36 protein-coding genes and 2 pseudogenes are annotated in these 44,879 nt (G+C 45.5%); 22 read left to right on the top strand and 16 right to left on the bottom strand.

Annotated features, from left to right (window positions below; genetic code table 11):
- Nucleotides 1–387: 387 nt before the first annotated feature.
- The 4 genes from QUA27_RS23625 (at nt 388) to QUA27_RS23640 (ending at nt 2,651) form a co-directional block, all read left to right on the top strand.
- On the top strand, nt 388–1,095 hold the full coding sequence (locus QUA27_RS23625) for a TMEM175 family protein (RefSeq protein WP_333071032.1): 708 nt from the start codon (nt 388–390) through the stop codon (nt 1,093–1,095).
- 59 nt (nt 1,096–1,154) lie between these two features.
- Nucleotides 1,155–1,643 carry a cupin domain-containing protein gene (locus QUA27_RS23630; RefSeq protein WP_333071033.1) on the top strand — a complete coding sequence of 163 codons (489 nt, stop codon included), beginning with the start codon at nt 1,155–1,157 and terminating at the stop codon, nt 1,641–1,643.
- Between the two features lie 210 nt (nt 1,644–1,853).
- Nucleotides 1,854–2,066, top strand: coding sequence for a hypothetical protein (locus tag QUA27_RS23635; RefSeq protein WP_333071035.1), 213 nt, complete (start codon nt 1,854–1,856; stop codon nt 2,064–2,066).
- 213 nt (nt 2,067–2,279) lie between these two features.
- Nucleotides 2,280–2,651: a DUF4342 domain-containing protein gene (locus QUA27_RS23640; protein ID WP_333071037.1), complete on the top strand. Its 372-nt coding sequence runs from the start codon at nt 2,280–2,282 to the stop codon at nt 2,649–2,651.
- Between the two features lie 86 nt (nt 2,652–2,737).
- Here the strand turns inward: QUA27_RS23640 and QUA27_RS23645 are convergent, their stop codons facing one another.
- From QUA27_RS23645 to QUA27_RS23655, 3 genes are all read right to left on the bottom strand, one after another.
- On the bottom strand, nt 2,738–4,069 hold the full coding sequence (locus QUA27_RS23645; protein ID WP_333071038.1) for a serine hydrolase: 1,332 nt from the start codon (nt 4,067–4,069) through the stop codon (nt 2,738–2,740).
- A gap of 292 nt (nt 4,070–4,361) precedes the next feature.
- Nucleotides 4,362–4,694, bottom strand: coding sequence for a hypothetical protein (locus QUA27_RS23650; protein WP_333071039.1), 333 nt, complete (start codon nt 4,692–4,694; stop codon nt 4,362–4,364).
- 40 nt (nt 4,695–4,734) lie between these two features.
- Nucleotides 4,735–4,908, bottom strand: coding sequence for a hypothetical protein (locus QUA27_RS23655; RefSeq protein ID WP_333071041.1), 174 nt, complete (start codon nt 4,906–4,908; stop codon nt 4,735–4,737).
- A 276-nt stretch (nt 4,909–5,184) separates the two neighbouring features.
- Between QUA27_RS23655 and QUA27_RS23660 the strand changes: the two genes are divergently transcribed.
- Nucleotides 5,185–7,050: an AAA-like domain-containing protein gene (locus QUA27_RS23660; protein WP_333071044.1), complete on the top strand. Its 1,866-nt coding sequence runs from the start codon at nt 5,185–5,187 to the stop codon at nt 7,048–7,050.
- Between the two features lie 409 nt (nt 7,051–7,459).
- Here the strand turns inward: QUA27_RS23660 and QUA27_RS23665 are convergent, their stop codons facing one another.
- The gene (locus QUA27_RS23665) at nt 7,460–8,206 is read right to left on the bottom strand and encodes a 5-formyltetrahydrofolate cyclo-ligase (RefSeq protein WP_333071045.1); all 747 of its coding nucleotides are present in this window, start codon (nt 8,204–8,206) and stop codon (nt 7,460–7,462) included.
- A 218-nt stretch (nt 8,207–8,424) separates the two neighbouring features.
- Between QUA27_RS23665 and QUA27_RS23670 the strand changes: the two genes are divergently transcribed.
- Nucleotides 8,425–11,166, top strand: a complete 2,742-nt coding sequence (locus QUA27_RS23670) for an AAA-like domain-containing protein (RefSeq protein ID WP_333071046.1) — start codon at nt 8,425–8,427, stop codon at nt 11,164–11,166.
- Between the two features lie 33 nt (nt 11,167–11,199).
- Here QUA27_RS23670 and QUA27_RS23675 read toward each other — a convergent pair whose 3' ends face one another.
- Nucleotides 11,200–11,664, bottom strand: coding sequence for a COP23 domain-containing protein (locus QUA27_RS23675; RefSeq protein WP_333071047.1), 465 nt, complete (start codon nt 11,662–11,664; stop codon nt 11,200–11,202).
- Between the two features lie 345 nt (nt 11,665–12,009).
- Here QUA27_RS23675 and QUA27_RS23680 point away from each other — a divergent pair, with 345 nt between their 5' ends.
- The 5 genes from QUA27_RS23680 (at nt 12,010) to QUA27_RS23700 (ending at nt 20,332) form a co-directional block, all read left to right on the top strand.
- On the top strand, nt 12,010–12,507 hold the full coding sequence (locus tag QUA27_RS23680; RefSeq protein WP_190659271.1) for an HNH endonuclease: 498 nt from the start codon (nt 12,010–12,012) through the stop codon (nt 12,505–12,507).
- Between the two features lie 246 nt (nt 12,508–12,753).
- Nucleotides 12,754–14,028, top strand: coding sequence for a DHH family phosphoesterase (locus tag QUA27_RS23685; RefSeq protein WP_333071050.1), 1,275 nt, complete (start codon nt 12,754–12,756; stop codon nt 14,026–14,028).
- Between the two features lie 723 nt (nt 14,029–14,751).
- On the top strand, nt 14,752–18,393 hold the full coding sequence (locus QUA27_RS23690; protein WP_333071052.1) for a diguanylate cyclase domain-containing protein: 3,642 nt from the start codon (nt 14,752–14,754) through the stop codon (nt 18,391–18,393).
- Nucleotides 18,394–18,460: 67 nt separating this feature from the next.
- The gene (gene sixA / locus QUA27_RS23695) at nt 18,461–18,955 is read left to right on the top strand and encodes a phosphohistidine phosphatase SixA (protein ID WP_333071053.1); all 495 of its coding nucleotides are present in this window, start codon (nt 18,461–18,463) and stop codon (nt 18,953–18,955) included.
- A 231-nt stretch (nt 18,956–19,186) separates the two neighbouring features.
- Nucleotides 19,187–20,332 (top strand): citrate synthase, encoded by a 1,146-nt coding sequence (locus QUA27_RS23700; protein ID WP_333071054.1) that lies wholly within the window; start codon nt 19,187–19,189, stop codon nt 20,330–20,332.
- Nucleotides 20,333–20,750: 418 nt separating this feature from the next.
- On the opposite strand, the pseudogene QUA27_RS23705 reads toward QUA27_RS23700, so the two are convergent.
- From QUA27_RS23705 to QUA27_RS23720, 4 genes and pseudogenes are all read right to left on the bottom strand, one after another.
- Nucleotides 20,751–21,261 (bottom strand): annotated as a pseudogene (locus QUA27_RS23705) (DUF29 family protein).
- A 132-nt stretch (nt 21,262–21,393) separates the two neighbouring features.
- The gene (gene argZ / locus QUA27_RS23710) at nt 21,394–23,508 is read right to left on the bottom strand and encodes a bifunctional arginine dihydrolase/ornithine cyclodeaminase (RefSeq protein ID WP_333071055.1); all 2,115 of its coding nucleotides are present in this window, start codon (nt 23,506–23,508) and stop codon (nt 21,394–21,396) included.
- Between the two features lie 386 nt (nt 23,509–23,894).
- Nucleotides 23,895–26,660, bottom strand: a complete 2,766-nt coding sequence (locus tag QUA27_RS23715; protein WP_333071057.1) for a PAS domain-containing protein — start codon at nt 26,658–26,660, stop codon at nt 23,895–23,897.
- Nucleotides 26,661–27,234: 574 nt separating this feature from the next.
- Nucleotides 27,235–28,173 carry a glycosyltransferase family 2 protein gene (locus QUA27_RS23720; RefSeq protein ID WP_333071058.1) on the bottom strand — a complete coding sequence of 313 codons (939 nt, stop codon included), beginning with the start codon at nt 28,171–28,173 and terminating at the stop codon, nt 27,235–27,237.
- Nucleotides 28,174–28,486: 313 nt separating this feature from the next.
- On the opposite strand from QUA27_RS23720, the gene QUA27_RS23725 reads away from it, so the two are divergent.
- Nucleotides 28,487–29,695: an argininosuccinate synthase gene (locus tag QUA27_RS23725; RefSeq protein WP_333071059.1), complete on the top strand. Its 1,209-nt coding sequence runs from the start codon at nt 28,487–28,489 to the stop codon at nt 29,693–29,695.
- A 356-nt stretch (nt 29,696–30,051) separates the two neighbouring features.
- Here the strand turns inward: QUA27_RS23725 and QUA27_RS23730 are convergent, their stop codons facing one another.
- Complete coding sequence (locus tag QUA27_RS23730) at nt 30,052–31,521, bottom strand: GTP-binding protein (protein WP_333071061.1); 1,470 nt, start codon at nt 31,519–31,521, stop codon at nt 30,052–30,054.
- Between the two features lie 179 nt (nt 31,522–31,700).
- Here QUA27_RS23730 and QUA27_RS23735 point away from each other — a divergent pair, with 179 nt between their 5' ends.
- A complete protein-coding gene (locus QUA27_RS23735; RefSeq protein WP_333071062.1) occupies nt 31,701–32,531 on the top strand; it encodes a CPBP family intramembrane glutamic endopeptidase in 831 nt (276 codons plus the stop codon).
- A gap of 84 nt (nt 32,532–32,615) precedes the next feature.
- Nucleotides 32,616–32,990, top strand: coding sequence for an S-layer protein (locus tag QUA27_RS23740; protein WP_333071064.1), 375 nt, complete (start codon nt 32,616–32,618; stop codon nt 32,988–32,990).
- A gap of 81 nt (nt 32,991–33,071) precedes the next feature.
- On the opposite strand, the gene QUA27_RS23745 is transcribed toward QUA27_RS23740, so the two are convergent.
- The 4 genes from QUA27_RS23745 to psbH form a co-directional block, all read right to left on the bottom strand.
- Nucleotides 33,072–33,338, bottom strand: coding sequence for a DUF3146 family protein (locus QUA27_RS23745; RefSeq protein ID WP_006633689.1), 267 nt, complete (start codon nt 33,336–33,338; stop codon nt 33,072–33,074).
- A complete protein-coding gene (pth, locus tag QUA27_RS23750) occupies nt 33,335–33,997 on the bottom strand; it encodes an aminoacyl-tRNA hydrolase (protein ID WP_333071067.1) in 663 nt (220 codons plus the stop codon). Before pth ends, QUA27_RS23745 begins: the two co-directional genes overlap by 4 nt.
- Entirely contained in the window at nt 33,998–34,258 is a 261-nt protein-coding gene (locus tag QUA27_RS23755; protein ID WP_333071069.1) for a TatA/E family twin arginine-targeting protein translocase, read from the bottom strand. It abuts the gene before it with no gap.
- A 151-nt stretch (nt 34,259–34,409) separates the two neighbouring features.
- On the bottom strand, nt 34,410–34,613 hold the full coding sequence (gene psbH, locus QUA27_RS23760; protein ID WP_015176007.1) for a photosystem II reaction center phosphoprotein PsbH: 204 nt from the start codon (nt 34,611–34,613) through the stop codon (nt 34,410–34,412).
- Between the two features lie 213 nt (nt 34,614–34,826).
- Between psbH and psbN the strand changes: the two genes are divergently transcribed.
- The 7 genes from psbN to QUA27_RS23795 all read left to right on the top strand — a co-directional run bounded on the left by psbN (nt 34,827) and on the right by QUA27_RS23795 (nt 41,711).
- Entirely contained in the window at nt 34,827–34,958 is a 132-nt protein-coding gene (gene psbN / locus QUA27_RS23765) for a photosystem II reaction center protein PsbN (RefSeq protein ID WP_006633693.1), read from the top strand.
- Between the two features lie 263 nt (nt 34,959–35,221).
- Complete coding sequence (gene aroC / locus QUA27_RS23770; protein WP_333071071.1) at nt 35,222–36,322, top strand: chorismate synthase; 1,101 nt, start codon at nt 35,222–35,224, stop codon at nt 36,320–36,322.
- Nucleotide 36,323: 1 nt separating this feature from the next.
- Nucleotides 36,324–37,235 (top strand): MBL fold metallo-hydrolase, encoded by a 912-nt coding sequence (locus tag QUA27_RS23775; RefSeq protein WP_333071073.1) that lies wholly within the window; start codon nt 36,324–36,326, stop codon nt 37,233–37,235.
- Nucleotides 37,236–37,868: 633 nt separating this feature from the next.
- Nucleotides 37,869–38,792 carry a GumC domain-containing protein gene (locus QUA27_RS23780; RefSeq protein ID WP_333071074.1) on the top strand — a complete coding sequence of 308 codons (924 nt, stop codon included), beginning with the start codon at nt 37,869–37,871 and terminating at the stop codon, nt 38,790–38,792.
- Nucleotides 38,793–39,618: 826 nt separating this feature from the next.
- A complete protein-coding gene (locus tag QUA27_RS23785; RefSeq protein WP_333071076.1) occupies nt 39,619–40,251 on the top strand; it encodes a class II aldolase/adducin family protein in 633 nt (210 codons plus the stop codon).
- 262 nt (nt 40,252–40,513) lie between these two features.
- Nucleotides 40,514–41,068, top strand: coding sequence for an Npun_F5560 family protein (locus tag QUA27_RS23790; protein WP_333071078.1), 555 nt, complete (start codon nt 40,514–40,516; stop codon nt 41,066–41,068).
- The gene (locus QUA27_RS23795; RefSeq protein WP_333071080.1) at nt 41,061–41,711 is read left to right on the top strand and encodes a hypothetical protein; all 651 of its coding nucleotides are present in this window, start codon (nt 41,061–41,063) and stop codon (nt 41,709–41,711) included. Before QUA27_RS23790 ends, QUA27_RS23795 begins: the two co-directional genes overlap by 8 nt.
- Nucleotides 41,712–41,755: 44 nt before the next feature.
- On the opposite strand, the gene QUA27_RS23800 is transcribed toward QUA27_RS23795, so the two are convergent.
- A complete protein-coding gene (locus QUA27_RS23800; protein WP_333071081.1) occupies nt 41,756–42,100 on the bottom strand; it encodes an STAS domain-containing protein in 345 nt (114 codons plus the stop codon).
- 346 nt (nt 42,101–42,446) lie between these two features.
- On the opposite strand from QUA27_RS23800, the gene QUA27_RS23805 reads away from it, so the two are divergent.
- Nucleotides 42,447–43,070: a DedA family protein gene (locus QUA27_RS23805; RefSeq protein WP_333071083.1), complete on the top strand. Its 624-nt coding sequence runs from the start codon at nt 42,447–42,449 to the stop codon at nt 43,068–43,070.
- 505 nt (nt 43,071–43,575) lie between these two features.
- On the opposite strand, the pseudogene QUA27_RS23810 reads toward QUA27_RS23805, so the two are convergent.
- Nucleotides 43,576–44,424, bottom strand: a pseudogene (locus tag QUA27_RS23810) (IS630 family transposase).
- Nucleotides 44,425–44,879: the final 455 nt, after the last annotated feature.

The raw sequence follows: 44,879 nt of genomic DNA on the forward strand, positions 1-44,879 counted from the left end.
CAAGTTACTAAAAAAGATATTCATAACTGGTTTGCTCATTGTTGTTACTGTACCTCATGACTATAGTAAACGCTATATCTGCCACGATCGACTATGCCGTTATCCTACGTACTGTAGAAAAGCAAGGTTGTTTAATTCGCGCCGGCTCTCGGTGTCATGCCTGTAAATTGCCGAAACGGCGTGCTGCGAATGGCTGTGGCTGTTGAAGCCACACCAATACGGCAATGTCCATAATCGATCAATCTCGAAAGTTTCAACAATTGCTTTGCCCGTTTTACCCGTTGGGCGATCGGGTATTGATAAGGATTCGTGCCGATCGACGGCTTAAACAGATCGGCGAAAAGTCCGTTAAGGTTATCTGTTTTCAGCCGAGATTAGGCAAGCAAAATGGTTGGCTTTGTTGGTAAGTGCCAGCGATCGCGCATCGGTATAACACTTCACTGCAACCGACCTTATGCTAAGTTATTTTTGGAATTAGGAGCGATCGCCAGCGCAAGCAGAAAAGGAGGATGTACAAAAATGGGTAAAGGCAGGTTAGAAGCATTCAGCGATGGTGTAATCGCCATTCTCATCACCATTATGGTGCTGGAATTGAAAGTGCCCCATGAAACAGATTTAGCTGCGCTGCGTCCGCTAGTTCCAGTATTTCTGAGCTATGTACTCAGTTTTATTTATCTTGGTATCTACTGGAACAACCACCATCACTTGTTACAGGCGGCTCGGCACGTCAATGGTAATGTGTTGTGGGCTAATTTGCATCTGCTGTTCTGGTTGTCACTCATTCCCTTTGTCACTGCCTGGACAGGCGAGAACCACTTCGCGGCCTGGCCAGTTGCGCTTTATGGCACAGTGCTGTTGTTGGCTGCGATCGCTTACTTCATTCTTACTCGTGTCCTTATTTCTCACCACGGTAAAGATTCCACTCTGGCAATCGCACTTGGGCGAGACTTTAAGGGTAAGGTGTCAGTGGTGATTTATACCGTAGCAATCCTGCTATCCTTTGTTAACTCATGGTTGGCTTTCATGCTGTATGTTTTAGTTGCAATAATGTGGCTGATCCCAGATCGGCGTATTGAGAAAACTCTGAATTCGTGAAGAAGGTTCCCCAAAAATCCATCGCCAGCCAGCTAACACTTCGCTTTACCAATTAACAAATGACTATTCATCAAAACGGACTTTTAATTGAACCCGGTCAAGGTCGTTCTTACTACTTTGGTCAAGACCTCTATACCTTCAAAGCAGTTGGTGAAGAAACAGGGGAAGCCTATGCGCTTTGTGAGGTAATTGTTGCACCTGGTGGCGGTACCCCGACCCATCGGCACAACCGAGAAAATGAATCATTTTATGTTCAAGACGGAGAGATTGAATTCCAGCTTGACGATCGTACTTTCGTAGCGACTGCTGGAACCTTTCTTCATTCACCGAAAGGCCAGCTTCACCGATTTACGAATACCACCGCTACACCCGCTAAAATGCTGATTTGGGTCACTCCTGCTGGCTTTGATAAATTTATTGCCGAAGTTGGAAAGGCCGTGAATGGTGAGATTACCCTGGGAGCATCATTGAGTCCTGAAGACCTTGACAAAATTCTTACTACTGCTCCCAAGTACGGTATTGAAATCGTACCTCCACCATCCGAGTAGCGATCGTCCAATATTTTACCGTAAAACAACCACAATACACAGAAGTAAAGCGATAGCTCACAAGTATCTCGATCGAGTATGCTCGATCGGAAGATGTTCAGCTTGACAGCTTAAACACAAGTTGTCGCTGTCGGATTTCTCTTGACTCGATCGCCCGTGCTTTCCAATGTACTATAATTCAAATCCCAACCTTTGTTGGAGTATTTTTATATGTCCTTGCAACAGCTTAAAGAAAAAGCCTGCAAACTCTCAGTCAGCGATCGCCTTGCCCTGCTAGGTGCGAGCGTTCAATCGCTGCAAAGTACACCGGAAATTGAGAATTGGCAATATTTAACTGCACCTCCTCCTGCAAAGTTTAACAAAAAATTCAACACAGCAGCCACCAAGACAGCGGCTAGCAGTGTGTACCTTACTTGTATCTAGAGACCGGTTGTTTCAACAATATCTTCTCTATCTTTAGGAATAGATAAACCAGCCTCGCTCTAGCCAGACAAAAATAAGGTTTTGAGTAAAAAGGCGGGGGTGGAAAGTACGAATGCAGATTGTAGGGTTTCCTTGCCTGTCATTCCCAAGTGCGATCGCCGAAGATAAGAGTAGAGAAATTAAACGGCTGGTTTTCACCCGCCCTTACACAAAATGAACTCACAACTAGAACAACAAGTAACGATTCTACAAGACGAAACAGCAGCAGCCAAAAATTCAGCCAACCCAAAAGTTGAAACTCCTTTATTCGCTTCAGAATTCGCAACAGAAGAAAAAGTCCGAGTGGAAGAATTTAAGATTAGCGCCGACAGTTTAATTGGCAAAGTCAAAGAGCTAATTCAGCAAGGAAAACTCCGCCGCCTCGTCATCAAAAACTCGCAAGGGCGGACTTTGGCAGACATTCCGCTGATGGCGGGATTAGTGGGCGGAGTTGCAGGATCGGTAGTCTTTCCAATTGCTGCTGTACTTGCTACAGTGGGGGCAGTTGCGGCTCATTTGACTGTCGCTGTCGAGCGCAAAGAATAGTCATTAGTAATTAAAAATCTTCTCTTCAAGTCCGCGAAGGCGGACTTTGTTTGTTTACTAGCGATTTCAATCGCCGAATTGCCTTATCAACGCAAATTATCCGGTACTTTCGCCGCAGGTTGGTCTAAATAATTGTAAACAATTCGCGAAATCCGGCGCACAAAATCTCTCACAATCGGGTCATTGTAAGGACGTTTGACAAAGATTGCCGCTAAATAACGCTTGCCGTTGGGCATATCAATAATTCCCGCATCGCCAACCACAAAACCGATATCTCCGGTTTTGTCAGCAATCACGGCTCCTGCGCCTAAGCCCGAAGGTAACAGCGTTCTAGTTGTGGTGCGCCGCAGTAATTCTAAAGCTTGTTCCCGACTCGATTCAGAAACTAATTTATCGCGAGACAGCATCGCCAGCAGCTTTACCATATCCACAGAACTGGTTGTATTTGTTCCTTGAAAATCGCCGAGCCAATTGCGAATTCTGGTATCAGTTAATCCCCAACTGCGAAAACGCTCGTTGAGTTTAGCAATTCCCCCCAAACGTTCAATAATCATGTTGGTGGCTGTATTGTCGCTGATGGTAATCATTTTATCTACGGTTTCTCTGATGCTAAACCGAGTTCCATCTGGTTCGTCTTGCATAGTTCCAGAGCCACTGGCAACTAAGTCGGACTTCATAACTAATGTTTCGTCTAGGCTAACTTTGCCTGCGTCTACATCTTGATAAAAGGCTATCAGAATCGGTAATTTGATGGTACTCGCGGCCGGAAATACGCGATCGCCCTTGATATCCAAATAGTTTCCTGTATCTAAATCCAGAAAAAACATTCCGGCGCTCAGGGATCTATACTGTTCGATCGCACTTTCGATTTGAGGCTTGATGGCTGTCATTTCCGAGGCGGTTGACATCACCAAATCAGTGGAATAGTTTCTCTGATTTTCCGGCGAAACAGTGGGCGTAACTTGACCTGCTGCTTGTTCTATCCGGGTAATAGCTGTGGGTATAAAAGACTCGTTGCCCGCTATTTGCTCGGGATTTGGCAACTGAAACGACCAGCGCGTGGCAGATTCTCTAATGACTCGGACTTGTTGCGGGTCTAACTTATAACCGGGAGTTAATTGTATTACTAACCTGGTAGTTCCGCTGTCAAACTGCCCGACTCTAATTTGTTGAATAGCTGAGTTGTAGCTTTGAGGACTTTCGGGATACTCCAAGACTATTCCCGGTAAGTCAATTACTAAGCGGGTGGGATTGGCGATTAGTTTGACTTCCGGCTGAACTCCTGAATCTGTGGTTAAATTGAGCTGATTTCCCCTGGGATCGAAGTGCCAAGATGTTAGTGTATCAGCTTTTGCGGGCAGGGCGATCGAGAAAAGGCTAAGGGCGGCCGGCAACAGCCATCGCAGTTTAGGAGTCATGTGTGAAGAGAAAGAGTTTAACGGCTGCAACGAGAAAGCGGCTGAAAAAACCTTATCAACCGCTTTCGAGACGAAGCACATAGCATCATACAGTCAACTTTTGCCTGCAGCCGTAATTTTTTTTATTTTCTTTGAGAATAGTCGGTTTCCGGGACAGATCTCAAATCCGCTTCTATTACCCATTTTTATTCCAGTCTCGCCCAGGCGGACGAAAGCGTGCACAGTCGTGGATTCTCTTGGCAGAATTCTTGTTTTGCAGGCAAAAATTTTATTAGCCTGAGATGAATTAAAGTTAGGCGACTTCTCGATTTCTAGCATCTTCGAGCGAGTCAATCGCAGCTTTGAGAAAAACTTTTCCTTTCGCAACAAACCGGCGATCGCTCAAAGGATCGTAAGCTTCCCAATTACCGCTAACTTCGCGATCGCGCCACAAAAACCAGCAGCGGTAGATTTCCCCGCTATCTATATCATCGCACAAAGCCAGCCAATCATCCCCCGTGAGAGCGCTAGCATCTAATGCTACCAATTCCACCCATGCAAGTGCAGTGCAGGCATCAATCGCCTCAGCGTCAACGGAGTCAGGTTTGGTAGCTATAGGTTGTGGCGAACACAGTGTAGACTTCATAATTTCTCCTTAATTCAATTAAATCAATCAATCAATTCCCCTATTTATGCAACTGACCCGGTACGCCAAGTGGAAAAACTGTGTTTTGATGAATTTCTGGTTGGTCAAATTTACCAGCGGCTGATGCTTCTGTTAAATTATTAAGTGTATTAATTGTGAAAATGGCGGCGGTTCCCAAAGCGGCCATTGCCAGTCTATGTAAGATTTTGCTCATTTGGCTGCTCCTTTTTTGCTTGGTGTATCTACTCTAAAAAGTTAAGCGGTGATTAGCGGCGGAGATTGGGGAGTTAAGAAAAACTTTTTCTCCTCAAATATATTCAACTGTTGAAGCCGTTATCAGGACAGAGTTTGAGGAGTCGATCGCCCCAAAAACCTCTTCAAGTAAAATTCCTTAAATTCCGGCTGGCTGATTATCTTCCTTAAAATCGTCCAAAATAGGAACTTAAGGCGTTAAAATTTCTAGATTCGTTCCCCTTTCACTGCAAGCGAAGTGCTCAAGTCAAAACGCGATCGCGGTCGCATTCTCACTGCCTCTGGCTTAAAGAAACTTAACGAGGCGCTCCAAGAATGGTCTGACCGAAATAACATTAGAGGTACTCTGACTGAAATCGAGGCTGAATCTGGCGTAGGTGCCGATACAGTCAGCAAAATTAAGCAGGGTAGAGAAGGTGCGGATTTGAGTAAAATTCGACAGTTGTTCGCGGCTTTTGAAATGACTCTGGCTGCTAGCGACCACCGATCGGCTAAACTTGAGGAACCGGAAAATTTAGACGAGCTGGACAATTCGCCGGCAGCGGAAGATGCAGCCAGCAGCAGAATTGTTAAAGTATTTGTCAGTTATCGCAGCGCTGAACCCGATCGCGAGTTGGGAAAACAGTTAGAAACGGCCTTAAGCGCGATCGGTCATACAGTTTTTACCGCAGAAAATAACATTAGATTGGGAGATAATTGGTTCGATCGTATTAATTTCTTCCTCCAAGAATGCGATTATTTGCTGATACTTTTGCCGCCAACAGGAAACCAAAGTGAACTGCTAACATATCAAGTTCAGCAGGCAAAAGAACTGCAAGACTCCCGCCCTGACAGAAAACCAATAATTCTCCCCATCCGCGTAGATTTTCCCCTCAACGCGCCTCTCAATCACGACTTGCGGGGCTATCTGTACCGCATCAAACAGAGGGAATGGAAAACCACCGCCGACACTCCAATTATTATCGAAGAGGTTCTGAATTTACTAGCAGAACAACCCGCACCCGTCATAGAAGAAACGGAAGATTTAACACAAAAACAGCTATTAGAAATTAGCAGCGACGAAATACCTCTACCCGCCGCCGAACCTGAATTACCGGGAGGACAAGTCGATGTCGCTTCTCAATTTTATGTAGAACGCCCGCCCATCGAAGAACGCTGCTATCAAACTATTGTGCAGCCCAGCGCGTTAATTAGAATCAAAGCACCAAGACAAATGGGCAAAACTTCCTTGATGGCCCGAATTTTGCATCACGGAGCCCGTCAAGGCTATTGCACCGTGCCGCTAACTTTTCAGTTAGTAGATAAAGGCGTATTTGCCAACTTAGATAAATTCTTAAAGTGGTTTTGTGCTTACGTCGGCCGCGAGTTGCACTTACCAAATCAATTAGAGGATTATTGGGACGAAATTTTCGGCAGCAAAGTCAACTGCAAAGACTACTTTGAAAAATACATTTTACCGCAAATCGACAGTCCTTTAATTTTAGGATTAGACGAGATCGATCGCGTTTTCCAATATCCCGACATTGCCGAAGACTTTTTAGGACTGCTGCGGGCGTGGCACGAAGAATCGAAGCGGCGCGATATCTGGAAAAAACTGCGATTAATTGTAGTTCACTCCACCGAAGTTTACATCCCGATGAACATCAATCAATCGCCTTTCAACGTCGGATTGCCCGTCGATTTACCGGAATTCAACCATCAGCAAGTACAAGAGTTAGCAGCGCGGCACAACTTGAATTGGTCGGAGGCAGAAGTTGAGGAATTGATGGCAGTTGTCGGCGGACATCCGTATTTAGTGCGAGTTGCATTATATCACATTTCGCGATCGGGTTTGACACTCGATGAATTAAAAGAAACTGCGATCGCAGATGCGGGAATTTACAGCGACCATTTGCGCCGGCAGTTGTGGAATTTGGAAGAATATCCAGAGTTGGCGCAGGGGATGAGAGAGATTGTGGCGGCGGATTCTCCGGTGCAATTAAAGGCGATGCAGGCGTTTAAATTAGACAGTTTGGGGTTGGTGAGATTGCAGGGGAACGAGTGCGTGCCGAGGTGCGAACTGTACCGACAATATTTTCGATCGCACTTAAGCGCGATCGTGTAAAATTTTGTGCGTAAGTGCGGTAAGTAAAAATTAGGTGAATGATACCCATGAACGATATTTTTTTGATAACTTCCGATAATTGGCTGGATTGGATAACCGTGTTTGGTTATCTAGGTGTTACTGTTTTCATTATGTGGCGCGTGTTCACCACAAAGTAAATATATCAGGACAGGAACCACAAATCATTGAACATAGCTATATCAAATTACCTTCTTTTTCTTCTTGTTTGCTTCGCGTCCTTCGCGCCTTCGCGGTTCGTTAAATAAATAGTAAAATAAGAAAATAATCAACTACACCCTACAGTAACTTGTCGCGTGAGTCAGACGAAGTTTTATGGCGCTTTTTCAAAGCTTTAAAGCTGACGTACTTGAATTTCCTAACTTTTTATGTAAAAAAACAAAATATTTATCTAATCTTGCTGCCTCAACTTTCGCAAAATCGGAATTTGTTCCAACTGTTCCGGCCGTAAACTATCCCAGTTTAACCCTATTGGACGCGGATAACTTGTATTAGTCTCAATTACCTCCTCAGCAGTAACTATCCAATTCAGCGCCCAATCGTGAGCCTGCATTGGTAAACGCGAATCGGCGACTATTTGCAAAGGATGCACTGTTGTTACAATTGGCGTATCGATTTGTACTAACCCGAATTCCTTCAACATAGCCAATTCTAAATCCGCAAATCCTGCACCTTTCCCGGTTCTTCCACCGTTGGGGCCGGCGGCTACACAGCCGACTATTACTAAATCAATTGGCTCCATTTCTGCAAAACTTACCAATTTTCCGCACGTGAGTGCTTTGCGGGCGATCGCACTTTCGGCAATAGATATATTTTGCCGCTGCAAATCCTCAGCAGTTAACTCAACAAAACAGCGATCGTCTGTCAATCGCGGTACTGCCATATACAGGCGTTTTCCATCTTGCAAAGCTCGCATCCGCACCGGAATTTGTGGCGAATCTGGATTGCACTTAATCGTTTTTGCTTGTTTCCATATTGGTAAATTTGCCAATCTTTCGGCAGCCACCTGTGCACCGACAAAGTTGGGAATATGACCGAACGGATCGCCAATAGAGGCGGCTTGCTGCTTCAGCAAAGACCAAATTTCCGATCTTAAGTAGTCTTTGTCTTGGTGATATCCAGTCCAATCAGTTTTCATACTGTAAAAAGAAGGAAGAAGGAACAAGGAACAAGTAATAATGATCCTATAGCATTTTTTTTTGCCATTAATCTCTTACATTTAATTAATTTAGTGAAATAAATGTGGTAGAATGAATCATATAAAATTCTAATAACCCCTCGATTCTTTAGTCTCGCATTGCGGGAATTTCATCTGGAAAGGAGCGGTTTCAACCGCCGAAGGTTCTTTTTTATTGTATGAATTTTACCACAAAGCCCAGTTACTATCAAGTCGGTGGGAGTTTGACAAATAACGCTCCGAATTATGTGAAGCGGCAAGCCGACGACGAGCTTTATAACGGATTGAAAGCCGGGGAATTTTGCTATGTTTTGAATTCCCGGCAAATGGGCAAATCTAGCTTGCAGGTGCGGACAATTCAGCGGCTGAGAAATGAAGGAATTGCTTGTGCTGCGATCGACATTTCGGAAATTGGCAATCGCGGCGTCACTCCCGAACAGTGGTATGCTGGTTTGCTACGCATTCTCGAAAATAACTTTAACCTGTCGGATATTGTCAACGTGCGGACTTGGTGGCGCGATCGCAATTTTTTAACCCCGGTCCAAAGGTTGAGCGAATTCATCGAAACCGTATTGCTACCCAACATTTCCAGCAATATTGTCATTTTTATTGACGAAATCGACAGCATTCTCGCCCTAGATTTTCCCGCCGACGATTTTTTAGCGTTAATTCGATCGTGCTACAACAAGCGCGCCAACAATTCAGAGTTCGATCGCCTAACTTGGGCCCTCTTAGGCGTAGCATCGCCGACAGATTTGTGCCGCGAGCAAAATGCCACCAGCAATACCCCTTTTAATATTGGCAAGGCGATCGAATTAACTGGTTTTGACGAAACAGAAGCTCAACCGCTAACAGCGGGTTTGGCAGAGATCACAGACAGCCCTCATGAAGTTTTGAGAGAGGTTTTGTATTGGACGGGCGGGCAGCCTTTTTTGACTCAAAAGCTGTGCAAACTATTGTTGGAAAATGCCGAATTAATCCCGAATTTACCCCCCCCAGCCCCCCCTTGCCAAGGGGGGGAAAAAGATAAAATTAACATTTCTAAAGAGTGGGTGGAGAAAGTAGTGCGCTTGAAAATCGTGGAGAATTGGGAAACTCAAGATGTGCCCGAACATTTGTCCACAATTCGCGATCGGCTTTTCAAAGAAAACCAGCGCATTGTCAGGAGACTGGGATTGTATCAGCAAATTTTAGAACAAACTGAAACTGTCCCCGATGGTAGTGCCGAACAAATGGAGTTGCGATTAAGCGGATTAATCGTTAAGCGCGGGGAAAAATTAACAATTTCTAATCCTATTTATGAAGCTGTCTTTAACAAAGAAGTAATTAAAGACAAATTAGAAAAACTATCGCCTTACTCGGAAGCGATCAAACTCTGGCTAAATTCTAGCTGTGAAGATAATTCGCAACTGTTGCGAGGGGATGATTTGCAGTCAGCATTAGTTTGGGCTGCAGGAAAAAGTTTGAGAAACGAAGATTTTCAGTTTTTGACTGCCAGCCAGAAAGTTATTTTGAGCGACCAAAATCAACTGCTGCATTCAGCTACACTAGAAACCAAGAAAGCAGTGTGCGATGCCGAAAAAGCTTGGAGTGAAGCTGACTCTGCCAAACAAAAAGCCAAACAGTGGATCGGCATCGGTTCTGCGGTACTGGCAGCATCGTTAGTGGCGGCGATCGGCTTTTCAACTCTCGCTTACCAGCGGTTTAAACTAGCACAAGCAAGTATTGAAATCGAACAAAATGGCAGCGATGCTTTATTGTTGGCGGTTTCTCAAAAGACAGAAAACAGCGAAGCTTTATCAGAAGCTTTACTTAGAGCGATCGCCTCCGGAAAAAAATTAAAGACCTTGGTTAAAAACAAGCATAAGCTAGAACAATATCCGGCAACGAGACCGCTGTTGGCCTTACAAATAATCCTTGACAAAATTAGCGAAACACAGGATATAAAAGCCTCATCGCTTCCGCAAACCAAGATAAATTGGCTAGCGCATAAAGGTGCAGTTACCAGCGTCAGTTTTAGCCCGAAAAGGCAAATTTTAGCAACCGCAGGAATAGACGATCGAGTTAGAATGTGGAACTTTTCCGGGCAAAAAATTGCTGAATGGAAAGCTTTACAGCAGTCAGTTAATATGGTAAATTTTAGCCCGAACGGTAATTTTTTAGCGACCGCCGGAAGGGACAGCACTGTTAAAATATGGAATTTATCAGGTAAAAATATTTCTACTTTGAAAGGAATTCAAGGCTCTGTTACCAGCATCAGTTTTAGTCCCGACGGAAAGTTATTAGCGGCGGCAGGGATAGACAGCTATGCTGCAATTTGGGATTTGTCTAAACTGCCACAATTAGTATCGTCTAGCCTGAAACTCCCAGGTCACAACGGCTTAGTGAGAAGCGTAAATTTTAGCCCAAACGGCGATTTCCTAACGACTTTAGATGGCAAATCTACAGTGCGACTTTGGAATTTGTCTGGCAAGCTGAAAAAAACACTGCCTATTCAGGCAATTGGGATCAGTTTCACTCCGGCTAAACACCAGTATCGCTTTGCTACAGTAACATTGAATGGCAAAGTAGGGCTGTGGAATCTATCAGAAGAAGGATTAGTTAAGGAATTTCAAACGTTGCATTTTGATGCGAAATCCATTAGTTTTAGTCCCGACGGAGAACGGCTTGCTACAGTGGGAATTGACAAGACTGTACGGCTGTGGAATTTAGCAGGGCGACAGGTTGCTCAATTTGAGTTTGAGGAGAATGTTGTTAGTGTCAGTTGGAGTCGAGACGGAAAGCAAATTGCTGTAGCTGGAAGCGACGGCACTGTCTGGCTGAGGCAGGTTGAAGGGTTAGAAGAATTGCTCAAGCAAAGCTGCAATTTTTTCACCACTCAACCGAAGTATTTTACAAGAGTTTCAACTCTCTGCAAGTAGGACACGGCAATGCCATGTCCCTAATGATGACTATCAATTTACTTTAACAGGCGAAACACTTACATTAGGATTTGTAACTCTTTTTAAGAGTTCTTGTCTGGCTTGTTCTGGATTTTGACCTTTGGGTACTTGATATAATAATCTACAGGAACCGTCTTGAGGATTAGCTGCACAAATAATTAGTTGACCTGTGGACGATGCACCTGCTGTGACAATATTATCCCAGCTTCCTTGCGGTTGCGAGTTGTTGAGAATTCCTGAGACTCTGGTACACCGAGTAATCGCATCTTCTCCTGATTCATTGAAATAGTTATCAGCTAGCCACAAAATAACGGGAATATTTTTGCCCTGTTGGACAGCAATTGTAGCTGGACGGCCGCCAGCAGCGCCGCAGAAAAATGAAGGGGTTTGGGCAAAGGCTGGACTGTTTGCTAAAATCGGAGCAGCAAGGGCAATAATTGACGCGCTAAAAACTGACTTTAAGAGCCGAAATTTCATGAGCAGTAATAAGCTTTTTCATTTAAGGTTACTAATAGTCTAAAAAGTTAAGCTGTTTGTTGCCGGGAAGATTAGGCATTTAGAGAAAAAAATAAAATTTATTCTGCAAATTTTTGCCATCGCACACACTGGCCTCATCTGAGCCAAAACTCTGGGAAAAAAGCTCGCTGACAAACACGAAAGGCAGAGAATAGATGCAGCCATAGGGGGCGCAGGCGCGAAGGAATAGGGTAAAGGTGCGGTTTTTCACCGTTTTTTGCGCTCCCCTCGCTGTTCCTGATGCCGTCCCACCTAAAGTGGAACCTGTGTTAACATCAAAAAAAATATTCTCTTTAATAATCAACAATGGGCAATGTTCTGGTGCTGAACGCCTCCTACGAACCCCTTAACATCACCAATTGGCGAAGGGCGGTAGTTTTGTTGCTGAAAGGAAAAGCAGAACAGGTAGAACACAACGGGAAATTTATTGCGCCAAACTTCCCGCTACCAACTGTGATCCGACTGCGGCATTATGTCCGAGTTCCCTATAAGGATATTCCGCTGACCCGCCGGAACATCTTGCACCGGGATGCACACTCTTGTCAATACTGTAGTTATACGGGGGACGATTTAACCCTCGATCATGTAATTCCCCGATCGCGCGGAGGAGGCGACAGTTGGGAAAACCTCGTCACCGCCTGCGTGCGCTGCAATGTCAATAAAGGCAGCCGCACGCCGAAAGAAGCGGGAATGCCGCTGCGCTATCCGCCTCGGAAACCTCACAGCGGTCTTTATTTTGAAGTGACTAAACACGTTAAGAGCGGTATGCACAAAGAATGGCAAAAATATGTAATAGGCCTTTAAAACCCCTGTCAGCGCAAGCGCGGGGGTTTTTTGCAGAAGTTCTGAGTCCTGAGATTGCTTCGTTCTTGGGAACACACACTCTCTGCATAAATTAAAAAGTTAAACAGTTAAAGAGAGATTTTACGCTCTTAAATCAGGTTTCTCGTAAGAAGTATGGGCTTTGACAACAAGGCATCTACAAAGAAGCCGGGTTTAAGATCGAATGCCGTGCAAATCCTGAAATAGTTAAATTGTTAATTTTCAACGATGAAAGACCATCTCCCTACCAATTCTGATGAAACATCTGGCAACCGCGAAGGTGAACTTGAGGCCAGCAGCGAGGTTGTACCCGCAGTGAGTGCGCCTGGAAAACGGCGCAGCAAAGCCGAAGTTGGTTCCCAAGAGAATCGCGGCCGTCTCCGCGAGGAATTGCACGATCGCAAAGTCGAGCAATTGCGCCAAATGTTCGATCGCAACAAAGGCACTCGTCAATTAATATTGCTGCAAGATTTTCCAGACCCCGACGCACTTTCAAGCGCTTGGACTTACAAATTAATCGCCGAACAATACGATATCCTCTGCGAGATGATCTACGCCGGGGCCCTCAGCCACCAAGAAAATATTGCCTTAGTTAAATTGACAGGGTTGCCGTTGCAGCGGTGGACGCTGGAAACAGTAAAAACTAAGGATTTGTCGGTGTTTCAGGGCTGCGCTTTCATAGACAATCAAGGGACTACTTGTAACTTAACCGAGTATATTTTAGCGGCTGGAGTTCCGATCGCCGCCGTCATCGATCATCACAATTTGCAGGGAGAAATGAACGCAGAATTTACCGATTTGCGCCCTCAAATCCGCGCTACAGCCACGATTTTTGCCGAGTATTTACAGGCTGGACTCCTAACTCTCGACGCCAGCGTCAGTCTGCACATCAAGTGCGCTACAGCTTTGATGCACGGTTTGCGATCGGATACGAACGCCCTCAGACAAGCTCAGGAGGAGGACTTTTTAGCTGCGGCTTATTTGAGCCGGTTTTACGACCCGCAGTTGCTGAATGCGGTGTTGCAGTCGTCTCGTTCTAAGTGGGTGATGGACGCGATCGAGCGATCGCTCAAACACCGCACTGTCCAGAACAATTTTTCGATCGCCGGCATCGGCTATCTCCGCTATGACGATCGGGATTCTATTCCCCAAGCGGCGGACTTTTTAGTAACAGAAGAGAACGTACACACAGCAGTTGTCTACGCAATTGTTCACGACAAAGACGAAGAAATTGAAGTAGTAATTGGCTCGCTGCGAACTAATAAACTTACTCTCGACCCCGACGAATTCATTAAAGAAGCCTTCGGTCAAGATGCTCAAGGACGCTTTTTTGGCGGTGGTAGAAGTCAAGCTGGAGGTTTTGAAATTCCGGTGGGATTTCTTTCTGGCGGCAATGAGAACAGCGATTATGCAAGGCTAAAATGGGAAGTATTTGATGATCAGATAAAGCAAAAGTTGCTGCATTTAATTAGCCCTAAAGACAATCCTGTTTACGACCATTAACTCGGGAGTTTTTAGGTGTGGCCTTGATTCCAGCAAGAGCCTCGGTTCCGCCTCCGGTTACTACGAGCTTTTGCCACGTTTTTTTCTCGTTTCGGGCAAAATCTCTATTTGAGAATTAGCCCTGGACGCATTCTAACTCTCATCAACCGGGTTTTTTAACTCTTATTGAGGGTTTGAGCGGAGTAAGGGGGTTAAAAAACCCGGTTGCTCCGTCTAGGACTAACAATAATAAATTTTATCCCAATTTACCAAAAATACACACCCAACAAACCGTTTTTTTTACTAGGGTCAAGGGAGGCAACGAAGTATTTTGGTAAAAACCCCAGGTTGCGGGTAAAAATTAGTTTTATTTAGTTTACTAAAGCCCACAACATAATTATTGTAATTTAATAATTATCGAGGCTAATTTTTTTGAGGTTTACTCTATTTTAGTTAAAAAAATAACAAATTTTTAGAGTTGCGGCAGGAGAGTTTTGATAAATTTTTATAAAAAAGCGCCGTATAATAAGGAAAAGAGAGAGGGATAACGATAACATATTTTTGGGAGAAGTTAGCTAAGGAAAAAAGATTTATAGCCTTTCATGAAAGTCTTTATTTCAACATAAAATGTGGGTTTCTTTTCTCAAGAAAGCAACCAGTTGCTACGAGTTAAAAGAAATTATTATATTTTTTTGTGGCAGGCTAGAATAGTAAAAAATTGCTTAACAAAAAAGGAACGCGGAGATGTCTACAAACCAGACTTTCTCTTGGTCGTTAGAGAAAAATCTAGAAAAAATTTCTGAAATTGCACTTCAAATCAACGAGTTCGGGGAGCTGGAGACAATTTTGCAAAGTGCGGTAGAAGAAACTAGGGTGCTGCTGCAAACCGATCGCGTGATTATTTATCGCTTCTTACCAAAAGGAAATGGCGTAGTATTTGCTGAATCGGTTGATGCTCAGTGGCCGCGAATCCTAGGAAAACAAATTTATGATTCTTGCTGTGAAGCTACCTGGGTAGAGCGTTACAGCCAGGGACAAACGAGCAGCATTTCTGATATTCACAGCGGTTCTCTTCAAGCTTGTGATGTCGAATTGCTCGATCGCCTCCAGGTTCAGGCAAATTTAGTTGCGCCAATCTTGCTAGATGGCAAACCGCAGCAATCTCCGAAGCTTTGGGGACTGTTGATTGCTCATCACTGCCGAAGTCCGCGTCAGTGGGAACCTCTCGACGTTCAGATCCTGCAACAGGTTGCAATGCACATCGGGTTGAGGATCCGGCACTTGGAATCTCACCGCCCGGTACTGGGGCCAAATCAACCGCCGGAACTCGAAACAGAACCAAATCAAACTGCAACCACTACAGAAAGCGCGCCCAGAGTCAATCATCAAAATTGTCTACCACTAGAGTTTGCCTATTCCCTGAGCGGCGATATTGTCCACCTCACGGCCTTTGACTTGTTGCAAAACCCGATCTGGATATTTGATATTGAGAATTTGCAAATGCGGTGGGCAAACCAAGCATCCTTGTACCTGTGGAATGCTCCTAGCCGGCAAGAACTTGCGAGCCGCAACTTTAGCGATGTGTCAGAGTCTACTGGGATTCGCTTGCAGACATATCTGCAGCAGTTTCAGCAAGGCAAAACCTTGTCCGAGCAGTGGACGTTTTACCCGGGCGGTCAGCCTGTTTCTGTCCGCTGTCGGTGTTCTGGGATCGGGATTGAGGGCGGGCGTTTGGCAATGCTGGTCGAGGGTACGGTCGAAAGCGCCGATCGAATGGAGCCGGAAATCCTGCGATCGATCGAGGCACTCCGGCACACCACGCTCATGGTTTCCCTGTACACCCTAGAAGGCTTACCGCTGCTGGAAAACCCGGCGGCATTGCGCTGTTATGGGGATGCGCTGCACCCTCGCTCTGCGTCAGATAATGCTTTTCTAAGCCACTTTGTTGACCCTCAGGTAGGAGAGCGAGCAATGGGAGTTCAAGGGTACGGCGAGGTATCGATCACTGAGGCTCAAGTGATTACTCTGGCTGGGATTCGCTGGCACAGGATCGACGTGCGGTGTACCCAAGACCCGGTAACAGGCAACCCGATGTTGGTCGTCAACGAAAATGACATTACCGCTCGTCGCCAGCAAACAGAAACTGCCCTGCAACAGAATGAAACCAGGTTGTCAGAAGCCCAGCGGGTTGCCCAAATCGGTAACTGGGAATGGGACGTGATTACGGGTAAAATTACCTGGTCTCCCCAACTATTTGAGATTTTGGGACGCGACAGGGCACTGGGCGAACCTACCTATGAAGAAAACCTGCGGCTTTACCATCCCGAAAGTGCCAAACAGCTACACCTGGTAGTTCAACGAGCGCTGACTCGGGGAGAGCCTTATCTATTGCGCCTCAAAGTCTTGCGCCCGAATGGTTCTATCCGCCATACTGAAGCCAGAGGACAGGCCGAACTCAATGCAGAGGGACAAGTCATTCGGTTGTTTGGTACATCCCAAGACATTACAAATCTTGTCAAGGCGGAAACAGAACTCAGAGAATTGAGTACAGCTCTTGCTAATGCAGTTGAGGGCATCTCGCGGCTGGATATTTTCGGACGGTACATCACCGTTAATCAAGCCTACGCGAATATAGCAGGTTATCAGCCTGAAGAAATGGTTGGTATGAATTGGCAGAAAACAGTTCACCCCGACGACTGCGACAGGATGATGGGGGCTTATCAAAAAATGCTGGCCTGCGGCCGAGTGGAGGTTGAGGCCCGTGGTATCAGGAAAGATGGTTCGATTTTTTACAAGCAATTGGTGATGTTGGCAGCCTACGACTCGCAGGAGCGATCGATCGGGCATCACTGCTTTATGAAGGATATCACCGATCGCAAGCAAGCAGAAGCAGCATTAAAACTAGAGTTCCAGCGTCTGAGTATAGTGATTGCTACCCAACAGGAAATCGCCATCCGCAATCCCAATCTTGATGCAGTCATGGCTGTGATTGCAGAGAGGACTCAAGATTTGACCCGCGCCCATGGAGCAGTGATTGAAATGGTTGAAGGGGATGAAATGGTGTATCGGGCAGCCAGCGGTATCGCCAGCGCCTATGTTGGATTACGGATCAAAGTAGGGACAAGTTTATCGGGAAAATGTATTGCGACTGGTCAAATCATGCTTTGCGAGGATTCAGAAACCGATGCACGGGTGGATCGGGCTGCCTGTGAGCGCATTGGTCTGCGGTCAATGGTGGTTGTTCCCTTGTTCTATCAAGACGATCGGGTTGGGGTCTTAAAAGTGCTTTCAGCTAAACCCTGTGCCTTTACACAGTCAGATATCCAGACCTTACAACTGATGGCCGGGTTTCTGGCAAGCAGCCTGCATCTGGCTTCAGAGTTTGATGCCAAAAACATTCTCCTGAGTCAATTACAGGAAAGTGAGGAACGCTACCGTTCTGTGATTACTAGCATGACAGAAGGTGTCGTACTCCAGCTAGCAAACGGACAAATTACTGCGTGTAATGCTAGTGCCGAAAGGATTCTAGGGCTGACCCCGGAGCAAATGATGGGGCGCACATCCGTAGATTTAGACTGGCGAATCGTTCGGGAGGATGGCCAACCGTTTCCGGGCCAACAGCATCCGGCAATCCTCACCCTGCGCACGGGACAAGGGCGATCGAATGTGGTGATGGGCATTCACAAATCGGATAAAACGCTGACTTGGATTTCGATTAATTCTCAACCGCTGTTCCATTTCAATCAGTCTAAACCGTATGCGGTAGTGACGACTTTTGCTGATATTACAGAACGCAAGCGGGCGGAGGAGATGCTCAGACACCGGGCGGAACAAGAAAGATTAATTGCTACGACAGATGGGTTAACACAAGTAGCAAACCGCCGCTGTTTTGATGAGCGATTGCAGTCGGAATGGTACCGACTGATGCAGGGCAAACAACAGCTTTCGTTGATTATGTTAGATGTAGATTATTTCAAGCGATATAACGATTGCTACGGACATCAAGCTGGGGATACTTGTTTGGTGCAAGTGGCGAAAGCTGGTGCCGCCGCGGTTAAACGTTCTACCGATTTGTTTGTGCGCTATGGGGGCGAAGAATTTGCTGCTATCCTGCCGAGTACGGATGCTGCCGGGGCGATCGCGGTTGCTGAGTCGATGCGTCAGGCAATCCGAGATTTGGGAATCCCTCACGAGCAATCTGAGGTAAGCTCAATCGTGACTGTGAGCATGGGAATTGCAACTGTGATTCCCACTGCGGAAATATCACCCGATGAACTCGTTGCAGTCGCCGATCGAGCATTGTACGATGCGAAACGACAAGGGCGCGATCGCTACAAAAGCGCAAACCCGATGACGGCGCCAGAGGTTAATCCAGTTGTAGAATAGGCAAAAGGTAGGTATATCCTAGATTGCTCCTAGAAAAACAGGACCCAATGCCTGGAAGTATTAATATATGGTTATTTACCTGATCCGGCACGGTATCGCCGCCGCACCCGAAGAATATGATACAGACTCAGAACGCCCGCTGACTAAAGAAGGCGAGCGTAAAACCCGGAAAATCGCCCAGCGGCTGTACGAGTTCGAAATTCAGTTTGACTTGATTCTCACCAGTCCCCTAATGCGGGCGCAGCAAACTGCCCAAATCCTACAAACAGCCGATTTGTGTTCCAAAATAGAAGAATCCGCCACTCTCGCACCTTCAGGAGACATTGGGAACTGGTTGGAGTGGTACAAACAGTGGCAGGAAATAGGTAGTCGCAGCTTGGCCCTGGTGGGCCACCAACCCGACTTAGGCCACTGGGCAGAAACTTTGCTTTGGGCTCGATCGCAAGATGCCCTGATTCTCAAAAAAGCAGGTATCATCGGCTTAATCCTCCCGGAGACCGGCTCCCCAGTGGGCCGCAGCCAAATGTTTTGGCTAACTGCGCCCAAGTTTTTGGTCTCCTAGAAACAGCAAACCGCCCCGACATTAACAGGACGCGCCAGCCCTCTTAAAACTCCATTCTGGGACGGCGAAACCGGGAAAAAGGGGCGAGTACGCAGCGGTGCGATCGGGCTGTCTGTTGAAAAACTCGGTTTCTGAACCCCAATTAAATGATTATCTGTCAAGACTGTGACACTATCTTCGTTTCTGGTAATGTACTTTTAGTAGATTGAACTCACACAAAACGGTATCGCAATGGTCGTCGGCGAATTCAAACCAGGTTTAGAAGGTGTTCCCGCCACCTTGTCCAGCATTAGCTACGTCGATGGACAAAAAGGGTTGCTGGAATATCGCGGGATTAGCATCGAGGAACTGGCACTCAAAAGCTCCTTTCTCGAAACTTCATATTTATTAATCTGGGGGGTACTTCCGACAAAGGAAGAACTAGAAGCTTTCGAGCATGAAATTCGCTATCACCGCCGGATCAAATATCGCATCCGGGACATGATGAAATGCTTTCCAGAAAGAGGACATCCCATGGACGCCCTGCAAGCTTCAGCGGCCGCCCTGGGCTTGTTCTACTCCCGCAGAGCTCTGGCTAACCCAGCATATATTCGAGAAGCTGTAGTGCGGCTGCTAGCGAAAATTCCCACAATGGTAGCAGCGTTCCAGCAAATGCGACGGGGAAATGACCCGGTGCGACCGAGGGATGACTTGAACTACTCGGCTAACTTTCTTTATATGCTCAACGAGCAAGAACCCGATCCGCTGTTAGCTAGCATTTTTGACACTTGTCTGACTCTTCACGCTGAACATACAATTAATGCCTCTACATTTTCGGCAATGGTAACAGCTTCGACACTGACAGACCCTTACGGGGTAATTGCTTCAGCAGTTGGCACTTTGGCGGGGCCGCTGCACGGGGGAGCTAATGAAGAAGTGATTGATATGTTGGAGCAAATTGGTTCGGTAGAAAACGTGCGGGCTTTTGTCGAGAAGAGCGTTGCAAATAAGGACAAGATCATGGGTTTCGGCCACCGTGTTTACAAGGTGAAAGATCCGAGAGCAACTATTCTCCAAGGGTTAGCAGAACAGTTATTTGACAACTTCGGCCGCGATGATTATTACGACATTGCTGTCAAATTAGAAGAAGTGGTTGAAGAGAAATTGGGCCACAAAGGAATTTATGCAAATGTAGATTTCTACTCTGGTCTGGTTTACCGAAAAATGGGAATTCCGCTGGACTTATTTACACCAGTTTTTGCGATAGCCCGTGTTGCCGGCTGGTTGGCCCACTGGAAGGAACAGCTAGAAGCAAACCGCATTTACCGCCCTACTCAAATATATACGGGGACTCACGGTGCTCCTTATATTGCGATCGAGGATAGGCTCCCATCCTAAAGCAAAATTATCAACCCCGATCTGAAAATGGCGAGAAGAATTGTTTTGCTTTCGTGAAGTGTTGAAGTAAAAATTGCTTTCGCGTTGCGAGTCAGAAAGCAATTTATGTCTGCCAAAAGCTGCCGTGCAGGGTTGCACCCCTCTTGTATGTTGTGCTGTGTGTTGGCGACAATAGTAAGAAGTGACGATTTTCAGGAACTCCGGTCCTCAGACTTGCGGGTCTGAGGTTTTTTATTGGAATATCAGGCGCTGCAGCGGATGTAGGGGCAAATTGACAAAATCGGTAAAAAAGCCAGTTCGAGGCAGTCAAACCGCCCCAGCCAGGCTCTGGTTTACGAATAGCTTTCGATAGGTGCGATCGCACACATCGTTTATTACCGTCAGTATCATACAGCAATGAATTTTTCTATTTTTTACTCTATACATTCCAATGTTCACCCCCAGGTAAATGCGACAAATATTCGTCGATCGCATCCTCGAATTCACCTCGAGAATAAGTGTATGTCAGGGACAGTAGCCCTGTTGCGATCGCCATAATTTGCTCTCTGTCCACTCTGTGATTGAGTTGAGCGCGGCTTAACTTTCCTTCCAACACTTCCCTGCTAGCCTTACGAATTGCGGCTTCTAGTTCATCTTCTATAAAAGACTCCCACTCGGCAGAGTTGATGTAGTAAGATGTTTTATTATCTTTGAGATTGAGCTTTTTAATACCTCGGACCGAATTAGCAATAGAAGCAGCCCAAGAATTTGTCAAACGCTGTTCAACTTGGTTTTTAATTAGATGGATTAACAGAATCAGTAAAAAAAAAACCAATATTCCGCAGAGTTGCTTGTTTGCTCATGCCCTCTAACTCATCGACAATTGCTAAAGCATCTTCCTTCCTGCCTTCCAAAATACAATTTTTCAGGTCTATTAATTCCTGTACCATTGCTTTTGCCCTCAATATTTATAATGATTTCGTAAGGTGCGCGGTGCGCACCCTACGCGCTTTATTCTTCAGTCCGCAAAGGCGGACTTCATTTGTACAGACGCAGTTTCAACCGCCGATTCCGCGCTACATCTAAACAGATTGAGTTACATGATGGCGACTGGTCAATTTATCCAATTGATTCACCAACAAACTCAGGAACAATCCCACATCGGTAACAACTCCAATAGACTCGATCGAACCCCGATCGCTCAATTTCGTCACCACCGCCGGATTAATGTCCACACAGACCATCTTCACACCCGCCGGCGTCATATTTCCCACACCAATTGAGTGCAGCATAGACGAGAGCATTAACACCATATCCGCACCTCGTAACAGCTCAGTATATTCTTCTTGAGCCTTAACTAAATCCATTTGCGTGTCAGGAAGCGGGCCGTCATCGCGGATAGAACCTGCTAGGGAAAACGGGATATTATGCTTCACGCATTCGTACATGACACCGTTAGTAACTAGCCCGGCTTCAACAGCTTTTGCAATACTCCCGTAACGTCGCACACTGTTAATTATTTTCAAGTGATGGCGGTGTCCGCCGCGCACAGCAATACCGCGTTTCATGTCAACCCCTAAAGAGGTTCCCATGCTCGATTGTTCCATGTCGTGAACCGCGATCGCATTTCCGCCTAACAGCGCTTGTACGTAACCTTCGCGAATCAAATGCGCTAAATGTTCGCCACCGCCGGTGTGGATAACAACAGGCCCTGCCGTAACTACAACTTTGCCACCTCGATCGCGAATTTGGCGCAATTCCCACGCTACTTGTTCCACCACCAATTCTACGCGGCGTTCGCTAGAAACGCTGCCGGACATAAAACTGAATTCTTGAGAATTGCGCTGTTCCCGCGATTCGGTTTTGCGGATGGTGCGGATACCCACTACATCTACAACGACTTTTTCTCCTACTTTTAAATCTCGCAGTAATTTGCATTTAGCGAGTGGACCCTCGACAGTTTCAGTAATAGCAACTGCACCGTCCATGCGCTGATTTTGCACTTTCACCCACTGGTTATTTACCCGCACTTCTGTGGGATAAATCGTACTCACATAAAAGTCGTCCGGGCCGACGCCATCTTGCACTACCGGTTCTAAAATAGCGTCGCAAATCTCTTGCGGCGGGGGCACTGCACCCAAGTCAATCAGAAGTCCCATGATTTCCTCCATCACATCGTGGGAAGGAGCCGAAACTTTAACGTCCGCAGATGATGTGCTTTGGCGCTGCTCTCCTAAATTGAAATTGAGCACTTGGAAACTGCCGCCGTTTTCGATAATTAAGTCTAACGCGCGGCTGATTAAACCAGCATCGAGCAAGTGACCTTCCATGCGAATTGTGCGGCTTTCTACCATCACGTTTGCCGATCGCTCTTCTTGCACCGGTTCCGTTACCCGCAGCGTCAAACACTTACAGGCGCCGCCCGCTTTCAGAAATTCTGTCATCGGCGTTTCAATTACTTGAAAACCAGCATTAGTGATGCGCGTTTTCAAAGCTTCGCTAACTTTATTCATTACCACAACTTTGTCAATGTTGACGGCATTGCAGGCAAAATTGGCGGCATCTGCTTCTTCAATGGCAATGCGTTTTTCCGGCGCCACTCGCATTTCAATTAAGCGGTTGGAGTACGAGTCAAATGCTGCTGGATAGTAGAGCAAATAGCCACCTGTCAGGGGACAAAAACAGGTGTCTAGGTGATAGAAACGCTCGTCAACTAAACGCAGCGAAAGCACTTCTATGTTGAGCCATTTTGCTAGTAACGGGTGTGAGTCGAGTTCGGAACGGAAGCCGTATCCTGCCCACAACCAGCGTCCTTCGCGATCGAGCAAAGCATCGCCCGCACCCTCAAACGGCAAGTCTTTCGGCAATTCGTGCACGGTGAAACCTTTGCTTTCAAACCATGCTTTGAAATAGGGTTCTTCGCCTTGGCGTTCTTTGTGATAGAAACGGCTGAGGACGAAGGTATTACCTAAAAGTAAGCCTGCGTTGGCGGTAAAAACCATATCGGGCCAGCCTTTTGCGGGGGGTACCAGGTCTACCACAGCGTTTTCTTTGAGGACGTGGTAGAGTTTTTCCCACTGTTCGACGGCGCGATCGCGCGATGATTTGTGTACGTTGCCCTCCATCCACGGATTAATCACGTAATCCACATCGTAGTGGTCAGGAGCACACATGAGGAAGCGAATTGAGTCAGTCATAATTCAGTTAAAATGTGGTAGACGCTACAGCAGACGTATGTTGACAGAGTTTGTATAATAGCAACTGTAATATTCACTACTAATTTTAGCATCGCAACGTCTGGGCCTCATAAGGCCAACTCTTAATTATATCACGCTTAGGATTAGATTAAACTAAATCACAAACCGTTCTTATGAAATACTCGTGAAATACTGGAGAAAATGTCTGGTTATTACACACACTATAAGAGGTTTTGATAGATCATTAATAGGATATCCCTTGAATTATCCCAAATCTGACGATGGGGGCGGGTTTACGCTTTTCTCTGGCTGATATTATAGATTGTTGATGAACCCGCCCCAGAAGAATTATAGTTAATTTAACGCACATGATATAACAGCTTCTCTTAACTTTTTTTAACTTTCAACTTTTGCGAAATCGGAAGTTTGATCGCAAATTCTGTTCCCCGGCCAACTTCTGAATGACACTCCAAATTTCCGCCGTGGGTGTCTTTAACTATTTGGTAACTAATCGACAATCCCAAACCAGTGCCACTGCCGATCGGTTTGGTAGTGAAAAACGGGTCAAATATCCTTGACTGAACTTCGGGACGGATACCGGGCCCGGTGTCAGAAATCCGCACACACACTTGATTTTCTCGGCTGACTTCAGTAACAATGCGAATTTGGTTAACTTTGCAAGTACAGTTTGCTGATGACTCTTCCACAGCGTCGATCGCATTCAACAACAAATTCATAAATACCTGGTTTAATTGAGCCGGATAACACTCGATTTTTGGCAGTGTGCCGTAATTTTTAATGAGTTGAATTTCGCGACGTTTTTGCTGTGACTGCAATCGGTGCTGCAAAATCACCAAAGTGCTCTCTATCCCTTCATGAATGTCTATTACTTTGCGAGCTGTTTCATCAAGTCTCGAAAAGTTTCGCAAAGACAGCACTATCTGCTTAATTCGGTTAGCACCTTCTTGCATTGAAGCCATGATTTTAGGAAAATCTTCAGCGATAAAATCTACCTCTATTTCTGCCAATTCTTGAGTTATTTCAGGAACTGGTTCGGGATAGTGTTGCTGATAAAGACTGAGCAATTTTAGTAAATCGCAAGCGTACTGTTTGGCGGGAATAATATTTCCGTAGATGAAGTTGACAGGGTTATTAATTTCGTGGGCAACTCCCGCTACCATTTGCCCGATACTTGACATTTTTTCGGATTGAATTAGCTGGGATTGAGCATTTTTTAAGTATTCCAGAGTTTGTTCTAGCTGTTGCGCTTTTTCTCGTTCTCGCAGTTCGCTAAGCAGCAACTCTGCTTCGGCTTGTTTGCGATCGCTAATATCCATTACTGTTCCCAACAGTTTTATTACTTCCCCGGTTTCGCTAAAAACAGCTTCTCCCCTTCCTTCCAGGTATATAATTTGACCGCTAGGATGCAAAAATCGAAACTCTCTTTTGTAGGAAATGCCTTGTGAGATAGTTAGGCTGACTGTTTGTTGAAATAATTCTCTGTCGTCGGGATGACACATCTTTAAAAGTTTGGCAGATGTCGGTTCAGTTGCACTTGAGTCAAGACCAAAAATGCGGAATACTTCTTCTGACCAAGTAATTTTATTGGTGACTAAATCAAATTCCCAACTGCCGATATGGGCAATTTTCTGGGCGGCTGCTAGACTAGCTTCGCTCTTTTGAAGTTTAAGTCGCTGTTGTTTATCTTGTTCGACAAGATTGGCTTGAGCGATCGCAATTCCCATTTGTGCTGCCACAGCTTTCAATAATCTGATCTCATCTTGTGTCCAGTTACGCGGGCGATCGTACTGGTGCAAGCATATCATTCCGTTGGCTTTTCCTTGGTAGGAAGTGCGGATGGATATCATCGACTTCAATCCTATTTGACAGCACAAATCTCTGACATTTTCTAGCAGGGGATCGGCAAAAACATCGTCAGAAACTACAGCTTGATCTTGGGACAGTAAAAACTGAACGTGAGGATTGTCCTGTATGGGAATTTCTAAATCTAAAAGCGATCTTGATGGGGCTTTTCTGTACTCAGCGACATTAAAAATTTTGGGAAATGGGTTTTCTGTGTAAGTGTGGATCAAGCAGTAATCGGCATTAAAAATTCTACCTATTTGGGCTGTCGCTGTTTGAAAAACTTGATCTTGATTTAAGCTGTAGCGGATTTCGAGAGTAATTGTCTCTAGCAGAAATCTTTGCTTGATTTGCCGTTCCAAAGCAGCTAAAGCTGTTTTAAGTTCGAGTTCTGCTTGTTTGCGATCGCTAATTTCAGCAGCAGTTCCCAGAATTTTCCAAGGTTTGCCCTGCGGTGTTCTGGCAAACACGCTCTCCCGGCTGCAAAACCACCGATATTCACCATTCTTCTGCTGTATCCGGTATTCAAAATCAAAGCTTTCGCCATCTTTTGCTGCCTCAAGTTTTTTTCTTTGTTCTGAGAATGCAGGGATATCGTCAGGGTGTATTAACTTAGGAATAAATGTGGCTGCCATCTGCTGTATTTCTTCAAACGTGTAGCCAATATCGTTATAAATTTCGCGGTTGACGTAGAGACTTCTCTCTTCTATCAAATCGTAAACGTACAATAGATTAGGATTCGTTTTAATTACTGCCGACAGCCAGTGCTGGCTTTCTCGTAGTTGTGCTTCGATCCGCTTACGTTCTTCTATTTCAGCTTCTAGCAGCGCATTTTTTGCCACAAGTTCCTTAGAAAGCCGACTGAGCAGCAGTTGATTTTCGACGCGAGCCACGACTTCTTCTATTTCAAACGGTTTAGTAATGTAATCTACCGCCCCCAGTGAAAAAGCTTTGACTTTATCAAAAACTTCATTTAAAGAGCTGATAAAAATCACAGGAATATCTTTCGTTTTCGGAGAAGCTTTTAGCTGTTCGCAGACTTGATAGCCATCCATACCGGGCATCATGATGTCCAGCAAAATCAAATCCGGTGGACTCGATAGAGCAAAGTTGAGAGCTAATTTGCCATCTCGTGTCGGTCGCAGTTTATATCCCCGCTTAGATAAAAGCCGGGATACAAGTCGCAAGCTTTCTGGATTGTCGTCCACCATTAAAATATTTTCTGGGAAAGCACTTTTGGGAAGTCTAATTGTTTCTCGTCTTGGATTTTTATCGTCAGTTGTATTCACAGCAGACCCTCAAATTACTCAAATTTTTTATGTGGGAATACTTTTAAGTCATTAACCGTTTGTAGCTAACACTCTCAGGTAAACCAGCACAACTCTTGGGTAGATAGCACACTCCTAAATTATTTGTAATTATATCAAAAATAAGAATAGTTTGAAAATGTGTGGAAATCTAATTATCGCAGCCCATCAAGAAAACAGCCGAGATTTATCAAATCACAGGCTCAGCAAGCAAGTTTGATTAAAGGTAAAATTTTTATAATGTCTAGAAACCGATTTCGCTTGCCTTTATCTGGTGGATAGCTATTGTGTATTCTAAGTAAATATCCTTAGTCGAAAGGACAATTAAAAACCTCCCCGATCAGTGGTATCAACTTAAGACTAAAATCCTTTGTTTCTCTGGTTTTTATCCAAGTCTTGAGTCCGGTAAATCCCCTTTCTTAAGCAAGGCTAGGAAAATTTAGGCATAATTGTCAAACAGTATACCGTTACTATATTTGAGCTTAAGTTGACACCAATGGACCCTGAAACACTCCTACAATATCTTATATTTTATTTACACCGTCCGGCGGCTGATTTATGGTATCTTTGTCTCAGCCTGCAATTCCCCACAAGCGGCGTACACGGCTTTCACGTTATACCAATTCAGAAAAATTCGAGCGATTTCTAAAGCTAACTGCGGCTTACCTTGGTCAATCAACCACTGCAAAAAAGGAGTCATTGTCCGCTCGTTCAGCATCCCACCTAATGATAAAAATCCCCACAGTATTTGGTGCAAAACAGTCATTTGAATCATCATCCGCACTTCCCAACTAGGGTGCTTTTGATAAAACAAAACTCCCATTCTCCCGCGCTGAATTTCTCGGTCAATCATGCCAGGAATTTGCTCTAAACTAAAAGGTGGGTGCCAGTGATAGCCGACAGCCGCCGGACATTTAATCAATTTTAAACCTAATTTTTTCAACCTCACACCCAACTCTAAATCTTCCCATCCGTACAGTTGAAAGCGATTGTCAAACAGTCCAGCAGCCAGCAGCCAGTGCCGGGCGATCGCGACATTTCCCGTAGCAAAATAAGCAGCCGAAAAATCGGTTATTTTGTAAGGTTCCGAAGTAGGATTATCGAAATTACAAGTATTAATCACGCTGCCGTAAGTAAAAACCGCATCAGTATCTTTGTAACCCTGTAGCAAAGCATCTGCGTGGGCTTGCAAAAAATGCTCTGTTACCACCAAATCGCTGTCAATAAAAATAATCGTATCGCCCTTAGCATCTTCAACGCCTAAATTGCGCGCAGCGGCGGGGCCTTGGTGACATTGGGCGATCGATCGCACATGAGGCAACAAGTCGGCATCTGCAGCCAACCACTCCAGCGTCCCGTCCGTCGAGCCGTCGTCCACCACTATTATTTCATACTCTCTCACAATCTCACCGAACTGCTGATTTTCCAAAGCCAGTAGACATTTTGCCAAAATCGGTTTACGATTATACGTCGGAATCACAACACTAAAAAACACGGTTTTTCCCCATCTCCAAAGTTACCGTATCCCACGGTAGCAGATTTTCCGCAGCAACTCCCCCCCCAAATAGCAAAGTTTAGCAAAAAAAGAATATATAAATCTGTACTATTTCTGACAAGAATCGATCTCAATTAGGTGCATAATGAAAAGTCGGTTAAATCGGATATCTTGCACCATTCTCCGAAACAGCCTTTCTGGCCTGTTCCACACAAATTAAATTTTCTTGTGGGTTGGGCTCTTCTAGCCCGCCCCGGAGCGAGATTATAGTAAATGGTGCAAGATGTCAGTTAAATTCAGGATGTAAATAGCAATGAGTCGCGCTAAAAAAGTTGTGCTAGCATATTCGGGCGGAGTCGATACCTCAGTCTGCATTCCTTACCTCAAAAACGAGTGGGGTGTGGAAGAAGTAATTACTCTGGCCGCGGATTTGGGACAGGGAGACGAATTAGAACCGATCCGCAAAAAAGCTTTAGCATCCGGTGCTTCGGAATCTTTAGTTATTGATGCTACCGAAGAATTTGTCAAAGACTATGCGTTTCCAGCGATTCAAGCTAACGCACTTTACGAAAACCGTTATCCCCTTTCGACTGCCCTGGCTCGCCCGCTGATTGCTAAATTGTTAGTAGAAGCTGCGGAAAAATACGGTGCAGATGCGATCGCCCACGGTTGCACAGGTAAAGGAAACGATCAGGTGCGGTTCGATGTGTCGATCGGCGCGCTCAACCCCAAGATTAAAATCTTAGCACCGGCGCGGGAGTGGAAAATGAGCCGCGAGGAAACGATCGCATACGGCGAGAAATGCGGCATTCCGTCCCCGGTGAAAAAGTCTTCCCCTTACAGTATCGATCGCAACTTATTAGGAATGGCAATCGAAGCCGGAATCCTCGAAGATCCTTGGGCGGAACCGCCGGAAGAGGTGTATTTGATGACAAAGGCGATCGAACAAACTCCCGACACACCCGAATACATAGAAATCGATTTCGATTGCGGAAATCCTGTCAGTTTGAACGGCAAAAAATTATCACCAGTTGCCCTAATTTCCCAACTCAACGAAATAGTTGGAAACCACGGAGTCGGCAGGATTGACATGATTGAAAACCGCTTAGTCGGGATTAAATCGCGGGAAATTTACGAAACACCAGCGATTTTAGTTTTGATGCACGCGCACCGAGATTTAGAAAGTTTGACCTTGACAGCCGATGTGACTCGGTACAAACGCGGCATCGAAGAAACCTACAGCCAAATGATTTACAACGGTCTTTGGTACAATCCTTTGAAAACCGCTTTAGACGCATTTATTCAGGACACGCAAAAGCGAGTAACTGGAACCGTGCGACTCAAACTATTCAAAGGAAATGCGACAATTGTTGGCCGCAAATCTGAAAATTCTCTCTACAGTTTCGACTTAGCAACCTACGGCGCAGAGGACGAATTCGATCACAAAGCTGCTGAAGGATTTGTCTATGTTTGGGGGCTACCAACCCGCGTTTGGTCGGAGAAAAATAGAGGTTATAAATAGGAGCGAATTAGGGTTAAAAACCTGATGTTAAGCCGCCAAATCGAATTATGATTAACAATTCGATCTTAATCCGCCGAATCGAATTGGCGGCTACACAAACAAAGTCCGCCTTCGCGGAATTAGAGTAGGGTGTGCACAGCACACCTTATTTGCCACAATCGCCCAACCTCTGCCAATTGCCTAAGTCATGAGTTAGTAAGATACAGTAATAATTAGTAATTGGTAACAGGTTGTTATCCTAATAATTTGTTAAATTGTCTTCACACAAATTTAGCTTTGAGGTAGGGGTTTAAACCCCTGCCGGATTGCGGCAGGGCTGCGCCAGGATTGCTGGGTCAACGTAAAACAGCCGATCCCTAAGATTTCTGTTTTTCCACACTTCCCAAATCCAACTTAGCCCGCAACTCTTCCTTAATCCGATTTAAAATAGACTCCTCATCCAAAGAAGACAAAATCTTGCTCACAACAGCCTTTGGCCCATCATCTCCCCAAGAAGCACCATTAGCCAAATAAGCCTTAGTAACTTGACCGATACCGTAGGAAGAAACCCCCGCGATCGCAGCTTGCGTCACCGCCACAGACAAATAAGGCGCTAAAGCCAAACCCCCCGTCGCCGGCGTCGCCAAACCCAACAATCCTTTCACAGAACTCAAACCAAAATTAGCCAACAATTCACCCGCAGTAATCCCCCCCATACTAATCGCAATCTTTTGCAGCAATTCCACCGCGCCCGCTTCCGTCATCGCAATGCCGTAAACTTTAGATAAAGTTAATATCATCACCACATCAATTACCGCACCGCTAAGAATATCAACTACAGTAATTGGATTAAGTGCGATCGCCACCGCTTTAGTCATTACCGCGTTCCAGATAATTCGATTAGCCGCGTTATCTCGAATTTCCATTTTTCGCTGCACCAACTGCTCGTTAATATCCCCCGCACAGAGCATGGTATTCAGCGCGACCAAAGATTTGCCTTCTCGGTCTAAAATCTCCAAAATCTTTAATTTTAAATCTTGCACTTGTGGCAAACTGCGAGTCATTTGCACCCCCATACTTCCGTCGGGACGGCGCACCGCCCTCGCCGTCAAAGGGGAAGCCGCCGCCATCACAATTTCATCGGGAGACAACAATTCTCTCACGCGATCGTCTCGAATTTTATGATAAATTGCCAGCCTGTCTGCATCAGGATACTGGTCAATTTTATTAAACACTAATAACATCGGTTTTCCGGCTTCCCGCAACTGCGAAAGTGCTGCATATTCCACCTTCGTAATGTCGCCAGCCACCACAAACAAAATCAAATCAGCTTGTTGAGCAACGCGACGGGCTAAAAGTTCGCGAGTTTCGCCGTCAACTTCATCTATTCCCGGAGTATCGACTAATTCAACTTGCGACAAACGGTAAATAACTGGCGAAAGTCGTAGCGTAGCGGGGCGTAAGCCATCGGGCAAATTCTCATCAATTCCCTCTCCGACATCCCACTGCCCGATAGTCGTCGTGCGAGTCACCCCGTGAGTCGGGCCAGTTTCAAACACATTTTGACCTAACAGCGCGTTCAAAACCGAAGATTTTCCCCTTCCCACCATCCCAAACACAGCTATTTGCACGCAAGCGCGCTCTAGCTTGTCGAGCATTTTTTCCAACCCGCCAATTTCCGGCTCCAGTCCAGTTCGCTCTTGAACTGTCAAGTCGAGATTTTCTACTATATCTCGCAGAGCATCTTTAGCGTGGCGCAGGTTGAGTTCTGCCTGAATGTCTGCGAAGCTTAAAATTGTGTCATCTAATTCGCGATCGACATTTGAAAAATCAGAGGCTTCAGTCATTGTTACCTGATGTTATAGCTTTGCTTCACTTAAAGTTTCAACCTATACGATGCTATTCTAGCTTTTTCTGTCTGCTTTGTACATTAGGGGTACCGCAAGGGTGTGTTTAGAATCCGGGTAGAGAGACATCAATGCTGTCCCCCTACAGATATCATGTAAAACCTGTTTAATTTACAACAATGATTAACCGCCTCCAAATAATAGCCAGTTATCCATTTCCTTTACGTGTGATAATTTTTCTATTAAGCTTGTTAGCAATTTGGCTGCCACTAGCAGCACCAATTTATCTGTTAGTTAAAGATAGTAACCTAGCAACTATTTTGACAATGGGATTGTTGTTTACTGAGTTTCTGTTCCTAGTGCCGCGCTGGGGAAAACAGGTTTACGGACAAACCCAATTACTCAAAAGTTACGGTTTAATCAATACGCGAAAAAACGGTTTTGAGCTTTTAATTGGATTGGCGATCGGGCTTTTGCTCACTTTCAGCTTATTTGCGGTGCAAGGGCTGTTCGGCTTAGTCGCGTGGCAAAATTCAAATAATTTGCCTAGAATCATCGCAGAAGGGCTATTAAGCGCCCTTGGAGTCGGTTTTGCGGAGGAGTTGGTATTCCGTGGTTGGTTGCTGGACGAGTTGCAGCGGGATTACAATTATAAAATATCTCTGTGGGCGAATAGCCTGGTGTTTGCTCTATCTCATTTTATCAAACCTGTCGCGGCCATGCTGCGGAGTTGGCCGCAGTTCCCGGGGTTGTTGTTGCTGGGTTTGATTCTGGTTTGGGGAAAAAGATCGCGCCAAAATCGCCTCGGTTTGTCGATCGGGCTTCATGCAGGTTTAGTGTGGGGATATTACATGATTAACATCGGGCAGTTAGTGCGATATTCGGCATCGGTTCCCGAGTGGGTGACAGGAGTTAACGGCAATCCGCTAGCTGGGGCCGTGGGGCTGTTGTTTTTGAGTGTCTTGGCCTTGGGAATGCGAAAAATGTCTGAACATTCTAAAAGTTTGTAGTAAGGACGAAGACTGCTTATTTTCCCCTATTTTGAAGACTAAACTACTCACTACTAATCAACTTATTCAGAAATTTATAAATGTATGAAACTCACCATCTTTGCAACTGCTACACTGTTAATTTCTACAGGTATCTTTGATCCTGCAAAAGCAGAAAATACCACACAAGCCAAGCCAAGTAATTCTTTAGTTCAAGTGCAGGTAATACGAGAACCAATTCTCAATGCTTGCGTGCAGAATCAAGCTGAAACTTTGCCAAATCCTTTTAGCGATGTACCTTCCAATCACTGGGCTTACAAAGCTGTTTTGACAATGTATTATTGCGGGGCTTACCGAGAAGCGACGCCCCCTGCTTTAATTCAAGAATTACTGGAATCGGGAGATACTACTAGAGAAAGTTTGCCTTCCCGATTACCATTTACCGATTTCTCATTACAGCGATTCCCCCTCATTAATTAAAGAACTACGGGAATCGGTATATTTTACTAGAGGAAGTTTTTATTGCCAATTACCGTTTCCACATTTCCTATTACCAAAATTTTAAAACTGAGCCCGAACCGTAAACGAATAATCGCCACCTGGTTCTAATTGATAATCCCATTTCTCCAGAAAGCGGTGCAGCGGTTCCTGAATCAATGCCCTACCCTGAGAAGGCTCAAGTATCAGTGTTTTTTCTGACGTGAAACGCCACTGAAACTGCCACTCAAAATTGCCGGCAGTCACTTCACCCTCAATCGTGCCTTTTTGCCAAGATTGGCCAGTAACTCGGACATATGCAGTTGTTTCAGGCAAACGTCTCGAACTCACCTTTTTGTTTCCGCGTTTGTTTCTGCAATTGTGCGACTATTGTAAAGGCTCATGGCTTTTTCTACTCCTTGGTGGAGACTTAGTTCCACAGCTTCTACAACCAGTTTAAGCACTTTTTCTACTAACTGACTTTCCTCTGAGGAAAACTTTCCTAACACGAAGGAAATCGTATCTTTCTCATTTTTAGCAGCATCGTTTTGAGGTTTGCCGATGCCAATCCGCAAGCGGGGAAATTTGTCTGTACCCAAATGAGAAATTGTCGATTTCATGCCGTTGTGTCCGCCTGCAGAACCTGCAAGTCGCATTCTCAATTTCCCGATCGGCAAATCCATATCATCGTATACTACTAATACCGACTCCGCAGGTATTTTGTACCAATCCGTCGCTGCCCGAATCGCTTGGCCCGACAGATTCATGTAAGTAAGCGGTTTCAGCAAGCGGATTTTCTGTCCCCGCGGCCGGTTTCCCTCGCCAAATATGCCTTGAAATTTGCGATTTTCCGACAGCGAAATCTGCCAAGATTTAGCCAAGGCATCGACAGCATTAAAGCCTATGTTGTGTCGGGTGCGATCGTATTTAGGTTCGGGATTTCCCAACCCAACTATTAGCTGGGGAATCACTAACTCCGCTGGTGTTTCCGACTTCTGAGTGTTGTTCATTTAACTGTCTGTGCTATCTTCCTTGGGCTTCGCCGCCGCGAGTTTTTCAGTTTCGGGTTTGCTGCTAGTTGCTACAGCTTCTTCTAACTGCTTGGCTTCCCGCGTGAACTCCGACTCAAACTCCCGCGAAGCGTCTTGAAAGCCACGAATTGCCTTCCCCATACTCCTGCCGATTTCGGGTAATTTTTTCGGGCCGAATACCAAAAGGGCGATCGTAAAAATAACGGCCATTTCCGGCAACCCAATGCCAAAAATATTCATGGTTTTTCTCCTGCAATTTATTTAGTTACTTCTTGTTTATTTATGCCAAAAGTAATCGGAAAGGGTAAGGAAAAACGGGAAAACTTAGCTTTTACCCTTTCTCCTCAACCCTCAGCTTTTACTTTTAGCCTTACTGTTTTGCGATCAATTTTTAGCGGCCGAGACTCGACCAATCCATATCCACACTCTCCAGAATTAGCGAAGAGTTGTAGATTTGCAAAATAATCAACAAGAACACGAAAAACAGTCCAATGAAAACGCTCATCAACAGCGTGGTGCCCCAACCCGGAGCGACCTTGCCGTACTCTGAGTTAAGGGGTTTGAGTATATCTCCTAACCAAGTCCGTTGTGCCATAAGTCACCTACAATGAATCTCTACAGAAAAGTTTGACATATTTCTACCGCTAATTGCGATCGCAATTTCTCAGAAATGTGGCATGGGGGACTGGGAGAAGGGGGAGTGGGGGTTGGGCACCATACCGTATTGCGCCTAAAATCACTAGACTTTCAGACGGATTGTTATTTTTTGTAATATTATAGAGTGGATCACTCATAATAGATCAAAAATATGGAACCTGCAGCAGTTCTTGGCATTTCACTGGGTGTGTGTCTGGTCGCAATCACCGGATTCTCGATCTACACCGCTTTCGGTCCCCCTTCTAAGGAATTGAGAGATCCTTTTGAAGAACACGAAGACTAAAGAAGAACGAAGTTCGGTAACGAGCAATGTATCGGATGTAACGGAGGTCAGGAAGAAGGAAGATTTTTTCCCTCTCCCCATCTCCCTCTCTCCCTCTCCCCATCCCTCTCGCCATCGGCTCGGAGGTATTTTTATAGCGGGAAAAAAGTGATGCTGTGGGGCGATCGCCTGTCGCCTACTCGTCAAATGGTATATTTTTCAGAAATACAGTAAATCTCTATTCCATTTAAGCTAAACATTATTAGGTGTCAGGCTAAAGCATCATGGGGAACACATTTGGGCATTTATTTCGGATCTCGACATTTGGGGAATCTCACGGCGGCGGTGTGGGAGTAGTAATTGACGGTTGCCCGCCCCTGGTGTCGATCGACGCATCGGAAATTCAAGCCGAACTCGATCGCCGCCGCCCCGGCCAAAGCAAAATTACCACACCTCGTAAAGAAGCAGATACCTGCGAAATTTTGTCAGGGGTGTTTGAAGGCAAAACTTTGGGAACGCCGATTGCAATTTTAGTCCGCAATCAAGACACTCGCCCCCAAGATTACGGCGAAATGGCGACAACTTACCGCCCTTCCCACGCTGACGCTACCTACGATGCTAAGTACGGAATTCGTAACTGGCAAGGCGGAGGTCGATCGTCCGCAAGAGAGACAATTGGTAGAGTAGCAGCAGGGGCGATCGCAAAAAAAATTCTCAAACAAGCAGCAGGAATCGAAATAGTCGGCTACGTCAAACGCATCAAAGACTTAGAATGTGTCGCCGACCCGGACACTGTTACCTTAGAACAAGTAGAAAGCAACATCGTCCGCTGTCCAGATGCCGAATGTGCCGAAAGAATGATTGAACTGATCGAAAAAGTTCGCGACAGCGGAGATTCGATCGGCGGTGTAGTTGAATGCGTCGCCCGCAATGTCCCCAAAGGCCTGGGAATGCCCGTATTCGACAAACTCGAAGCCGACTTGGCCAAAGCCATCATGTCCTTGCCCGCCAGCAAAGGCTTTGAAATTGGTTCCGGGTTTGCCGGGACTCTGCTCAAGGGCAGCGAACATAATGATGAATACTATACTGATGATAAGGGTGTAATTCGTACAGTGACGAATCGCTCTGGCGGAATTCAGGGTGGAATTGCTAACGGCGAAAATATCATTTTGCGGGCGGCGTTCAAGCCGACTGCGACAATTCGCCAGCAGCAGCGCACCGTTACCCGAGAAGGCGAAGAAACGCTGCTGGCTGCCAAGGGACGGCACGACCCTTGCGTTTTGCCAAGAGCTGTGCCAATGGTGGAAGCGATGGTAGCTTTAGTGTTGTGCGACCATCTGCTGCGCCATCACGGACAATGTGGAACCTTAAAGCCTGAATTTTAAAATGGAAATCAGCTTGTCCTCTGTAGCGGCAACTCCCGTTGATTGCCCTCAACCCTCCGAATCAATAAAAGGTATAGATGATTTTGTAGTACAGTTTTGGGGCGTGCGGGGCAGTGTTCCGACACCCGGAGAGGAAACTGTTCGCTACGGCGGCAATACTTCTTGTTTGGAAATGCGAGTCGCTGGCAAACGCTTGATTTTTGACGGCGGAACAGGCTTGCGGATGCTGGGAGACCAGTTGGTGCAAGAAATGCCCGTGCAAGCTTATATGTTTTTTACTCACTATCACTGGGATCACATTCAAGGTTTCCCGCTGTTCGCCCCAGCTTTCATCCGCGGCAATAGCTTTGATATTTACGGGGCGACTCCGCCGGATGGAGATTGCATGAAAAGGCACTTCGTCGAACGGGTGCTCCACTCGAATTCGCCAGTGCCGCTGATGGGTTTGCAGGCAGATTTGAATTTCTACGAACTCAATCACAACCAGACGATGATGCTGGACGATATTGAGATTAGGACGGGTTCTCTGAATCACCCCAATACTGCTATGGGATATCGGGTGAGTTGGCAGGGACGATCGGTTGTTTACTGTTCGGATACTGAGCATTTTCCCGATCGACTAGATGAGAATGTTTACAATTTAGCCCTCGACGCTGACGTGCTGATTTACGACGCGATGTACACAGACGAGGAATATCACAACCCCAAGTCTCCGAAGGTGGGTTGGGGACACTCGACTTGGCAGGAAGCCGTGAGAATGGCTAAGGAGGCGCGGGTGAAACGAGTGGTGATTTTTCACCACGATCCGGCTCACACAGACGATTTTCTCGATCGCATCGCCGAAGATGTGCAAATCGCTTTTCCGAAGGCTGTCATGGCACGCGAGGGTCTTATTTTGCCGATCGGCTTCTGAACCTTCGCCCTTGTGAGCTCGATGGAACCATCAACCGATCAAACCATAATTGTTATGTGAATATGTGGAGCTGGTCTCGCGCCCAGCTCCACAATTTTTTTAATACGCAGCAAACTCTTAACTGCATGGTATAATTCTTGCTTGTTAAGTTTTAAGGCAGAGTATTTAAGGTTTTTTTTATTCTTCAACCGCGTCCGCAAGACGCCAAGACGTAAGATAATTGGAGAATTGCCAAGGGTGAAAAGGAGACTGTTTTGAATGTCAACAAACACGGGGAGGCGAGGCGATCGCACGTCTGAGTGCTAGTCTGATGCCAGTAGACTTCCAGAAGCCTTGTTACAGATTAATTATTAAGGACAAAAACTGAAGTTATAGCTCGGCTCAAATAAAAGGGCGATCGGTTTTTTCGGATCATGAATATTGACAACTCTCAAAAGCTAATAGCTTTTAGGTAGAAGCAGAGAAAATTTTCAGCAGTCAATTTGACTAACCAGAAAGAAACGATGGCTTTTGGGTTTGGCAGGAGCTGCGGCAAGTGAATGTTATGACTTGACTATCAAAATGGGAAATTTACGTTTTAGATCTTCAGCACATCAATACAGATGGATTGCCTTAGGCAGTTTTGCTGTAATTATGGGTATTTCAGGCGCCCTGGCCTACCGCCTCGCCCCGCCCCCCGGATTCATGGCTCAAGGCACTCTCACTTCTAATAATCCGCCAGTCAAATTTTCGAGTACGGGCACGACAATTCTCAAGCAGGGAGAGCAACTCACCCCAGAGGTTCTGCTGGCAGATAATGTTGTCAAAGCAGTGGCAGATGCAGTTAAGCTGTCGCCCCAGCAAGTTCGACAAAATGCTAGTGTCAAAATTTCTAAGCCGGAACAACCCCTAGAGATTGTTGTTGGGTATCGCTCGCTCGATCAGGAGCAAGCAATCCAAACGGTGGATATGTTGATGAAGGGCATGGTGGAAAAAAGCCGCCTGATTAACAGATATCGGTGGCAATCAGTCAATCAGTCGCTCAATCAACGCTTGGCACAAGTCACTCAAGACCTGAAACAAGCTCAGCAAAAACTCGACCAATACGAAAGAGAACGCGCTCGCCTGTTGCAGCAAATGAAGCTTCAGCAAGACTTTTACAACAAAACTCAGCTTGCAATGGCGGATACGCAAGCTTCGGAAAAAGAAATGGTCAGCAGTTTGGCCGCCGCTACAGTGCCACAAATTGTGGCGACGCCCACGAGCGATCCGACAGTGCCTCTGATTTTGGGAATTGGCCTGCTGTTGGCAATTTTGGTCAGCCGGGGTTTGATTCCTTCGGTGGCCGATTGGAAATACAAGGCAGCTTTTCAGCGAGAAGAAAGCGAAAGGCTCCAAAGTGCTTTGTACCGACTGATCAAAGAAGGTCGCGGCGAAATAACTCTGGTGCGGTTTGCGATGGAAACGCGGCTGTCGCCGGATGTCGCTCAGCGTTTTTTGAACCAACAAGCTGAAGTATTTAATGCCAATTGCGAAATTAAAGACGACGGCAGTATCTTGTATCACTTCCACATTTAAAGGGCTACGAGCGATCGCACTCCACAGAAGACTTTAGCCGATCGAGGCATCACTCCTCGATCGGCTTGTTTTTTTCTTAATAGGACTTATATCAGGTTCGGTCGATCGACTATCCCGCTCTAGGTGGGCACTGGTTTACGGGATCTATAACTTATACTACAACTACAGATTGTGGTAAGCCCGCCGACGCGAGCTGGCGTTGCGGTGATTTTACCAAACGTTATATTACCCTCAACCCGGTTTCTTAGCTTGTAGGATGCCCCGGAGCTAAACATTGCTCGATCGACAGAGGTGTTGACTAACGTAGAGCACCCGAAGATGGGGCCAGTTCGTTCCAGACTGGCTAAAAAATATTTTTTTGTTCCCCTTGCTTTTTGCTTAAATATATGTATAATGATAAAAAATCAGTAAATATACGGTTGCTTTTTACCTGAGTTACCTGGTTGAGGGGTAATTTATCCTTAAATCTTTCTTAAGGTAGAAGTCAACTCAGTAGAAATGCGGTAGCATTGAGCAGTAGCCGATTCAGCGAGATTATGTAGTTTCACATCAGAAACTCGATCGGGCAAAAGCCTGGAATCAAACTCCCCAACTGATAGCTTACATTTTCATATTGAACTTTTGTAATCACCTAGAGGCTAAATCATGATTTTAGGAATAATTGGTTCTTCTTTCCTAGCTTACTTTTTGCTAATGTCGGTCGCTAATTACGGCGACACTGGAATGTAGATTAGTTAAGGCACTTATGCACCGAGACATAAGGCAGCAGGCAAAAAAAGCTGTTTGACAACTTCTTGAGAACTTCGATTAAGTCTCAGCTTGGCCCATGTCTGTCGTATCAGCTCGGACAAAAAAATGGATGGATGAAGGAGTCGTTAAGTACCGCTGTGACTGGGAAGAAGCAGACCCTGTAGCTGCCCGGAACATAGCAGATTTGATGGACTGGCGCGATCGGCTCCACGCTTGGGGATTAATTGGCGTCTACGAAAATGGCATAGGGTTTGGGAACGTCAGCGTCAGACTAGGCAATTCTTGCCAATTCGTAATTTCGGGAACCCAGACTGCACACTTGAGGACTCTGGGACCAGAATTCTACTGTACTGTTACCGAATTCGATTTAGAACAAAATTTCCTCGGCTGCCGGGGCCCCGTACAAGCTTCGTCGGAGTCCCTGACTCACGGGGCGCTGTACCTTCAGAGAGAGGATGTGGGCGGGATAATTCACGTCCATAATCCAAAGCTATGGCAGCAACTGCTGTTTAAGATTCCTACTACTAGAAAAGAAATACCTTACGGCACTCCTCAGATGGCCTTAGAAATGTTTAGACTTTTTGAGGAGGAGAATTTGGCAGAGCGCAAAATTCTGGCGATGGCCGGTCACGAGGACGGCATTATCTGTTTTGGCAGAACCGTGGACGAAGCTGGCAAAGTGCTTTCGGCTGTGACTGGTTACACCTGAGATCTTGCACTATTCTGAGAAAAAGCTAAGAAACCGGGTTTATTGACAAAAAACCTAGGATTTTACCTGTGTCTGTGGCAAGAAACTAAGGTGATGGCGTGGATGCCGGATTTGAGTTAGACTGAGCTTTACCCTTGACATCGGGCCACTGGCTCGATTTAGCCTAATGGGTTCAAAACTTTTGAAGTGCCTCTTGCCTCTGCGGTAAGGGAAAGATATTTTTAAATAGAAACACATTATATAACAAAAGCTGAGAGTCATCGTGAATCAAACTAAACTTGTAAGCTCAAAAGAATTGCAATCAGAGGTATCTCGTCTCACCGAAGAGCTGCAAATGCGCGACCAATTGGTGCAGCAGTTGTCTCAAGAACTTTTCAGGCTGGTTAAGGGCAATTCGAGTTTTGTGCCGGCGCCGGAAGTTTCCGATCGCCACCAAGCTCAAATGCAGGCAATGCGGGAACAACTCCAAGCTGTTGAAGAACAGGTGGGTTTTTATCAAGAACAAATTGCAGAGCGAGATGCTGAGGTTTACCAACTGCGGCAGTCTGTGCAAGAATTGACGGATCGCTCTCGGATGCTGGAACAGGTAGTACAGGAATTGCCAGGGGTTTACCGCCAGAAGTTTGCCGAACGGATCGAGCCGATTAAGGAAAAGTTGGATCAACTGCAAAAGGAAAACCGCCAGTTGCACACTGAGTTGCAAAGCGTAACTTACCGTCTAGCTGTGCGGAACCGCAAGGCGAAGGGCTTGGATCTGCCGAGTGTCGATGCTGAGGACGATCGGGGAATTCAAATGCCGAGCTTTGGCAATGTCTAAGGTTTTGATTGTGGCGGGTGGTGAGACTGATCCGGCCACAAGTCTCAAGGTGGCGATCGCTCAATCTCATCCTTTAACTGAAGTCAATATCTGTGGGGTTTCTGAACTTAATTCTGGCGCGATCGCTCCGGGTGGGGCGATCGTTTGTCCTTTGACGCTGGATGTGCCAGAAAATCTGGTTTTTCCGGCTCAAGATGTGTTTCGATTTTGCGGAAATATTTCGGCGGTGCGCGATCGAGTGTCTCAGGAGTTACTTTTTCCCGTCGGAGGTGGCAATTTTTGGCTGCCTGTGGTGTTGACTACAAAGGGGCCACTGTATGCTGAGGTGATCGGTGGGGAACCTGACAAGCAGTCTGGCGAGTTGAGTTACTCTCAACCGGTGCATTTGTCGGATGTTTGGCGACAGCAATTGTATGAGTTGGCTTACCGCTTGCTGAATCTTTTAAATGCGCCGCCGGCGACTTATTTGATGCAGTTTGGGTTTGTAGAGGAAAGGATTTGTTTCGATCGACTTTGGCCTTTTCCGGCTGCACCTGCGATCGCTTCTGTCGGCGTTCAAGTGCCTGATTTATTTGTTTGTCATTGGTATTGCTTGACAAATCAACCTATTTATGATATAGAAATTAGCTCTACGCTTGATTGAAGTCTCTTGCAAACTTGAGATTTAAACTGGGGATCTGATTTTCATCAAGCAACTAAAGCCGGAGGTTCAGGGGAGACAATTTGGTCGAAACTGTCGAAGATTTCAAAGAGTTGGTCGAGTTGAGTAATTTCAAAAATTAGCTTGACTGTGGCTGAGAGGTTGCAGATGACGAGGCGGCATCCCCGGTGGCGAGCGGCGTTGAGTCCACCGACTAAGGCGCAGATACCGGAACTGTCGATGAAATCTACCGCGCCCATGTCTATTACCCAGAGTTTGTGGCGATCGGGCACAATCTCGGCTAGCTGTTGCTGGAGGAGGCTGCCTGCTTGGGAGTCGAGGCAGTTGTTAGGTTGAAGGACGATGGGTGGGTTTAAGTTCGGAAATTCCATAGCAGTTATCCTACGATCATAAAGTATGAATAAGTTAGTTTAGTTGCTGACTCTCTTGAAAAACTCAGGGGATGTCAGCGTATGTTTTAGGAGGCGCGATCGGGCTAGGGAATCGGTGGGAAGAGCCGTTGTGATAAATTTAGTAGGAAGCTAGGTAGCGATCGCGCCGAACGCAACCGCAAAAATTCTCTATTAATCTAGTATGCCTGAAAGGCTAATTTTTAGTTAGGCCAGCGATCGCGACAACAGTGTGTTCTTCATCACAGCGAAAGATTGCACTATTGGCTGAATCGAGCCAATATATAAATGTATTGAGCTTTGCAAAAGTTTACGAAGGCAGTATCGAATGTCTTTTGAGTTTTTATCGTTAGAGACTATTCAGCAATTCGCGCGTGATTACGGCTACTGGGCAGTATTTCTGGGAATTTTGCTGGAAAATCTGGGAGTTCCTCTTCCAGGCGAGACTATTACGATTGCTGGCGGGTTTTTAGCTGGCAGCGGGGAACTGAATTACTGGTTTGTACTCGGCAGTGCGATCGCCGGTGCGACTGTGGGAGGAAACCTTGGTTATGCGATCGGCAGGTACGGTGGCTGGCCACTGCTGCTGAAGCTGGGAAAATTTTTCCGCTTTCGAGAAGAACAACTGTTTGACTTAAAAGAACAGTTTAGTAAAAATGCAGCTAAAGCCGTATTTTTGGGCCGTTTCATCGCACTGCTGCGAATTTTTGCTAGCCCCCTAGCAGGTATTGCAGAAATGCCTTTTTGGAAATTTTCACTGTTCAATGTTCTGGGTGCTGCCAGTTGGGCATCGGTAATGGTGAGTTTATCCTACTTCTTGGGACAAGTTGTGTCTTTAGAGAAGTTGGTAGCTTGGGCAGCTCAATTTGCGGTATTTGCTTTGCTGTTAGCAGTTGCTTGGATTGCAATTCCTATTTGGTTGGAGTCGCGGAGTTTGGACAAGACTAAATAAGATTGGTGGTTAGACTTTTTGCAAAAGTTCGGGATTTTCTGTTTTTAACCGCAGATGAACGCAAATGAACGCAGATATTATCTATTTTTGCAAAAAGTCTAAGGATTGGCGATCGCCTATTAATAAGTCAGGACTTCTGTCCTCAAAATCATCAAGTTGGTAGCGCGAACTTCTATCCTCAGTCTCATCTCTGCTTAGTATGAGGATGTTCTTGGATGGAGTTAAATAGGATTTCAAAAACTTGATCGCTATAATTATAATTCACAGAATGCTGCCAACCAAAGAGGAGAAGAAGTGCGATCGCAATAATCAGGGTGTTCGCTGAAAGGCGATGTCATAAATACTCTAGCTCTTCAATTACTTTCAACCGTCTATTAGCAATATCTTCATGACTTACGCAATCATGGGCGTTAAATCAAAGCTTGGAGATTACTTCAATAGGCTATGTTATTACAGAAAATAGTAGTGTACGTGATCTATAGTCATTTCAAATAAAAAAGAGACACTATTGAGCGCAGTAGGCACAGATGAGTTCATCTAAAGATGTGCCAGGAGGAGCATACATTCTAGCTCGCTTTAAGGCACTAAAATCGTGTTCAATATCGTTCAGATCAGGAGAATATTTTGGGAGAAAAAGAACTTGATGCTCCGTTTCCTCTACCAGTTCGCGAATGGCTGTTTTTCGATGAATCGGTGCATTATCCATGATTAAGATAGATGGCTTGGTCAGAGAGGGTAATAAATATAAAGATAACCACCCTTCAAAACCTTCTGCATTGAGGCTGCCCGTAAAAACCATTGGGGCAATTAAGTCCTTTTTTCCTTTCCTTCTTCCAGCTACTAAATTTTCTCTTTTCCCACGTTTTCCTGACTTTTCACCCCAGATTTTTTTGCCTTTTTTTGACCATCCTAATGCACAATTTTGAAACTCTTCAAATCCTGACTCATCTATAAAAACCAGACTTTGACTTCCCAATACTTTAATTAACTCTCGGAGATATCTGTAGTAGTTTATTCTTTCTTCTCGGTTTCTTTCGTGATAACGAAGTTGTTTTTTTTTCGAGTAATTTTCATTTCTTTAAGAGCATAAGATATGGCACTTGGTCTGACCCCAAACTTCTTGGCTCTGTCAATTAATCTGGCATCTGGGTTCTCTTTTACATCGTTTTCTAAGGCTTTCCAATCTAGCTTTCTCTTACGTCTTTTTACCTGGGTGGCCAATACGGTCTGTCCGACCCAGCCACCGATATATCGTTGCCCTCCCTACCTGAAAAATTCTGGTTGCTTGAGCGATACGACCGCCATTTTCTACATAATCCACTACTCTTTTTCTCAAATCAATACTGTAAGACATTTTCCTAACTGGTTCACTATTTTTATTAATTTTACCTCATTTTTAAATAGTCTCATACTTATTTGAAATGACTATAAATCCTCTGGAGATCCCTGAATACACCAAGGAAACACCTTATTTACGATGGAACCCCAACATCGATCAATTTTAGCTTCATTAGTTCGGTCATTTAGCAATAACAAAATCATACTTTTTTATCTAATATCTCCTTTTGATTCCTCTTTTAATGCTTATTGAACTTGCTCTATTTGTTTTGGAGTCAGATAATTTTGGGCGGATAGTCTTGCACTAATTGACGGAAATACTTTTGAAGTCTACCGTATTTAAAAGCATAATAGCTTATTTTTTAAATTTCATTTAAAATTGTAGCAACGAGTCGGTAGTGGTGAATAGTAATGGTCAAGAGCGAAGAGAGGCATTGTAATGATGCACAAAGTACCAAATTGCACCAATAT

The organism is Microcoleus harperi Pol14_C6, assembly GCF_036701295.1.
In the GTDB taxonomy this organism is placed as follows: domain Bacteria; phylum Cyanobacteriota; class Cyanobacteriia; order Cyanobacteriales; family Microcoleaceae; genus Microcoleus.

Coding starts and splice junctions, on each gene's coding strand:
- QUA27_RS23785 (WP_333071076.1), top strand. CDS start 39,619: ATGTCTGTCGTATCAGCTCGGACAAAAAAATGGATGGATGAAGGAGTC.
- QUA27_RS23805 (WP_333071083.1), top strand. CDS start 42,447: ATGTCTTTTGAGTTTTTATCGTTAGAGACTATTCAGCAATTCGCGCGT.
- QUA27_RS23635 (WP_333071035.1), top strand. CDS start 1,854: ATGTCCTTGCAACAGCTTAAAGAAAAAGCCTGCAAACTCTCAGTCAGC.
- QUA27_RS23645 (WP_333071038.1), bottom strand. CDS start 4,069: ATGACTCCTAAACTGCGATGGCTGTTGCCGGCCGCCCTTAGCCTTTTC.
- QUA27_RS23630 (WP_333071033.1), top strand. CDS start 1,155: ATGACTATTCATCAAAACGGACTTTTAATTGAACCCGGTCAAGGTCGT.
- aroC (WP_333071071.1), top strand. CDS start 35,222: ATGGGGAACACATTTGGGCATTTATTTCGGATCTCGACATTTGGGGAA.
- psbH (WP_015176007.1), bottom strand. CDS start 34,613: ATGGCACAACGGACTTGGTTAGGAGATATACTCAAACCCCTTAACTCA.
- QUA27_RS23800 (WP_333071081.1), bottom strand. CDS start 42,100: ATGGAATTTCCGAACTTAAACCCACCCATCGTCCTTCAACCTAACAAC.
- QUA27_RS23775 (WP_333071073.1), top strand. CDS start 36,324: ATGGAAATCAGCTTGTCCTCTGTAGCGGCAACTCCCGTTGATTGCCCT.
- QUA27_RS23675 (WP_333071047.1), bottom strand. CDS start 11,664: ATGAAATTTCGGCTCTTAAAGTCAGTTTTTAGCGCGTCAATTATTGCC.
- QUA27_RS23740 (WP_333071064.1), top strand. CDS start 32,616: ATGAAACTCACCATCTTTGCAACTGCTACACTGTTAATTTCTACAGGT.
- QUA27_RS23725 (WP_333071059.1), top strand. CDS start 28,487: ATGAGTCGCGCTAAAAAAGTTGTGCTAGCATATTCGGGCGGAGTCGAT.
- argZ (WP_333071055.1), bottom strand. CDS start 23,508: ATGACTGACTCAATTCGCTTCCTCATGTGTGCTCCTGACCACTACGAT.
- QUA27_RS23685 (WP_333071050.1), top strand. CDS start 12,754: ATGAAAGACCATCTCCCTACCAATTCTGATGAAACATCTGGCAACCGC.
- QUA27_RS23700 (WP_333071054.1), top strand. CDS start 19,187: ATGGTCGTCGGCGAATTCAAACCAGGTTTAGAAGGTGTTCCCGCCACC.
- pth (WP_333071067.1), bottom strand. CDS start 33,997: ATGAACAACACTCAGAAGTCGGAAACACCAGCGGAGTTAGTGATTCCC.
- QUA27_RS23670 (WP_333071046.1), top strand. CDS start 8,425: ATGAATTTTACCACAAAGCCCAGTTACTATCAAGTCGGTGGGAGTTTG.
- QUA27_RS23680 (WP_190659271.1), top strand. CDS start 12,010: ATGGGCAATGTTCTGGTGCTGAACGCCTCCTACGAACCCCTTAACATC.
- sixA (WP_333071053.1), top strand. CDS start 18,461: ATGGTTATTTACCTGATCCGGCACGGTATCGCCGCCGCACCCGAAGAA.
- QUA27_RS23665 (WP_333071045.1), bottom strand. CDS start 8,206: ATGAAAACTGATTGGACTGGATATCACCAAGACAAAGACTACTTAAGA.
- QUA27_RS23690 (WP_333071052.1), top strand. CDS start 14,752: ATGTCTACAAACCAGACTTTCTCTTGGTCGTTAGAGAAAAATCTAGAA.
- QUA27_RS23755 (WP_333071069.1), bottom strand. CDS start 34,258: ATGAATATTTTTGGCATTGGGTTGCCGGAAATGGCCGTTATTTTTACG.
- QUA27_RS23730 (WP_333071061.1), bottom strand. CDS start 31,521: ATGACTGAAGCCTCTGATTTTTCAAATGTCGATCGCGAATTAGATGAC.
- QUA27_RS23780 (WP_333071074.1), top strand. CDS start 37,869: ATGGGTATTTCAGGCGCCCTGGCCTACCGCCTCGCCCCGCCCCCCGGA.
- QUA27_RS23650 (WP_333071039.1), bottom strand. CDS start 4,694: ATGAAGTCTACACTGTGTTCGCCACAACCTATAGCTACCAAACCTGAC.
- QUA27_RS23625 (WP_333071032.1), top strand. CDS start 388: ATGGTTGGCTTTGTTGGTAAGTGCCAGCGATCGCGCATCGGTATAACA.
- psbN (WP_006633693.1), top strand. CDS start 34,827: ATGGAACCTGCAGCAGTTCTTGGCATTTCACTGGGTGTGTGTCTGGTC.
- QUA27_RS23655 (WP_333071041.1), bottom strand. CDS start 4,908: ATGAGCAAAATCTTACATAGACTGGCAATGGCCGCTTTGGGAACCGCC.
- QUA27_RS23735 (WP_333071062.1), top strand. CDS start 31,701: ATGATTAACCGCCTCCAAATAATAGCCAGTTATCCATTTCCTTTACGT.
- QUA27_RS23795 (WP_333071080.1), top strand. CDS start 41,061: ATGTCTAAGGTTTTGATTGTGGCGGGTGGTGAGACTGATCCGGCCACA.
- QUA27_RS23640 (WP_333071037.1), top strand. CDS start 2,280: ATGAACTCACAACTAGAACAACAAGTAACGATTCTACAAGACGAAACA.